General features: G+C 37.6%; 36 protein-coding genes and 7 pseudogenes (1 of these 43 running past the window's edge). 32 read left to right on the top strand and 11 right to left on the bottom strand.

The window, feature by feature from the left end; translation table 11 throughout:
* Positions 1 to 531 precede the first annotated feature (531 nt).
* A pseudogene (gene mfd / locus HX13_RS14210) lies at positions 532 to 3,901 on the bottom strand (transcription-repair coupling factor).
* A 253-nt stretch (positions 3,902 to 4,154) separates the two neighbouring features.
* Here mfd and HX13_RS14205 point away from each other — a divergent pair.
* The 20 genes and pseudogenes from HX13_RS14205 to HX13_RS14120 all read left to right on the top strand — a co-directional run bounded on the left by HX13_RS14205 (position 4,155) and on the right by HX13_RS14120 (position 29,244).
* The gene (locus tag HX13_RS14205; RefSeq protein ID WP_050021652.1) at positions 4,155 to 4,550 is read left to right on the top strand and encodes a hypothetical protein; all 396 of its coding nucleotides are present in this window, start codon (positions 4,155 to 4,157) and stop codon (positions 4,548 to 4,550) included.
* 173 nt (positions 4,551 to 4,723) lie between these two features.
* The gene (locus HX13_RS14200; RefSeq protein WP_050021651.1) at positions 4,724 to 5,014 is read left to right on the top strand and encodes a hypothetical protein; all 291 of its coding nucleotides are present in this window, start codon (positions 4,724 to 4,726) and stop codon (positions 5,012 to 5,014) included.
* Between the two features lie 126 nt (positions 5,015 to 5,140).
* The gene (locus HX13_RS14195; RefSeq protein WP_050021650.1) at positions 5,141 to 6,640 is read left to right on the top strand and encodes a GH3 auxin-responsive promoter family protein; all 1,500 of its coding nucleotides are present in this window, start codon (positions 5,141 to 5,143) and stop codon (positions 6,638 to 6,640) included.
* Between the two features lie 69 nt (positions 6,641 to 6,709).
* A complete protein-coding gene (locus tag HX13_RS14190) occupies positions 6,710 to 7,072 on the top strand; it encodes a hypothetical protein (RefSeq protein ID WP_050021649.1) in 363 nt (120 codons plus the stop codon).
* A 92-nt stretch (positions 7,073 to 7,164) separates the two neighbouring features.
* Positions 7,165 to 8,401: pseudogene (locus HX13_RS14185) on the top strand (MFS transporter).
* A 422-nt stretch (positions 8,402 to 8,823) separates the two neighbouring features.
* Complete coding sequence (locus tag HX13_RS14180; RefSeq protein WP_238555360.1) at positions 8,824 to 10,836, top strand: T9SS type B sorting domain-containing protein; 2,013 nt, start codon at positions 8,824 to 8,826, stop codon at positions 10,834 to 10,836.
* 816 nt (positions 10,837 to 11,652) lie between these two features.
* Positions 11,653 to 13,311 (top strand): gliding motility-associated C-terminal domain-containing protein, encoded by a 1,659-nt coding sequence (locus tag HX13_RS14175; protein ID WP_238555359.1) that lies wholly within the window; start codon positions 11,653 to 11,655, stop codon positions 13,309 to 13,311.
* Entirely contained in the window at positions 13,295 to 13,492 is a 198-nt protein-coding gene (locus tag HX13_RS24430) for a T9SS type B sorting domain-containing protein (RefSeq protein ID WP_238555358.1), read from the top strand. The genes HX13_RS14175 and HX13_RS24430 overlap by 17 nt, the downstream gene beginning before the upstream one ends.
* 150 nt (positions 13,493 to 13,642) lie before the next feature.
* Positions 13,643 to 15,235, top strand: coding sequence for a replicative DNA helicase (dnaB, locus tag HX13_RS14170; RefSeq protein ID WP_050021648.1), 1,593 nt, complete (start codon positions 13,643 to 13,645; stop codon positions 15,233 to 15,235).
* Between the two features lie 60 nt (positions 15,236 to 15,295).
* Positions 15,296 to 15,772, top strand: coding sequence for a ribonuclease HI (rnhA, locus tag HX13_RS14165; RefSeq protein ID WP_050021647.1), 477 nt, complete (start codon positions 15,296 to 15,298; stop codon positions 15,770 to 15,772).
* 165 nt (positions 15,773 to 15,937) lie between these two features.
* The gene (locus tag HX13_RS14160; RefSeq protein ID WP_050021646.1) at positions 15,938 to 18,196 is read left to right on the top strand and encodes a lectin-like domain-containing protein; all 2,259 of its coding nucleotides are present in this window, start codon (positions 15,938 to 15,940) and stop codon (positions 18,194 to 18,196) included.
* Positions 18,197 to 18,319: 123 nt separating this feature from the next.
* The gene (locus HX13_RS14155; RefSeq protein WP_128572424.1) at positions 18,320 to 20,581 is read left to right on the top strand and encodes a gliding motility-associated C-terminal domain-containing protein; all 2,262 of its coding nucleotides are present in this window, start codon (positions 18,320 to 18,322) and stop codon (positions 20,579 to 20,581) included.
* Between the two features lie 122 nt (positions 20,582 to 20,703).
* Positions 20,704 to 21,330 (top strand): NAD(P)H-dependent oxidoreductase, encoded by a 627-nt coding sequence (locus HX13_RS14150; protein ID WP_050021644.1) that lies wholly within the window; start codon positions 20,704 to 20,706, stop codon positions 21,328 to 21,330.
* Between the two features lie 30 nt (positions 21,331 to 21,360).
* Complete coding sequence (gene nadB, locus HX13_RS14145; protein ID WP_050021643.1) at positions 21,361 to 22,932, top strand: L-aspartate oxidase; 1,572 nt, start codon at positions 21,361 to 21,363, stop codon at positions 22,930 to 22,932.
* Between the two features lie 11 nt (positions 22,933 to 22,943).
* Positions 22,944 to 23,805: pseudogene (gene nadC / locus HX13_RS14140) on the top strand (carboxylating nicotinate-nucleotide diphosphorylase).
* A 338-nt stretch (positions 23,806 to 24,143) separates the two neighbouring features.
* Positions 24,144 to 25,421, top strand: coding sequence for a TonB-dependent receptor plug domain-containing protein (locus HX13_RS24425; RefSeq protein ID WP_238555357.1), 1,278 nt, complete (start codon positions 24,144 to 24,146; stop codon positions 25,419 to 25,421).
* 292 nt (positions 25,422 to 25,713) lie between these two features.
* Positions 25,714 to 26,607, top strand: a complete 894-nt coding sequence (locus tag HX13_RS24420; protein WP_410493136.1) for a hypothetical protein — start codon at positions 25,714 to 25,716, stop codon at positions 26,605 to 26,607.
* Between the two features lie 85 nt (positions 26,608 to 26,692).
* Complete coding sequence (locus HX13_RS14130; RefSeq protein WP_050021642.1) at positions 26,693 to 27,130, top strand: hypothetical protein; 438 nt, start codon at positions 26,693 to 26,695, stop codon at positions 27,128 to 27,130.
* Between the two features lie 71 nt (positions 27,131 to 27,201).
* Positions 27,202 to 28,191 carry an aspartate-semialdehyde dehydrogenase gene (locus tag HX13_RS14125; protein ID WP_050021641.1) on the top strand — a complete coding sequence of 330 codons (990 nt, stop codon included), beginning with the start codon at positions 27,202 to 27,204 and terminating at the stop codon, positions 28,189 to 28,191.
* A 57-nt stretch (positions 28,192 to 28,248) separates the two neighbouring features.
* Complete coding sequence (locus HX13_RS14120; protein ID WP_050021640.1) at positions 28,249 to 29,244, top strand: cation diffusion facilitator family transporter; 996 nt, start codon at positions 28,249 to 28,251, stop codon at positions 29,242 to 29,244.
* A gap of 11 nt (positions 29,245 to 29,255) precedes the next feature.
* Here the strand turns inward: HX13_RS14120 and HX13_RS14115 are convergent, their stop codons facing one another.
* Positions 29,256 to 29,693, bottom strand: a complete 438-nt coding sequence (locus HX13_RS14115; RefSeq protein ID WP_050021639.1) for an exosortase F system-associated membrane protein — start codon at positions 29,691 to 29,693, stop codon at positions 29,256 to 29,258.
* Positions 29,680 to 30,210, bottom strand: a complete 531-nt coding sequence (xrtF, locus tag HX13_RS14110; protein WP_050021638.1) for an exosortase family protein XrtF — start codon at positions 30,208 to 30,210, stop codon at positions 29,680 to 29,682. The genes HX13_RS14115 and xrtF overlap by 14 nt, the downstream gene beginning before the upstream one ends.
* 262 nt (positions 30,211 to 30,472) lie before the next feature.
* Between xrtF and HX13_RS14105 the strand changes: the two genes are divergently transcribed.
* The 5 genes and pseudogenes from HX13_RS14105 (at position 30,473) to HX13_RS14085 (ending at position 34,154) form a co-directional block, all read left to right on the top strand.
* Positions 30,473 to 31,489 (top strand): aminoglycoside phosphotransferase family protein, encoded by a 1,017-nt coding sequence (locus HX13_RS14105; protein ID WP_050021637.1) that lies wholly within the window; start codon positions 30,473 to 30,475, stop codon positions 31,487 to 31,489.
* 155 nt (positions 31,490 to 31,644) lie between these two features.
* Positions 31,645 to 32,052, top strand: coding sequence for an RNase adapter RapZ (locus HX13_RS14100; protein WP_050021655.1), 408 nt, complete (start codon positions 31,645 to 31,647; stop codon positions 32,050 to 32,052).
* A gap of 96 nt (positions 32,053 to 32,148) precedes the next feature.
* Positions 32,149 to 32,864 (top strand): annotated as a pseudogene (locus HX13_RS14095) (nucleotidyltransferase family protein).
* An 8-nt stretch (positions 32,865 to 32,872) separates the two neighbouring features.
* Complete coding sequence (locus HX13_RS14090) at positions 32,873 to 33,625, top strand: TIGR00730 family Rossman fold protein (protein WP_050021636.1); 753 nt, start codon at positions 32,873 to 32,875, stop codon at positions 33,623 to 33,625.
* A 58-nt stretch (positions 33,626 to 33,683) separates the two neighbouring features.
* A complete protein-coding gene (locus tag HX13_RS14085; RefSeq protein ID WP_228377716.1) occupies positions 33,684 to 34,154 on the top strand; it encodes a DUF6702 family protein in 471 nt (156 codons plus the stop codon).
* Positions 34,155 to 34,462: 308 nt separating this feature from the next.
* Here HX13_RS14085 and HX13_RS14080 read toward each other — a convergent pair whose 3' ends face one another.
* Positions 34,463 to 36,550 (bottom strand): DUF5689 domain-containing protein, encoded by a 2,088-nt coding sequence (locus HX13_RS14080; RefSeq protein WP_238555356.1) that lies wholly within the window; start codon positions 36,548 to 36,550, stop codon positions 34,463 to 34,465.
* An 83-nt stretch (positions 36,551 to 36,633) separates the two neighbouring features.
* Entirely contained in the window at positions 36,634 to 39,378 is a 2,745-nt protein-coding gene (locus tag HX13_RS14075; protein ID WP_050021633.1) for a TonB-dependent receptor, read from the bottom strand.
* A 233-nt stretch (positions 39,379 to 39,611) separates the two neighbouring features.
* On the opposite strand from HX13_RS14075, the pseudogene HX13_RS14070 reads away from it, so the two are divergent.
* Together HX13_RS14070 and HX13_RS14065 are read left to right on the top strand one after the other, a co-directional pair.
* Positions 39,612 to 40,812: pseudogene (locus HX13_RS14070) on the top strand (endonuclease).
* A gap of 50 nt (positions 40,813 to 40,862) precedes the next feature.
* Positions 40,863 to 41,282, top strand: coding sequence for a DUF6146 family protein (locus HX13_RS14065; protein WP_050021632.1), 420 nt, complete (start codon positions 40,863 to 40,865; stop codon positions 41,280 to 41,282).
* A gap of 105 nt (positions 41,283 to 41,387) precedes the next feature.
* On the opposite strand, the gene HX13_RS14060 is transcribed toward HX13_RS14065, so the two are convergent.
* Positions 41,388 to 41,984, bottom strand: coding sequence for a superoxide dismutase (locus HX13_RS14060; protein ID WP_050021631.1), 597 nt, complete (start codon positions 41,982 to 41,984; stop codon positions 41,388 to 41,390).
* 278 nt (positions 41,985 to 42,262) lie between these two features.
* Here HX13_RS14060 and HX13_RS14055 point away from each other — a divergent pair.
* A pseudogene (locus HX13_RS14055) lies at positions 42,263 to 43,013 on the top strand (4-hydroxy-tetrahydrodipicolinate reductase).
* A 26-nt stretch (positions 43,014 to 43,039) separates the two neighbouring features.
* Here the strand turns inward: HX13_RS14055 and rho are convergent.
* A complete protein-coding gene (rho, locus tag HX13_RS14050) occupies positions 43,040 to 44,857 on the bottom strand; it encodes a transcription termination factor Rho (protein WP_050021630.1) in 1,818 nt (605 codons plus the stop codon).
* A gap of 144 nt (positions 44,858 to 45,001) precedes the next feature.
* Between rho and HX13_RS14045 the strand changes: the two are divergent.
* The 4 genes and pseudogenes from HX13_RS14045 to HX13_RS14030 all read left to right on the top strand — a co-directional run bounded on the left by HX13_RS14045 (position 45,002) and on the right by HX13_RS14030 (position 48,884).
* Positions 45,002 to 45,392 (top strand): annotated as a pseudogene (locus HX13_RS14045) (DUF4293 domain-containing protein).
* A gap of 164 nt (positions 45,393 to 45,556) precedes the next feature.
* Positions 45,557 to 46,480, top strand: coding sequence for a M28 family metallopeptidase (locus tag HX13_RS14040; protein WP_050021629.1), 924 nt, complete (start codon positions 45,557 to 45,559; stop codon positions 46,478 to 46,480).
* 198 nt (positions 46,481 to 46,678) lie between these two features.
* Positions 46,679 to 48,517: an ABC transporter ATP-binding protein gene (locus HX13_RS14035; protein ID WP_050021628.1), complete on the top strand. Its 1,839-nt coding sequence runs from the start codon at positions 46,679 to 46,681 to the stop codon at positions 48,515 to 48,517.
* Between the two features lie 19 nt (positions 48,518 to 48,536).
* Positions 48,537 to 48,884, top strand: a complete 348-nt coding sequence (locus HX13_RS14030; RefSeq protein ID WP_050021627.1) for a hypothetical protein — start codon at positions 48,537 to 48,539, stop codon at positions 48,882 to 48,884.
* 206 nt (positions 48,885 to 49,090) lie between these two features.
* Here the strand turns inward: HX13_RS14030 and HX13_RS14025 are convergent, their stop codons facing one another.
* The 4 genes from HX13_RS14025 to ftsH all read right to left on the bottom strand — a co-directional run.
* Positions 49,091 to 49,744 carry a phosphatidylserine decarboxylase family protein gene (locus HX13_RS14025; RefSeq protein WP_050021626.1) on the bottom strand — a complete coding sequence of 218 codons (654 nt, stop codon included), beginning with the start codon at positions 49,742 to 49,744 and terminating at the stop codon, positions 49,091 to 49,093.
* A gap of 4 nt (positions 49,745 to 49,748) precedes the next feature.
* A complete protein-coding gene (locus tag HX13_RS14020; RefSeq protein WP_050021625.1) occupies positions 49,749 to 50,621 on the bottom strand; it encodes a phosphatidate cytidylyltransferase in 873 nt (290 codons plus the stop codon).
* 24 nt (positions 50,622 to 50,645) lie between these two features.
* Positions 50,646 to 51,227 (bottom strand): LUD domain-containing protein, encoded by a 582-nt coding sequence (locus HX13_RS14015; protein WP_050021624.1) that lies wholly within the window; start codon positions 51,225 to 51,227, stop codon positions 50,646 to 50,648.
* 136 nt (positions 51,228 to 51,363) lie between these two features.
* Positions 51,364 to 52,699 carry the 3' portion of an ATP-dependent zinc metalloprotease FtsH gene (ftsH, locus tag HX13_RS14010; protein ID WP_050021623.1) on the bottom strand. Its footprint extends 686 nt past the window's final position, so 1,336 of the gene's 2,022 nt are visible here — the last part of the coding sequence; the start codon falls outside the window, past its right edge — the gene reads right to left on this strand; its stop codon occupies positions 51,364 to 51,366.

The raw sequence follows: 52,699 nt of genomic DNA, 5'->3' as shown, positions 1-52,699 counted from the left end.
CCACCTGGGTTGAAGTACCTCCTACTCTAATTTCTTTTCTTAAGGTGGTTTTTCCGTTGATATCTAGCATAGACTTTGGTTTAGAAGTCCCGATTCCCACCTGTGCGCCTGCATAGATTGAAAGAAATACAGTCACGCAGCAATATATTGTTTTTTTCATAATAAGGTTTGCAAATGTACAATTTTCAAATCAAAAAAAGTTTCCAAAGCACACCTTAACTCCATAGAAATAAACACATTACGCTATCGAATTAATCACACAAAAAAGTAGAATTAATTCTACATAACTCTACTTTTCACAAATGAATTTAAATACACCCTCCAGCAAACCCTTTATGCATGGGAGCTTATTAAGTTTTTTTTATCATTGGAAGGTGACTTCAAAACCATATAAAACGCATTAACTCTCTGGTACATGAATACTTTTAAAGTAAAAAATGATAATAATCACAAAAAAAACATATAAAAACTTAAGCTTTTATATGTTTTTCACACTTTATAGAAAAAAGCAATATATCTGAAAATTATAATTTACTCGTGATCAATAATAGCTTTTAATAACCTATTCACTTCATCAACATTCTTTACCTTTTCTTTTCTCATCATAAGCTGATTCCCTTCTTTACCCGACTTCTCTTTCAATTGAGCTTCAGCCGGATTCCCGGTTAAATAGTTGATAATATGCCTGAACCTGTTTGTCTGATAAAACTTATCCTGCGGATTACCTGGGAAATATCCTAAGAATACTCCGTTTTTCATTACAATTTTTTCGAAACCAATATCAGCAGCAAGCCATTTCAAAGAAACACTTTTCAACAGATTAACAGCTTCTTCAGGCAATGGCCCGAAACGATCAATCAGCTCAAGCTCAAACTGGTGCAGCTCCTTTTCATTAGTAATTTCAGCAATCTTCTGATACAACAGTAATCTTTCTTCCGTATTGGAAATATAGAAATCAGGAAGCATTAACTCCAGATCCGTATCAATATTGACATCTTTTACAGATTTGAAAAGCTTTTGTCTGTCTTCTTCATTGTCAAATAAATTTTCAAAATCAGTATCATCTTTAAGCTCCTCTAAAGCTTCCTGCATTAGCTTCTGATAGGTTTCAAACCCCATTTCATTAATAAAGCCACTCTGCTCTGCACCCAATAAATCTCCTGCACCACGGATTTCGAGGTCTTTCATGGCAATCTGAAAACCGCTTCCCAAATCTGAAAACTGTTCAATAGCCTCCAGTCGTTTCCTTGCATCCGTAGTCATCATATCATAAGGAGGCGTAATCAGGTAACAAAATGCCTTCCTGTTGCTTCGCCCTACCCTTCCTCTCATCTGGTGCAGGTCTGCCATTCCAAAACGATGTGCATCATTAATAAATATAGTATTGGCATTCGGAACATCTACTCCACTTTCAACAATCGTGGTGGAGACAAGAACATCATACTTTCCCTCCATAAAATCCAAAACATTTTTTTCCAGCTGTTTCCCTTCCATCTGCCCATGCCCTGTAATCACTCTTGCATCCGGAACCAAACGTTGGATAAGGCCGGCAATATCTTTCAGGTTTTCAATCCTGTTGTTAATGAAATAAACCTGTCCGTCCCTTTGAATCTCATACGAAATAGCATCCCGAAGGGTTTCTTCATTAAAATCAATCAGCTGGGTATCTACCGGCTGCCTGTTCGGCGGTGGCGTTTTAATAACAGACAAATCCCTTGCGGCCATTAAAGAAAATTGAAGGGTTCTTGGAATAGGAGTTGCTGTGAGGGTAAGGGTATCAACATTATTTTTCAGCGTTTTCAGTTTATCTTTTACAGAAACACCAAACTTATGTTCCTCATCAATAATCAATAACCCAAGATCCTTGAATTTAACCGAACTGCTTACCAACTGATGAGTACCTATTATGATATCTACTTTACCGTTTTTCAGCTCTTCCAATGTTTCTGATTTTTGTTTTGCCGTCCTGAAACGGTTTATATAAGAAACATTTACCGGAAAATCTTTCAGCCTCTCTTTAAAACTTCTGTAATGCTGGAAGGCCAGAATTGTTGTTGGCACCAATACAGCAACCTGTTTTCCGTCTGTTGCAGCTTTAAACGCAGCCCGGATGGCAACTTCCGTTTTTCCAAAACCTACATCTCCGCAAACCAACCTATCCATAACGGTATCGGCTTCCATGTCTTTTTTAACGTCTATGGTTGCTTTTTCCTGATCCGGTGTATCTTCATAGATAAAGCTGGCTTCCAGTTCATTCTGCAAATAGGAGTCCGGGGTATACGCAAAACCTTTTGCTGTTTTCCTTTGGGCATATAGCTTAATAAGGTCAAATGCAATCTGTTTTACCTTTGCCTTGGTTTTCTGCTTTAATGTTTTCCAGGTCGGGGACCCCAGTTTACTTAGGACAATTTCTTTTCCATCGGGACCATTATACTTGGAAATCTTATGTAAGGAATGGATACTTACATACAATAAATCCCCGTTTTTATAAGTCAGCTTAAAACATTCCTGGATCTTACCGTTGTTATTTACTTTTACCAGCCCCATAAATTTTCCGATCCCATGATCTATATGAGCAATATAATCTCCTATTTTTAAAGACATCAGGTCTTTCAGGGTAAGCTGTTCTGATTTGGCAAAAGTATTTTTAGCTTTATATCGCTGATAACGGTCAAAAATCTGGTGATCCGTATAGACCAACAATTTATGCCCGTTATCTACAAAACCTTCATGCAGCTCAGACCTGAAGCTTTTAAAAGGAAGTTCATGTTCCAGTTCCTCAAAAATAGATTCCAGACGTTCCTTTTGCTTCTCCGTTGAAAAAGAAATCCAGGTATCAAACCCGTCATTTTGTTTTTCTTCAAGGTCTTCAATCAGCAATTCAAAATTTTTTGTGGAAAGAAGGCTGCGGCATCTGTTCCATTTTAATTTCGGCGGCATCTTTTATTCCTTCAATCAACACTCCACCGAAATCTATAGTTTTAAATTTCTTATAATCAAACAGGAATTCCTGGTCTGAAATAAAAAGTTCCTGGGGGCTTCTGTGAGCTATATCCTTACTTAATGTTTCATATTTCTCCAATGCCTTTTCATAGAAAGTTCTGATTTTCTGCATTCCCACCATACCATTTTTGGTTACTACAAAACTTTCTTCAGGCAATAATTGCAGCAAAGAAACCCTGCTTCCGGTCACTGAAAAATTCATATTGGAAACCAACTGAAAATCTTTCACTTTGTCTATGGAAAGCTGGGTTTCAATATCAAAGGTCCTGATACTTTCCACCTCATTTCCAAAGAAGGTAATTCTATAAGGCTTCTCGTAAGAATAGGAAAATACATCTACAATTCCTCCTCTCACTGAAAACTCTCCAGGCTCGGAAACAAAATCAGACTGATGAAAATTATAATGATTAAGCAGCTCGTCCACAAAGTCAAAATCCAGATGATCCCCTACTTTAATGTGGTGTGATATCGCTTTAAAGTCTTCTTTTTTCAATACCTTTTCAGACAAGGCTCCTGCGTACGCTACAATAACCTTTGGAGATCTTCCCGAGTTGATTTTGTTCAGTACTTCGGTCCGCAAAACCAGATTGGCATTCTGGGTTTTTTCTACCTGGTAAGGCTCAAGATGTGTTGCCGGGAAATACAGGACCTTTTCTTTTCCAAGCAGATCTTCCATTTCCGTGTTGGCATACAATGCATCTTCTTTATCATCTACCAGATAAAGAATACTTTTCTTTTGAGCCAGAAACAACTCAGCCACAAAAATAGAAACCGAAGACCCTGCACTTCCTTTTACAGCAATATGCCGGTGATCTTCTAACCTGATAAAAATCTCTTTTCCGAATTCTTTTTGCATTAAATCAGGAAGAAACTTTTCATTGATGGATTTTAATTGCATAAATACTAATGGTATAAACGACAAAAGCGATTTCGGGAGTATTCCGAAACCGTTTGCTATATACAAAGGTAAGGATATTTTTTTCTTCCATTGAAGGACAAGCACGTGTTTCTCATGTAAGAATTATTGTTTCATCATTATAAATCTTAATTTTTTGCTAATTTATTTAATAACAAGTTAAAAAAAACCAAATATCCATATATGGCATATTGTTTGGGATTTTAGTTTTAACAAACATTTTAAGAATAGTATTATGAAAAAAGCAATTAAAATTTTAGGAGTTTTGATGATGTTGGTTTTTACAGCATTATCTTTTTCGTCGTGCAGCAGAGATGATGATCCTACCAACAATGATTTCTTTGCAGGAACGTATAAAGGAAGTATTTCTTATAACGACGGTGGATCTACCAACATTAGCACCGATAACGGAAGTGTATTTGTTACAAAGATAGCCAGCGGTACAAAGTATAATTTTGCCTTTTCAAACAGCATCCCGGATCTGAACGGAATTGAATTTGAGCAAAAAGGGGATCACACTCTGGTAATGGTTGGCTCCACAGCTACCTCATACATCAGAATTGATAATAATGAATTGAAAATTCTATATTTAAAGGATGGTAAGACCTGGACTGCGAATTGTACACGTTAAACAACTTATTCACTATACACAAAGTCTGCTCTCAAAACAGGGCAGGCTTTTTTGTTTTCCAAGGGTGTTTTAATTTTTTTTTAAGCTGTAATAAACTTTAGTTAAGTTTAAAAAACCAAATATTCCAGCCCGTTTTTTGCATATCTTTAATCAATCAAAAATAACAGTTTCCTATGAAAAAATTATTATCTGCAATGTCATTGGTTTTAGGACTAGGACTTGCCACTGCACAGCAGACCGCTCCCGCTACCACTTCAGCACCTCATCCTGTAAAAACAGTAAAAGCAACTAAACCCGCTGATGTAAAAGCAGCTAAACCTGCCGATATGAAAACAGCAAAACCGGCTCCGGCCCAACCTGCTGCCATAATGAAAAAAGACGGAACTCCGGACAAAAGATATAAGGCTAACAAACACCTGAAAAAAGACGGAACACCGGATAAAAGGTACAAAGCCAACAAGTAAACTTTAACATATAGTTGTTATTTTCATAATCAAATTTCGAACGCCGATGGATCTATTTCATCGGTTTTTTTATATCTGTCCCTGATAAATATGCTCAGATTCTTTACTTATTTATAAATTTGAGGCATGTTAAACTTCTTCAAGAAAAAAGCGGCACTTATTTGGGCAAAAAAACATGTTCAAAAAGCAGAGGCATTCAAAAAAAATGCAGAGAAAAACCAGGAGGAGCTATTGCTATCCCTTGTCAGCACTGCTCAGAAAACACTTTTTGGCAGAACACATAATTTTGAAAACATCCGTTCTGTAAAAGAATTTCAGGACCTGGTGCCTGTTGCCGATTATGAAGATTTAAAACCCTATATAGAAAGGGTAAAGAAAGGACAGGCGAATATTTTATGGACAGATACTCCTGAATATTTTGCCAAAACTTCCGGGACAACATCAGGTTCCAAATACATCCCTATATCCAAAGAAGGAATGCCTTTTCAGATTGCCGGAGCCCAAAGTGCACTTTTCCATTATATCGCTAAAAAAAACAATGCTGATTTTGTTAACGGCAAAATGATATTTTTACAGGGAAGTCCCGAGCTTGAAGAAGTTTTCGGAATAAAGACCGGAAGACTATCCGGCATTGTAGCTCATCATATTCCCGGCTATCTTCAGAAAAACCGTCTTCCAAGCTGGAAAACCAATATCATGGAAGACTGGGAGGCCAAGGTAGACAAAATCATTGAAGAAACGGAACATGAAAACATGACGCTGATTTCAGGAATTCCGCCATGGCTGATCATGTATTTTGAAAAATTGACTGATAAGCATGGAAAAAAAGTAAAGCAGATCTTTCCTAATCTCCAGCTTATTGTGACGGGTGGGGTGAATTATGAGCCTTATCGTGATAAAATGGAAGATTTGCTGGGAGGAACGGTAGACATTATTCAGACCTTTCCCGCTTCTGAAGGTTTTTTTGCTTTCCAGGACGATTACACCAAAGAAGGACTTCTGTTATTAACCAATCATGGAATTTTCTATGAATTTATTCCACTGGAAGAATATGGAAAACCCGGAGCCCGGAGGCTGACCTTAAAAGATGTAGAACTTCATAAGGATTATGCTTTAGTCCTGACTACCAATTCCGGATTATGGGCTTATTCGATAGGAGACGTAGTGCGTTTTATTGATAAAAAACCATACAGGGTTTTGGTAAGCGGAAGAACAAAACATTTCACTTCTGCATTCGGAGAGCATGTTATCGCATTTGAAGTAGAAGAAGCGATGAGAGCTACCCTGGAAAAATATCCCGCTCAGATTACCGAATTTCATCTTGCTCCACAGGTAAACCCGCAGGAAGGACTCCCTTACCATGAATGGCTGATTGAGTTTGAAAAAGCTCCAGAAAACATAGAACTATTCAGAGATGAACTGGATCAGCAATTGAGAAACAGGAACACCTATTATGACGATCTGATCTCAGGGAATATTTTACAAAAGCTACATATTACCCTTCTCAGGAAAAATGCTTTCCAGGAGTATGCAAAATCACAAGGGAAGCTGGGGGGACAAAATAAAACGCCAAGATTAGCCAACGACAGGAAAATTGCAGATCTATTAGAAATTTACAAGCTTTAGACACTTTTTTTCAATTCCAAAAACGTATATTCGAAAAAAATTATAAATTTGAAAAACTAAAAGAAAATAATGAAAGCATCTGTACTGTTAAAATCATCTTTATTAACATCTTTATTTGTCGTTTCTTCTTGTGCTACCACAAAATATAGTGAGGATATTTCAAAGAACAATTATTCTAATCTGGAAGCCGGTAAAATATACGTTGTTACCATGAGGGACGGATCTCCGAAACAAAAAATATTATTCCGGAATGTAATGGGGGACAACCTGGTAGGAACCGCAGGAAAAAAAGACAGTACAGAAGTCATTATACCTAAAGCTAAAGTAGCTGCTGTGAAAGACAGATCCAAAGCCAGGATTCTAGCCGGTGCCACTGTTATTGGAGCAGCGGGAGTTGCAGCCCTGGTGATTAGTTCTTCAAGAGCCGACTAAAATAGATTTTATCTCTCAGAATATATTTAATATATCTTTTAAAAAACAATATATGAATAGTCCTAAATAAATTTTTAGGGCTATTTTTGCTCATGATTTCCTTTACCCCGTTAAAAACATTACAAAATATTGAGTTCAGAAACCTTCTTACCGGAAGATTTTTCATTGTTTTAGCTTTCAGGATGCTTGCCACATTATTGGGATGGTGGGTATACCAGTTGACCAAAGATCCCTTTTCAATCGGACTTATCGGGCTTTCAGAGGTGATTCCGGCAGTAAGTTGTGCTTTATACGCCGGTCATGTTATCGACATGAATGAAAAAAAGAAATTGCTGCTTATTTGTAATTATGCCTATATTTTCCTGATCGGACTGTTGCTTATTCCTGCTTTTTTTTAATATGAAAATGCATTTTACAGGACATCAGATCACCTATTATATATATGGCGTCATATTTTTCACAGGAATTGCAAGGGCTTTTATCGGGCCTATTGTACCGTCCATGATTCCTAAAATTGTAAAAAAAGAAAACCTTCCTAATGCAGTCACCCTGAACCAGGCTACTTTTCTTATATCCTCCGTTTGCGGACATGCTATAGGAGGAATTCTTATAGGTTATTTCGGAGTAAAGTGGACTTTGATTGTTATTTTATCCCTGATCTTTATTGCTTCATTATTTTTCTGGCAGCTCAATAAACAGTATTCAGAATATAAAAAAGAAAATGTGAATGTAGTAGAGAGTATGCGTGAAGGGATTTCTTATATATTCAAAACCAAAGAAATTTTAGGGGCATTATGTCTTGATATGTTTGCTGTGCTTTTTGGAGGTGCAGTAGCCATGATTCCTGTATTCGCAACAGACATTTTAAATTCGGGAGCTGAAGGCTTCGGTTTGCTCAATGCAGCTTCAGATATCGGATCAATGTGCATCATAACCACTTTATCGATTGTCCCTTTAAGAAGAAACCAGGGGAAAATACTTCTTGCGGTAGTGGCAGGATTTGGGCTTTGCATTATCGGGTTCGGGCTTTCCAGGCTTTACTGGTTGTCTTTTATGTTCCTGGTGATGAGTGGCATGCTTGATGGTATTTCTGTTGTCATCAGGGGGACAATTGTACAATTAAAAACCCCTGATCATATCAGAGGCCGCGTCCTCAGTGTAAATTCCATATTCATTATGTCCAGCAATGAAATGGGACAGTTTGAAAGCGGGTTGATGGCCAAATTATTGGGCGTTGTACGTTCTGTTGTATTTGGTGGAACAATGACTGTTTTAATTGCGCTGCTGGTAGGAAGTACCAATCCTAAATTGAGGAAGATGCAGTATTAATCATTCTTATATTGAATTAAAGAAATATTACACATCAACATATTAATCAATTTACTAGTACAATTTTCTTTTTTTTATTAAAACACTAATATTATATCCATTAATATTAGTATATATTTAAAATAAACGCCATATTTTAAATTAATTCGCAATAGAATAATATTTTTTTTTATATTTGATTGTAAAAAAAATTATTTCATTATGCACAATGTTTCAATTCATAGGTGTTCCGCTTACTTGGGGGCATACTCCTTCTTATCTGTACAGAATCAGACTCATTTTATAGTGGATATTATGAACAGGCTTTACCACTTAAATCGGATTTTCAAAAATCTGACACCATGCATAGCTTGGGATTGAGAAACAAAAAAAAGCTATCAGGACGAGCTTATCTCTAATGAATGAAATCTAAAAACACAAAAATGAAAAAAATATTACTTCTTTTAATTCTGCCCATATGCCAGGTCTTTTTTGCACAACAAGACTGTATTACTTCCTTAGCCGTTTGTGGCAGTTCTGATATTTCCTATACACCTAATGGTCCCGGAGTACAGGAATTACCTGATGGGAACTGCGGTACTTTCACAGAACAGTATTCTGTATGGTATAAATTCACTATTGCAACGGCGGGAACATTAACTTTTACAATTACGCCCCTTCAAAGCACATCAACAGATTATGACTTCTATGTATGGGGCCCGAATGTGACCTGTAACAACAAAGGAAATACAATAAGGTGCAACACCTCCTATACGTCGGGAGCAACCGGTCTTAATATGACGACAACATTTCCATATGCCGGATCCGGGACACAAAATTTTGGGGCATGGTGTAAATATATGGACGTTTTACCGGGAGAAACCTACTTCCTTTTAGTAAATAATTACAGTGCAAATACCACCGGATTTTCTTTAACATGGGGCGGAACCGCTACTTTATTATCTCCTTTCACAGATCCTGTGCTCACTCCACATCCATTTATACCTCCTGGTACACCCAATCCAAACAACCCAAATGAAGTAAGCATTTGTTCAAATCCAACCATTTTTGACTTCAGCAGCTTAACTCCAGGAATACTCAATGGTAATAGCAATTTTGTAGTCACCTATCACACCAATCAAAATGACGCCCTTTCAGGCAACAACCCTATCACAACTCCTCAAACTGTTGGAACAACAACCACCTATTACTATAGCATACATTACCAGGATCCTACCAATCCTAACAATCCCGTTAATTCCTGCAGACAAACCGGTAATTTTAAGTTTAAGGATAATTCTATTACTGCCAATGATGCAATCTTAACCATGTGCAATAATAACAACTCAGGTATAGCCGTTTTCAATTTAACTACTGCCAACGTATATAGCGGAACGGGCACAAAAAAATATTATCCGACTTTAAATGATTTAAATACCGGAACGAATGAAATTACAAACCCCTATACCTATTCATCCTCAGCCGGGGTAGTCTATGTAAAAATAACCAACCCTCAGGGCTGTTCCACCATTGCCAAAATCACCCTTGATTTTTATCCTGTAGTACAGGTGAAAAATGCTTCTATAAGCGCCTGTTTCACGGAGCAAAACACTTCAACAGGAATATTTAACCTTAATAACGCTCATGTAACCACCCAAACCAATACCACTAAAAGGTATTTCCCGTCTTTAACCGACGCCCTGGCAGGAACTAACGAAATTGCCAACCCAACAACATACATTGCTCCCAACGGGGTGGTATATGTAAGGGTAACGGATTCGCAAAACTGTTTTTCCATCGCCGAAATCACTTTAGTTGTCTTTCCTCCTGTAAAATCTAAAGTACTGGTAGATAAAATCATCTGCATGGAAGACAAAACGACCTTGGATGCAGGACCGGGATTTGACGGTTACCAATGGAGTACCGGGGCAACCACTCAGATAGCCAGCAATATAGGAGTAGGAACATATTGGGTAAAATTAAAGACCCGGGATTGCTATACCACCCAGACGGTAAAGGTATATGCTTCTGAGAACCCGGTCATTACCGGAATTGACATATCAAACAACACGCTCACAATCAATGTGACCGGAGGAACTCCTGATTATCAATATTCTATGGACAATATAAAATGGCAAAGCTCCAATCTCTTTACGAACATTACAAGAGGAAACCATAAAATATATGTAAAAGATTCTTACAACTGTAAGCCTGTTGAAATTTCAGTTGTTGTTCCTAATCTCATCAATGTTATCACACCAAATGAAGATGGTATAAATGATGCGATAGACTATTCCGCACTGGCAGATAAGCAAAATCTTGTATTTACTATTTTCGACAGATATGGCTCTAAAATACATCAGGCTGACAGGTTAAACGGGTATAAATGGAACGGAACAATAGCCGGGAAAAAAAGTTCCGACAGGGACATACTGGTACACGGTGACATGGAATGAAAATGATAAGAAAAACACCTCATTCAAGTATTCAGGGTGGATAATGGTAAAAAACAGAGAATAATCATCAATCAGTGTTTGAGTGAAATACTTATGGATGCTTATTACCGGTAAATTCAGAATAGGAAATTTCTATTCTGAATTTATCTATTAAATTTCAATAACAGGAGACTGGCGATGATCAATAAAAAAGTGATATCTTAGCTTAATATTCATTTTTATTAAATATATCTCAAAATCTTTAATTTAACATTAATAATTTTTTATATTTGCTATAAAATAATAGCTTATGAATAAACTTTTACTAACTATATGCTTTTTTAAAGTAAGTTTATGGGCTCAAGCTCATGCTTTCAACAGAAAAACCTTACAACAGGCTGGTATTCCGTAATTATGAAACAAAAGAGAACTCGCTCAAGTTTTCAGGAAGCTCGTAATAAAATCGAGAATTGCACACTACTCAAGTTGCTTCGTGGCAACTTTATAAAGCAATGATGGTAAAATTATTCATTTCAATTTTGTTTCATAAAATCATTTTAACAATGAAAAAAATACTACTTCTTTTAATTTTATTTATTTCACAGGCGTTTTTATTCGCAATCAGATTGTCCTTCTGCAATTCCTCTCTGTGGAAATTCTGATATTTCCTATACCCCTACGGGGCCGGGGAACATTTTAGAAATCCTCAATCAAAATGGGGGGTGCTTATCTACAAATGAGCGCTATACAGTATGGTACACTTTCACGGTATCAAGTGCAGGAACTCTTGCTTTTACGATCAAGCCTAACGACCCTGATGATGATTACGATTTCGCCGTGTACGGTCCTACCCCGAACGGATGCCCGTCTTTACAGAATGACCAGCACGTTTTTGTAGCTCCTCTGAGATGTAACTACTCAGGTACTCCTGGAGATACCGGCCTGGATCTTGCTATTCCTCCGGCCAGTGGAAACAGTGGAAAATGGAGCCCTTATATAGATGCAGCACTTGGGGATACTTATTACCTGGTGGTTGATAACTACAGTAAATCACCAAACGGATTCTCCCTGGTATGGTCAGGAACTGCCAGCTTAAGCTCTGCCTTTAATGATGCCAGCTTAGCTCCTTATCCATTTATCACTCCCGGAATTCCGGCAGCCAATCCTTCAGATCCAAGCCAGGTTATGGTATGTGGGCTTCCAACTCAATTTAACTTCACAACCCTTACAGCAGGAATTATTAACGGAAACAGTACCAACTTCCAGGTAACCTATCATAATGAAATCAATGATGCCCTTACCGGTACCAACCCACTTACGACAGCAACGGTAAATGGTACAACAATTTATTACTACAGAGTTGTATATCACGATCCCAATAATGCGGGTAACCCGATGAACGGCTGCTTTATTACAGGAAAGTTCAAGTTTGTTAATGTAGGTATCACGGCAACTCCAGCTACCCTTTTAGCGTGTAATAACAATGGAGCAGGCACAGGAAAATACGATTTAACTACCGCCGGCGTATTTGGAGGTACAGGAGCCACAATCAAATATTACCCGACTCTTGCAGATATGAATGCCGAGACCAATGAAATTACAAATCCTACCAATTATGTTTCTCCGGAAACTACAGTATATGCAAAAGTAATTTCCTCATTCGGATGTATCGCAACCACCACCATTAAACTGCAATTCTACCCGACTGTTGTTTTAAAGGACGCACAGCTTAGCGAATGTTATATTGAAAACAATATTACTTTCTCAACATTTGATCTTGCAAAAGCAGATATCGGACTTCCTAATCCGGTCCCTACAGGAACTGTTATAAAATACTATAAGACATTAGCGGATGCCCAAAGTGAAACAAATGCTATTCTAAACGCTAATGTTTATCTCTCTACAAGCACTACCGTATATGTGAGAGTAACCAATGAGAGACAATGTTATGCTATTTCAAAAATCACCTTAAATGTTCTTCCTCCGGTAAAATCTGCTGTACTGAAAGACAAAACCATCTGTGCTGAAAGCAAAACAACATTAGATGCCGGACCTGGATTCGACGGATACGAATGGAGCACAGGAGAAACCACTCAATCCATCAGCAATGTTGGAATCGGTTCTTATTGGGTTAAGCTTAAAACAGGAAAATGCTTTACACTGCAGGAAGTAAAGGTTCAGCCTACTCAGCAGCCTGTTATTTCAAGTATAGATATTTCCAACAACAATATCAGCATTTACGTTGCCGGCGGAACGCCTCCTTATATGTATTCTATAGACGGGGTTAACTGGCAGGAATCCAATGTTTTCTCAGGACTTCCAAGAGGAGAAAATAAAGTTTTCGTAAAAGATTCTTTCAACTGTAACCCTGTTCAGATTACGATTACGGTTCCAAATCTGATCAATGCCATTACTCCAAACGGAGACAACATCAATGATGTTATTGATTATTCTGCATTAGCATACAAAAAAGAACCTTGTGTTTATTGTATATGACAGATATGGAAACAAACTTCATGAAGCCAATAAAGTAAGAAATTTCACATGGGACGGAACAGCTTTCGGCAAAAAAATCCCGACAGGAACCTACTGGTATACCATTTCATGGAATGAAAACGATAAAAACAATACTGAAACAAAATACTCAGGATGGGTATTGGTAAAAAATAAAGACTAAGCTTTTATAGGCTTATGAAAAATCACCTCAGCAGAGGTGATTTTTTTATCAACACACTCAGCTTCCTGCAGAACGCCTTTTGCAAAAAACTGCGGATAATTTGTTGATTACTATTTTTAAATTATTTTCTAAATAGACTATCTTTGCACAATGGCGCAGAAAGAAACATTATCATCCTTAACGCACGGAAACTTTGCAAAAGAATTATCTATTGCGGATGGAAAAATGCCTCCTAATGCAGTGGATTTTGAAAGACTTGTTATCGGAACTTTTTTGATTGACAAAAAAGGTCTAGACCATTCTATTGACCTTCTTACTCCTGAAGTGTTTTACGATCCAAGGCATCAGGTTATTTTTTCTACTATTTTAAAGCTTTATGAAGGCAATCATCCGGTAGATTTAATGACCATTATCCAGGATCTGAAAAAGGAAGACAAATTAAGCCAGGCAGGGGGCGATCATTATATCATTGACCTCACGATGGGGGTAAGCTCATCTGCCCATATAGAATACCATGTACGGGTCATTCTTGAGAAATATATTCTAAGAAGCCTGATCAATGTTTCTGCTAATGTGATTGATTCTTCATACAAAGAGTCTACCGATGTTTTTGAACTTCTGGACAAAGCAGAACAGTCTTTCTTTGAAATCACCAACGGAACGATCAAAAAGGGATTCGATACTGCCAATTCATTGGTAAAACAGGCTATTGACACTATTAAATCTTTGAAAGACAAGCAAGGACTTTCAGGGGTTCCTTCCGGTTTCAGAGATGTGGATAAAGAAACCGGCGGCTGGCAAAATTCCGACCTTATTATTATTGCCGCCCGTCCCGCGATGGGAAAAACCGCGTTTCTTCTTTCTATGGCAAGAAATATTGCGGTAGGCCACAAGATTCCTATGGCTCTATTCTCTCTCGAGATGGCATCCGTTCAGCTTATCACAAGGATGATTGCTTCTGAGACGAGAATTTCATCTGAAAAATTAAGAAAAGGAACACTGGATGACGAAGAATGGCAAAGGCTGTTCTCCAATGTATCTGAGCTTGAAAATGCACCGCTGTATATTGATGAAACTCCTTCACTTTCTATTTTTGACTTCCGTGCAAAATGCCGAAGGCTGGTAATGCAACACGGAGTAAGGCTTATCATGGTCGATTATCTTCAGCTGATGACTGCCGGTGGAGGCGGAAAAGGAGTAGGAAACCGTGAACAGGAGATTTCCATGATTTCCCGGTCATTAAAAGCTATTGCAAAAGAACTTAACGTTCCGGTTATTGCACTTTCGCAGCTTTCACGTAGTGTGGAAGCGCGGCCCGGAAAAAGGCCCCAGCTTTCAGATCTAAGGGAATCAGGAGCGATTGAGCAGGATGCGGATATCGTATCTTTCATCTTCAGGCCTGAATATTACAAAATTTCCGTTTGGGATAACGATGAAGAAGGCCAGGAAACTTCTACTGAAAACCAGGCTGAATTAATTATCGCAAAACACAGAAATGGTGCCACAGCCGATGTCCGGTTATCTTTCTTAAAGCATTTTGCTAAATTCGGGGATATTGAGGCTGCTTTTGAAGGCGGTGCCGGCGGCGGTTATCCATCTAACTTCGGAAGCAACGAACCAAGCGGTTTCGACAGGATCAAAACAACGATTCAACCGGGGGCAGCATTTGACCTTCCGGACAGCTCAAAGCTTTCCGGATCTTCGATGAATGACCTGGATGACGATGATGATTTTCCATTTTAGGTGATTTGAAGGTTTTAGCCTACAATTTTACAGCTTACATAATCAATTTATAGTATCAATTTGAGAATCGAAATATACACCGATGGTGCTTGCAGCGGAAACCCGGGAAAGGGCGGATATGGAATTCTCATGCGCGTTCCTGAGAAAAATTACCAGAAAACTTTCTCCAAAGGCTTCCGGAAAACTACCAACAACCGAATGGAACTTCTGGCTGTAATTACCGCATTAGAAAAGCTGAAATCTACAGACAATGAAATCCACATCTATACAGACAGCAAATATGTGGCTGATGCCATCAACCAAAACTGGATTTCAGGCTGGATAAAAAGAGGCTGGAAAAATGTAAAAAATCCTGATCTCTGGAAAAAATTTATCGAACTTTATCATAAACATACTCCTAAAATGCACTGGATAAAAGGACACGCAGGACATTTTGAAAATGAACTTTGTGATAAACTGGCAGTTGCAGCCGCGGCTTCCGACCGCCTCGAAATTGACACCTATTTTGAGAACCTGGATAACAACTCGCTTTTTTAGCGATTAACACTTAGCCACCAATACACCTCTACCAGCCAATATTTCATCATAAGAAACATTAATGTTTTAAATAATATTTAATTTTTTAACAAAATTAACAATAAATACATATTTATTTCGATTGGGATTTAATATCTTTACTTTTTAATCCTAAATCCCAATTAAATGAATAAAAATCTATTAATTTGTTTTTTTCTTTTATTTCTCAGTTTTTCGGAAAAATATTTAGCCCAAACCTATCAGCTTACGGGCAATCCGATCAATACTACCGGATGGACCACAGTATCTCCGGCTTCCGTAAATGGTGATTTTGTACAGCTCACACCGGACAGCAATAACCAATCCGGATCAATCAGACTGAATAACCCCATCAATTTAAAATACTGTGATAAATGGAGAGTGGAGTTCGACTTCAGAATGGATTCCAGCCAAACTTTTAATGGTGACGGGCTTGCATTTTGGTACCTCGCCAATCCTCCGGTTGCCAGTGTATTAGGGTCCGGACTCGGAGTATCCCAGAATGCAATAGGGTTTATTGTAGGATTTGACACCTATAATAACACAACCACAGCAATGATGAGCAAGGTGCACGTTGCCTATGGACAGGTACCTAACACAACTGACAATAACAATGTTGAATACTTTAATGTTCCGGGAAGTTCTTTCCATTCACCGGATCTGAATTCAACCTTGCCTTTCCAGGGAACCACTTATAAACATGTGGAGGTAACTGCGCAGATAGATCCCGCCGCTCCTGCTAACTGGATTGTAAAAATAACCATTGACGGCACCGTCATCTGCAACCAATCTTTCGCTCCTTCCGGGGGAGCTGCTACCATGACACAGGGATATTTTGGGTTTTCAGCCTCTACAGGGGCCGCAAAGTCCAGGCATTCCATTAAAAACGTAAAAATCTACACAGATAAGGTGGCAATTCTGAAAGATTCAACAACCCAATCCTTCTGCCCTAACCCTGCTACCGGATATGGAACTGTCAATTTAACTACATTCAATTCGCAATTTGTAAGCAATCCCGGGAATTATACTTTCACCTACTACCCTTTCGGAAGCTCTACCCCGATTGCCAATCCTGCCAATTATCAATTTAATACCAACACCACTGTGACGGTTGTCATCAAAGACAATGCAGGCATATTATGTGACAACCCGGACGGGAAAATCCAACTGGTTTTATCGCCTTTTAAAGCTGATGATAAAACACTTTTAGCATGCAACAACAATAAAGCAGGGACCGCCACCTTTAATCTTACCACTGCCGATGTAACAAATGTACCCGGCGTGACTAAAAAGTATTACAAAACACTAAATGACCTCAATGCAGGAATCAACGAGATTCCTTATCCGGACAACTATATTGCTGCTCCGGGAATTGTTTATGTAAAAGTAAGTACACCGCAAGGCTGTACGGGTACAGCCAAAATCACGCTGGCTTTCTATCCTGAAACCCCGGTGAAAGAGGCAAGTCTTCAATCGTGCTTTATAGAAAATAATATTTCCAACGCTATTTTCAATTTAACAGCTGCTGATGTCACTTCATTAACTACCGGAGTCAGCAAAAAGTACTATACCACCCTTGCCAATGCTCTGAATGGCACCAATGAAATTGTCAATATACTTCAATATATTTCTCCAAGTACAGTTATCTATGTGAAAGTAACGGACAGTAACGGGTGTTTTGCAATAACGAAAATTAATCTGGTTGTATTACCACCGGTAACTTCGCCTGTTCTGAAAGATAAAATTATCTGTATCGGGGATAAAACCAACCTGGATGCAGGCCCCGGTTTCGCCACATACGAATGGAGTACCGGAGCAACAACACAATCGATTAAAGATGTAGGAGTAGGACAATACTGGGTAAAGCTCAAAACAGGTAATTGTATCACCACGCAAATAGTAAAAGTAATAGCGTCAGCCAATCCTGTAATTTCAAGTATTGACATCCACAATAACACCATTACAGTAAATGCAGCAGGAGGAACTCCTCCGTATCAATATTCTTTAGATGGGGTCAATTGGCAGAATTCTAATTTTTTCTCCGGTTTAGCCAGAGGGGAGGTAAAAGTCTTTGTAAAAGATTTTTATAATTGTACCCCGGTCCAGATTCAGATTACAGTTCCTAACCTGATCAATGCGATCACTCCGAACGGAGATAATATCAACGACGTGATTGATTATTCGGCCCTGGCATATAAAAAGAATCTGGTTTTCACAGTATATGACAGGTATGGTAACAAACTCTATGAAGCCAGCAAAATAAGAAATTACACATGGGATGGTATGGCATCCGGCAAAAAAATCCTTACCGGCACTTACTGGTATACCATTTCATGGAATGAAAACAATAAAGACAATACCGAAACCAAATACACGGGCTGGATTTTAGTAAAGAACAGAGAATAGTATTGGTGCTTGCTATACACAGCTACCTTATTCAAGGGCGGGATGATAAAGAATGCCATTAAGGTCTGTCATCATTGGCATTCTGATTTCCTCCTCTACAAAAATTACACTCAACTACCTATTATGAAAAAATATATACTCATTGGTTTACTTACTTTTCTGCTTTGTTTGTCGGGAAAGTTATTTTCACAAACCTATCAACTCACTGGTAACCCAGTAAATACAACAGGATGGGATCTTGTATCAGATGCCACAGTGATCGGAGATTTTGTAAGACTCACTACTGATCAGACCAGCCGTTATGGTGCCATAAAATTATCTACCCCCATTACCCTAAGCTATTGCGATAAATGGAAAGTAGAATTTGATTTCAGAATCGACGGAAACGGGACCACTCAATTTGGTAAGGGCGATGGATTTACATTCTGGTATCTAGCGAATCCACCTACAGGGTTTGTATCCGGAGGAGGATTAGGAATTCCTGCCGGAGCTTCGGGTTTAATGGTTGGCTTTGATATTTTCAATAATACTACAGAAGGGCAGATGAGTAAAGTCCACCTTTTGTATGGCACTAACAATACTGCAGGTAATAATATTGAATTCAACAATACCCCGGGAAGCACCTTCCATTCTCCGGACCTTAACCCTACCCAGCCTTTTGTAGGAGATACCTATCGGCATGTAGAGGTAAACGGAGAAACAGACCTCAGCAATCCTACCAATTGGATTATTAAAATTAGAATAGACGGAGTACTCATCGTGGACCAGTCATTTGCTCCATCGGGGGGAGCTGTAGGAATGACACAGGGATATTTTGGCTTTTCGGCTGCTACCGGAGGTGCCAGCGCAAGACATTCCATTAAAAATGCAAAAGTATTTGTAGATAAGGTACCTATCCTTAATAACACAGTGACTCCATTTGTATGTACAAATCCTGCCACAGGAAACGGAACTGTAGATCTGACTTCCTTCAATCCGCAGTTTGTCAATAACCCTGGAAACTATATTTTCACGTATTATATATTAGGAAACTCTACCCCCATTGCGAATCCCACAAGCTTCCAATATTCAGGAAATACAACCATTAAAGTAGTTATTAAAGATCCAACTTCTACCCTTTGTGATAACGGAGATGGCGTCATACAGCTTAACCCGACACCATTTGCAGCAACTGATGCAAGTCTTACGGGCTGTAATAACAATAATGCAGGAACCGCAACCTTTGACCTCACTACAGCGGCAGTCACTACGGTAACCGGTGTTACTAAAGAATTTTACCCTACTCTATACGATCTCAATGCAGGAACAAACCAGATTACCAATCCTACAGCCTACGCATCAGCCGCCGCCACCATCTACGTAAAGGTAACAACACCGCAAGGATGCGTAAGTACGGCAAAGATTACCCTCAATATTCATCCCGTTGTTGAGGTTAGCAATACAGAAATAAGATCCTGTTTCATAGAAACTGACCCTTCCACAGCTTCTTTTGATCTTACATCAGCTTTTGTTACTGCTCAAAACTGGCCTAAAAATTATTATCCTTCTTTAACGGACGCCATCAATGGGACCAATCAAATCACCACCCCTTCAGCTTACATTGCCCCGACAGGAGTAATTTATATAAAGGTTACCAATCCGGACACCGGATGCTACGCTATTGCAACCGTTGTTATCACTGTCCTTGCACCTGTTTATTCTGATGTTTTAAAAGATAAGACCATTTGTATGGCAGATAAAACAACACTGGATGCAGGCCCCGGGTTCAAAAGCTATGAATGGAGCACCGGTGCAACCACCCAGGCCATCAATAATGTAGGAGTAGGCACCTATTGGGTAAAACTCAAAACCGGAAATTGCGTGGTCACTCAAAAAGTAACCGTATATCCTTCCGAACATCCGGTAGTGACAAGCATTGATATTTCAGCAGGAACCGTCACTGTATATGTAAACGGAGGGACTCCGCCATATCAGTATTCAATGGATACCGTTAACTGGCAGGATTCTAATGTATTCACCAATGTCAGCCGGGGAGAAGCCAAGGTCTTTGTAAAAGATGTTTACAATTGCGAACCTGTTGAAGTCAATATTACGGTACCTAATATCATCAATGTTATCACACCGAATGGGGACGGAATCAATGATGCTGTAGATTATTCGGCATTATCCAACAAACAAAACCTGGAAATAGCGGTCTTCAACAGATATGGCACTAAAATATTTAAAGCAGATAAAACCAACGGATACAGATGGAACGGCTCCGAGCATGGTGGAAGAAAAGTATCGACAGGAAATTACTGGTATTCTATCTCATGGAATGAAAACAACAGCACCAACACTCCTGTTCAGTTTTCCGGCTGGATTGTTGTAAAAAACAGAGATTAGAGAAGCAATATTTTTAGATGTAAAAATCACCCTTAGTTCAGGGTGATTTTTGTTTTTTTATGGAAAAGGAGATATTTTATTTTAAAGGCATTTTATTCATATTCAATTCTTAAATTTGTCCTATGAATTATTTGGAAGCTTTAAGCAGAAGATATTCTGTGAAGAAATTTAATAATCAACGCATTCCTCAGGAGACTTTACACAACATTCTTGAGTCAGGAAAGCTATCCGCCAGTTCGCTGGGGCTTCAGCCTTATAAAATTGTGGTGGTTGAGAGTGAGGAAATGAAGCAAAAATTGATTCCGGCTTTCTATAATCCATCGCAGATTTCCACCTGCTCTCATCTTATTGTTATTATTTCAAAAAAAATGATTGAAGAGCATTATATTCATGGTTATTTTAATCATATTTCTGAAGTAAGACAAACTCCTGTTGAGAGTCTTGCCCCTTTTAAAAACAGTATTAATCAACATATTAACCAAAAGACACAGGATGAAATTCTCAGCTGGGCAGAAAAGCAGTCTTATATTGTATTGGCCAATTTAATGTATGCTGCTGCTATTGAAAATATTGACTCATGCCCAATGGAAGGCTTTCGGCAAGATCTTATAGAAGAAATCCTGAATATCAACCGGGAAACAGAAAAAGTAACCGTCACCCTCGCTTTAGGCTATCGTTCTGAAGAAGATTACTTCCAGCACATGAAAAAAGTAAGAAAACCAAATGAAAAATTGTTTAAATTTATTTAATTAAACGAGATTGTACCTAAAGCAAGCATAATGATAAAAGCGGATGTATTAGTAATCGGTTCCGGGATTTCCGGACTTTCCTATGCCATTAAAGTTTCTGAACAGCTCCCTGATGCCAAAATCATCATTGTAACAAAATCTGATGAAGATGAAAGTAACACCAAATATGCACAAGGTGGATTAGCTGTAGTCACGGACTTCCAGAAAGACAATTTCGAAAAACATATTGAAGACACCATGCGTGCCGGAGATGGCGAAAATAAACGTAATGTCGTAGAAATGGTTGTTAAGGAAGCTCCTGCAAGATTCAACGAAATTGTAGAATGGGGTGCTCAGTTTGATATGAAAAATGGCAAATTTGCTTTGGGAAGAGAAGGAGGGCATACCGAAAACCGGATTGTACATCATAAAGACATTACAGGATTTGAAATAGAAAGAGCATTACTGGAAACTGCCAACAATAGTCCTAATATCGAAATCCTTGATCATCATTACGTTATAGATATCATTACCCAGCATCATGTACCGGGAAAAGAACTGAATGAAGGTGATATTCATTGCTACGGAGCTTATATCCTGGACGAAAAATCCAAGATCATCAAGAAAATAACTTCTAAAATAACCTTAGTAGCCACCGGAGGAGCCGGACACGTTTATAAAAACACTACTAATCCGACTATTGCCACAGGCGATGGTATTGCTTTCGTTGCGCGTGCCAAAGGAAAGGTTTCCAACATGCAGTATTATCAGTTTCACCCTACAGCTTTATACAATAAAATAGACGGAATGCTTTTTCTTATTTCCGAAGCCGTAAGAGGAGATGGTGCAAAATTAAGAACAAAAAGAGGCGAAAAGTTCATGAACAAATATGATGAACGTGAAGAGCTGGCCTCAAGAGACATCGTTGCAAGAGCAATTGACAACGAAATGAAAATTTCCGGAGACGAATATGTAGGTCTGGATTGCCGGGAAATGAATCAAGAAAAATTCCTGGAACATTTTCCCAATATATATAAAAAATGCAGGGATGAAGGAATTGATCCTTTCACCCAACTGATCCCGGTTGTTCCCGCATGCCATTATCTGATGGGCGGCATTGAGGTAGACAGAGACGGGCAGTCTTCCATCAGAAACCTTTTTGCGGTAGGGGAATGTACTAATTCCGGACTTCACGGAGCCAACAGGTTAGCGTCTAATTCTTTACTGGAAGGTCTGGTTTTTGGACATAATGCAGCAATGAAAACAGTAAGCCTGCTCAAAGAAAATAATTTTAATTTTGATGATCTGAAAGCTGTGCCGGAATGGAATGAAGAAGGAATGAAAATTATGGACGAAATGGTAATTATCAGCTACCTGAGAAAACAGCTTCAGGAAATGATGAGTGACCTTGTAGGAATTGTAAGAAGCAACAGGCGTCTGAATATGGCACTTCAAAAGCATCAGGAAATCGCAGCAGCTGTTGATGAAATCTACCACTACTCTATCCTGTCTCCACAATTATCGGAATTGAGAAATTTAACGACTGTTGCTCATCTGATCATTATCCAATCTATGGAAATGACAGAAAACAAAGGGGCATTTTACAATAAAGATTTAGCTTAAAAGCATACGAAATGAAAAAACCAAGCTACGTTACCGAAAAAGCATTAAAAGCATTCATAAAAAAGCGCTCTGGAAGAAGATATTCAGGACGGGGATCATTCCACCCTTTCCACTATACCAAAAGATTTACAACAAAGTGCCAAGCTTTTAGTAAAGCAAAACTGTATTCTTGCCGGAGTGGAACTGGCTGAAATCATTCTCAAAACTTTTGACAAAAATTTAAAAATAGAAACCTTTCTCAAAGACGGGGATGCGGCTAAAGTTGGAGACATAGCATTTATAGTAACCGGAAATGCCAGATCTATTCTTTCTACTGAGAGGCTCCTTCTCAATTGTATGCAGAGAATGAGTGGCATAGCGACCCTGACCCACGAGTGGGACTCAAGATTGGTAGGGACAAAAACTAAACTTTTAGATACCAGAAAAACGACTCCCAATTTCAGGATGTGTGAAAAATGGGCGGTTGCAATAGGCGGAGGAACCAATCACAGATATGGGCTTTATGATATGATTATGCTGAAAGACAATCATATTGATTATAACGGAAGTATTACCAATGCCGTTAATATGGCTAAAGAATATATTAAGGCTCACAAGAAAAAATTAAAAATTGAAGTCGAGACAAGAAATCTTGAAGAAGTCCGGGAGGCTATCAATGCAAAAGTTGACAGGATCATGTTAGACAACATGGATGTACCTACCATGAGACAAGCCGTAGAAATGATTAACGGTTCATGCGAAACTGAAGCTTCAGGTGGTATTACCCGTGATATGCTTAAAGAAATTGCATCTACGGGGGTTACTTATATCTCCGTAGGAGCACTTACACACTCGGCAGAGAATATTGATCTGAGTCTCAAGGCTGTGAAATAGCGTTGTATTTTTAACAAAAACATCCTTGATTTGTTAAAAATACAACAACATGACTTTTTTCATGCAAAAATTCAATTTTTGTTTATATAATTGTAAATCAATTACTTAATATTATTAAGACTGATTAAAAATTAACATTGAGTTAATAATAGTTAAATTTAATTTTGCGAATTTTGCAGAAAATTAAATCTAATTATTACTAACGATTATGAAATTAATCAACAAATCGATACTAACTGCGGTTATTACTTTGTCCACGGCTAGTGTTTATTACGCTCAACAAGTTCAGGACACTGCTACAGCTAAGTCTAAAGACATTGAGGAGGTAATTTTAAGAGGTGTTACGGATATCGCAAAAGATAGAAAAAACGCCTGTTGCTGTTTCTACTATTAAAGCAGCACAAATTATAGAAAGATTAGGAAATCAGGAGTTACCTGAGATTTTGAACACGACTCCATCAGTTTACGCTACAAAATCAGGAGGTGGTTTTGGTGATGGTGGTATTACCATGAGAGGTTTTGAATCCCGAAATATTGCAATCATGGTAAATGGTATGCCGGTTAATGATATGGAAGGCGGTACTGTTTATTTCTCTAATTGGACAGGGTTATCAGATGTGACAAGTACATTACAAGTACAGAGAGGTTTAGGTTCTTCCAAATTAGCTATCGCATCTGTAGGAGGAACAATAAACTTCCTTACCAGATCTGCAGATATGAAAAGAGGAGGGGTTATAAGATTAGGAGTTGGTAATAATGATTATTTAAAAACTTCATTTGCTTATAATACCGGCAAATCTGAAAACGGCTGGTCTACTTCATTTTTAATGAGCAGACAGGCTGGAGGTACCTATATTGAAAATACAGATTATGAATCATATGCCTATTACTTTGCATTAGGCTGGGAACCCAACAAAAAGCATAACTTTCAGTTTACTTTAACTTCAGCTCCTCAATGGCATGATCAGAGAACTTATGCTCCAACAATTGCTAATTACATCAAATTTAATCCCGATCAGGACGGAACACCATATAGACAATATAATTCAGACTTTGGTTATTATACCGATGCTACGGGAAGAAAAGTTGCATTAGCTAACAGAGCAAATTATTATGCAAAGCCGGTAATGATGTTGAACTGGGATTGGACTATGAGCGAAAAGTCTAAGCTAAGTACAGTATTATACATGTCTAACGGTAGAGGTGGTGGAGTTGGTGACCTAGGTAAAGTTGGAGGAAAATCAATAACCAGCTTCTATGATAATATGGGTCATTTCAACTATGATGCTATATTTGCAGCCAACCAAGGTGTTAATGTAGGTACAGCTGCTCCTGGAAGTACATTAATTCGTAGAGCGAGTATCAATTCTCATAACTGGTATGGGATTTTAGCAAATTTCCAGCATAAAATTAATGATAACTGGAATTTCTCTATAGGTACTGATGACAGATATTACTATGGATATCACTATCAGGTAATTTCAGATTTATATGGTGCTTCAGGATATAAAGAAGGAGGTAATGCAAATGTTAACCCATATGTAGTTAATAAAATCTACGACTATAAAAAAACTTTCTTGGAATCCATTCGGAGGAAAAACAGCTCCTTTAAATGAGCAAATTGGATATAGTAACGATGGTGAGGTTCTATGGTATAGTGCATTTGGACAAATTGAGTATTCCAAAAATAACCTATCTGCATTTTTACAAGGGTCAGTTTCCAACCAAAGCTACCAAAGAATTGATAATTTTGTAAAAGACGGAAGCACTCTGAAAGGGCAAACAGTTCATACGAAAACAGGATTTAAAGACCTTTTCGGATATAATATTAAAGGAGGTGCCAACTATAATATTGATTCACACCATAATGTATTTGCCAATATTGGTTATTATAGTAAGCAGCCTTTCATGAACTCTGTTTATCCTAATAACCAACAGTTATTAAACTCCAATTTGACAAACGAGAAAATATTCTCCGCTGAAGTTGGGTATGGCTTCAGATCTCCAAAACTCAACGCTAATGTTAACCTATACAGAACTGAATGGAAAGACAGATGGCTGAGAAGGGGAGGAATGCAATTTGAAGTTGCAGACCCGACAGCGCCTAATGGAGTTGGTATTATTACAGGATACTCTGAAATCAGTGGAGTTACACAAGTACACATGGGTATTGAAGTAGATGCTGTTTATAAGCCTTTTGCATTCTTGGACCTTGATGGTATGTTCTCATTAGGTGATTATAAATATAAAGGTAATGCTAATGGAACCAACTTCGATGATAATAATAATCCACTAGGAACCACATCAACGTTATACCTTGATGGTGTAAAAGTTGGAGGAAGCAGCAGTAACAGTATTCCTCAGTTTACAGCATCACTTGGAGCAACGATAAAGCCAGTAAAAGATCTTAATATCTATGGTACTTGGAGATATGTTGGTGAACTGTATTCTTCTATTGATGCTACTACTTTCTCTAAGATTGAAAACCAAGCTAAAGGAACATTAAAATTACCCGATTATAATCTGTTTGATCTAGGTATATCATACAAAATAAGACTGAAAGATACTTCTAAGTATTTCACAATTGGTGCTAATGTTTACAATTTGTTTGATACTACTTACATTTCTGATGGAGCTACAAACAACCACGTTAAAACCTTGGGAGATTTTAATAACAATCAGCAGCAATATGATGCATATATTAATAATCCTGATAACTTCTATAAAGGAATTGACAGAACTAACAGAGTTTATTTCGGATTTGGCAGAACCTGGACTGCAAACTTATCATTCAATTTCTAATAATATAACAACATTAGATTTTATAAATGTGAATCCCGGCTTTGAGCCGGGATTTTTGTTATCTTTGTGTACAAAAAATAGGATTATGGATTTTTACAAGATTTTGCTTAGTGCACACAAAGGATTTGGATACCTGGAACTTCTTTTAGTTGCATTATTTATCATTGCACTTTTAGCTACCATGTTTGGTTTCAGTGGAAAAGTAAACAAGTTTTTAAAGAAGACAACTCTTTTCACAATGATTTTTTTCCACGTTCAATTTTTGGCAGGAATAATCTTACTGTTGGTGTCTCCAGGTGTTAAAGCAGCAATGTCTGCAGGAACTTTAATGAGTGATTCTTATTCAAGATTCCAGTATGTTGAACATCCATTTTCTATGCTTATTGCAGCGGTATTGATGACCATCGTCAACAAAAAAGTGAAATCCAATGATACTATTTCTTTAGCAGTAGTGATCATGGGATTAATTGCAGTAGGTTTATTTGCATTTGCATTCCCCTGGACAAGAGTCTTCGGGGCCTAAGACAAAAAAAAGAAATTATACATTATGCGTTATAATTTAAATAGTTTAATCTTAAATTTTTAATTAAATCAATGAAAGTAGCTGTAGTAGGTTCAACGGGAATGGTTGGACAAGTTATGCTTAAAGTTTTGGAGGAGAGAAACTTCCCTGTAACAGAATTAATTCCGGTAGCATCCGAAAAATCTGTAGGTAAGAAGGTGAAGTATAAACAGAAGGAATTTACCATTGTAAGCATGAAGGACGCTATAGCTGCCAGACCGGATATTGCCATCTTCTCTGCAGGTGGTTCTACTTCGCTTGAATTCGCTCCGTTATTTGCTGAAGCAGGAACAACGGTAATCGACAATTCTTCAGCATGGAGAATGGATCCTGACAAAAAATTAGTGGTTCCTGAAATCAACGCTGATGTTTTGTCTAAAGAAGATAAAATCATTGCCAATCCAAATTGTTCTACCATCCAGTTGGTAATGGTTTTAGGGCCTTTGAACAAAAAATATGATTTAAAAAGAGTAATCGTTTCCACGTACCAGTCTGTAACAGGAACCGGTAAAGCTGCCGTAGATCAATTAAACGGTGAAATCAGCGGAAATGATGCTGCAAAAGTATATCCTTACCAGATTTTCAAAAATGCTCTGCCGCACTGTGATGTGTTTGCAGATGATGATTACACTAAAGAAGAAATCAAATTGATGAAAGAGCCTAAAAAGATTTTAGGGGATGATACATTCAATCTGACAGCAACAGCGGTAAGGGTTCCGGTTCAGGGAGGACACTCTGAAAGTGTAAATATTGAATTTGAAAATGAATTTGATCTTGACGAAGTCAGAAAAATCCTATCCGAAACTCCGGGAGTAATTGTTATGGACGATGTTAAAAACAACCATTATCCGATGCCGCTATATTCGGAAGGAAAAGATGAAGTCTTCGTAGGACGAATAAGACGGGACCTGTCACAGCCCAAAACACTTAACCTTTGGATTGTAGCAGATAACCTGAGGAAGGGAGCTGCAACAAACGCTGTACAAATCGCAGAATACCTTGTAGCAAACAACTTAGTATAAACTAACAAAATAAAAAAGAGTCTCAGAATTGAGATTCTTTTTTTTATCGAACACAATATGACCACACAAAATACCCATAAAGATAAAATAGGATTCCAAAGGATCATTGCTGCATTTGGAGTCATTCTTTTCATCGGGAAAATTATAGCCTGGAAACTTACCAATTCTGATGCCGTATTTTCTGATGCTATGGAAAGCATTGTGAATGTCATCAGTGCTTTTATGGGCCTCTACTCTCTTCATCTTGCCGCCAAGCCTAAGGATGAAGATCACCCTTATGGCCATGGGAAAGTAGAATTTGTCACTTCGGGAATTGAAGGAGCCCTAATTGCCATTGCCGGCCTTATGATTATTTATGAAGGAGTACATAGTCTTATTGTAGGGAAAACGCTCAGTAAGCTGGATATTGGAATCTGGATCATTGCAGCTACGGCAGTAATCAATTATCTGCTGGGATACATTTCTATCAAAAAAGGAGAAAGAGAAAATTCCCTGGTTCTGGTCTCTTCAGGGAAACATCTCCAGTCAGATACCATTACCACCCTTGGTGTTGTTGCCAGTTTGATCATAGTATATTTTACAAAAATTTTCTGGCTGGATTCAGTAGTAGCTTTGGCCTTCGGATTTTACATTATTAGTGTAGGATATAAAATTGTCCGTAAATCTTTAAGCGGAATTATGGACGAACAGGATCCTGAAATCCTGCACCAGATTATCAAAATCTTAGAAGAAAACAGAAGAACGGAATGGATCGATGTCCACAATATGAAAATCCAGCAATTCGGTGCTAATCTCCATATTGACGCCCATATTACTTTACCCTGGTATTACAGTCTTCGTGATGCCCACAATGAAATGGAAAAAATGATCCTTCTTTTAGCCAATAATATCAAGCGGAATATTGAATTTAATTTTCATATGGATGACTGTAAGCCCGTGTCGTGTACTGTTTGCCAGATCCAGAACTGCCCTGTCCGGGAAAAAGACTTTATTAAGCGGGTAGAATGGACTTCAGAAAATGTAACAAGTGTAGACAAGCATTGTGCAGAATAGCTCAGCTTTTATCACCTTCCCTGCTTCATCATCTGTTTCCTGTAATAAAACATCGGAACGATCAATAATATAATCAAAGGTTGGATCACAAACCTCCTCATATAAAAAGAAAAAAGATACCCAATCTCAAAATGATCAGAGATACAATATAAATAAATAGGAAAAGCAATGCCGAAAACAATGAGCATCATAACCGCTCCCTGAACTGTCCATTGCCTGTTTCTAAATAACCCTTGAATAATCAGACAGGAAAACACTAAATTTAAGGTAAACCTGAACAGATAACCTGAAATAAGTTTTCCCCACTCAAAGGAGGGAAACATAATATTTTTATTAGCTTCGTGAAAGTAACCAAGAAAAGGATCATAAAATAAGGTATCTTCAAGGATCCTCACCCCCAATAGACCGCAAATACCTATTATGACCAGGCACCAATTAAGCATTTTCATTTTTTAAAGCAAAGAATTTAATCCAGATGAGCCAAAGAATAACGACACTCCCATAGATTACCGCCGGAAAAATAAAATCATGGAACATTTTACCATATTCCTTATGATCTGCCATTACAACATTAAGCCCCACAATCCTCAAAAGGTTCATAATGTACAGTATAACAAGTCCTGTTCCGGCAAAAATAAAAGTTTTTAAACCCTTATAAAAGGCAAAAACAAAAGATACAAAAAGAATCATTACAGAGACAGCGTTACACCCCTCCACCATCCTTGTCGTGTATTGCTTTTTGACATAAAACCAAACCTGTTCGTTTTTTATATCATCATAAAGCTCCGTCGGGAAGTTGATAAGATTTTGCAGATAGCTGACCTGGTTTGCGATAATTCTTGAAAAAGAATCCAGCCCCAAACCTTTTTCACTGTTAAGGTAGGATTGATATGCAAAAAGCAACACCAGATAAATGATGATGAAACGCAACAATATCCCTAATACGGGCTTAAAGTCTTTTAACATAATACAAATATAAAAATTCAACTGTAAATTATCCTGAGTTTGGAATAATAAACTCAAATTTTAATCATGCAGAACTCCTGATTATTTCAAATATTATAAAATCATCATTAAAACAAGGAAAAGCCATCAAAAAAAAACATCAACACTTTCATAAAGCACTTTCTTTCTTGGATTCTCCATCCTTATCTCCAAAAGCTTCAGTTCCATAATAATTATCTCTGGTTACCAACTCATGTTAAATTAGTATATTTGTTTCCATATTATGATTTCTGAAAACGCAAAACGATTTTTTGAAAGCCAGGTAGGTAAAAAATCTTCCGAATTCATCACCTTAGCGCAAAGCGGCTCTGCGAGAGTTAATTTTATGGCTGCAACCGATACCGGAAAGTATATTATTACATATAATGAAAACATTTCCGAAAATGAAAGCTTTCTTTACTATTCCAGTATCTTTTCCGGCCTGCACCTTAATACTCCAACCATCTACGCCGTTTCTGAAGACAAAAAAATGTACATTCAGGAGTTTCTGGGAGAACAAACCCTTTCGGAAGTAATTACAAAAGAAAATCTGTCGCCCCGTGTACGGGATCTCGTAAAACAGACTTTGGAAAAGCTGTTTCAGATGCAGGTTCAGACTCAGGGGAAAATAGATTTTTCCAAAACTTTTGAGTACGAAAGTTATGATGAGCTTCCTGTTATTCATGATTTGTACTATTTCAAAAATTTTGTGGCGGATTTCCTGGAGCTGGAATACAATAAATCTGCACTCCTTAAAGAATTCAAACGTATAGCCACCCTTGTAGAAGGACTGGAACCCAAGGGAATTATGATCCGCGATTTTCAGGCAAGGAATATTATGGTAAACGAAAAGAATGAAGTTTCATTTATTGATTACCAGTCAGCGATGAAAGGCCCGTTGATGTATGATGTTATTTCTTTTCTTTTCCAGGCTAAGGCCAATTTTCCTGAAGATTTTAAAAATGAAATGCTCACATTTTATATCCGGCAATTTGAAGACTCCAAAACCAGGATGGAATTGGAAAATGCTGTAAAACCTATTCAAATGATGAGATTCCTACAGGTTTTAGGAGCCTACGGGTTCAGAGGACTGATCCAACGTAAACAACATTTCATATCAAGTGTAGAAAAAGGTATCCAAAATATTACAGAATTTGCCGTTCAATGGGAGCGGATGAAAGAATACCCGGAACTTGAAAAAGTTATTCAACAATTAACCACTGAAAAAACGAAATTAAAAATTAAAGAAATTTTAAATTGAACCATTAGATGCTTTAAGTTATTAAGAATGGTAAGAGTATAGGATAAGGTTACGAAGCCTTACAACAATAAAAGCCTTCTAATGGCATTTTGAAACGATCAAAATCTTAATTAACCTTAAAGCTTAAAATACCTTAAATGATAAAAAAAGAAAAAATGCTACACATTGACATCCACAGTTTTTCATATAAAAAAGGAGGAATTCCCAAAGACCTTACCGGAAACGGTGGTGGCTTTGCCTTTGATTGCAGGGGAATTTTAAACCCTGGAAGAATTGAAGAGTATAAGAGCCAGACCGGAAATGATGCCGAAGTTCAGGAGTACCTGGAAACCCAAACTGAAATGCCAAGATTCTTGGAACTGGTAAAAGCTATTATTTCAATCAATATTGAAGATTACCTGGCAAGAGGATTTGAAAATCTTCAGATCAATTTCGGGTGTACCGGAGGCCAGCACAGATCTGTGTATTCCGCTATTAAAATTGCTGAATTTATCAAAGAAAAATATCCCGAAGGAACTACAGTAAGCCTTCATCATGATGAACAACCTCAACTGAATACATAAGTGATAAGCGACCATTGATACATGACTGTTAACTCATCATTTATTCAAAATGGATCATATCATCACTCATCAATTATTATTTATCACTTATAAAAAATGAAAGCTCTTATTTTCGCAGCAGGAAAAGGTACAAGACTCAGACCCTTTACAGATCACCACCCTAAAGCTTTGGCAAAAGTAAACGGAGTTTCGCTCTTAGAAAGAAATATCCGCTACCTGAAAAGTTTTGGTATCCAGGATTTTGTCATCAACATCCACCATTTCGGCGATCAGATTGTCGATTTTTTAAAGAAAAACAATAATTTCGGATGCCATATTGAAATCTCCGATGAAACCGGTGAACTGCTGGAAACCGGGGGCGGCTTGATTTTTGCTAGAAAGTTTCTCGATCATGGTGAAGATTTTTTTAATCATGAATGCTGATATTTTAACCAATATAAACATCAATACATTGGTAGAATATCATAAAAAGATAAAAGATTTTGCTACTTTAGCAGTTTCGGACCGGGAAAGTTCGAGAAAACTCCTTTTCAACGATGATATGGTTTTAAGAGGATGGCTGAATGTACAAACAGGTGAACAGAGACTTGCTGAATTCAACAAAGGTTTTAAAGCCCTTGCTTTTAGTGGAGTTCACTGTATCAACCCTGTCATCTTTGAAAAAATAAAAAAGAACCGGCAAGTTTTCTGTTATGGAAGAATATCTGGACCTGATGCAAACCGAACATATTCACGGCTTTCTGCATGACAGCATTCTTATAGATGTAGGAAGACCAGAATCCATAATAGAAGCCGAAAAACATTTTAAATAATTTTTGCAATGGAAATTGATGGAATCAGGGATGAGAGTTTAGTAAATCCGGAACTTGATATTAACGAGACAAAACTACACGACAGTTTCAGACAAAAAACATGGGATGAGACAATTACTAAAGACAGCTGGATGGTTTTCAAAATCATGGCCGAGTTTGTGGATGGCTATGAAAAGCTGGCTAAAATTGGCCCATGTGTCTCTATATTCGGTTCTGCACGATTAAAGCCCGAAAGTCATTATTACAATATGGCTGTGGAAATTGCTGAAAAAATCACAAAATTAGGATTCGGAATTATTACAGGAGGAGGCCCGGGGATTATGGAAGCCGGTAATAAGGGGGCAGCCAACGCAAAAGGACGCTCCATCGGCCTTAATATTGATCTTCCTTTTGAACAGCACTTTAACCCGTACATTAATAAATCCTATTCAATGAACTTTGATTACTTCTTCGTAAGGAAAGTAATGTTTGTAAAATATTCCCAGGGATTCGTGGTAATGCCCGGCGGCTTCGGAACATTAGATGAGCTGACGGAAGCATTAACGCTTATTCAGACCAATAAAATTGGTAAATTTCCCATTGTTCTGATAGGGAGTGAATTCTGGAGCGGATTACTGGATTGGTTCAAAGCAACCCTGTTAAAAGAAGGAATGATTGCTGAAGATGATCTTGAACTTTACAGAGTGGTAGATACTGCGGATGAGGCGGTAGCACACATTAAGGCTTTTTATGATAAATATTCTGTGAATGTAAATTTTTAATTGGCATATTATTTGTGAACTATAACTAGCAAGTATGATTGTAAATCTATTAATTAAGATGAAAAAACTTTTATATATATCAGGAATTTTAACATTTTTTGTGTTAATGAGTTTTATGTATGTAGACTTTTTCTCTTCAATGACCAAGGTGGATTATATTGATGGAAGCAAAACATTGAAGTTTACCACAAAAATGAATACAAGCCATATTTCTGATGCTATTAAAATAAATCCAAACACCGCCGGATTTGAAGCTGAAGTAAAAAAATATGTGAACAATAATTTTGATGTATTTGTCAATGGTGCTCCTAAAACAATTACCTTCACGGGAAGCCAGGTCAGCGGAGAAACTGTATGGGTGTATTTTGAAACCGGAGGCGTTTCAGATATCAGCACCTTAAAGATTAAAAATACAATCCTTTTAAGCTCTTTCCCTAAACAAATCAATCTGGTGAACATTGCCTACAAAGGCAGCCAGAAAACAATGAACTTCCAGAGGGGAAAAGAAGTGAATGAGGTTTCTTTTTAAACTATTAATTTTGTATATAAAAACCACTGTAAAACACAGTGGTTTTTTATTTTTGAAGCACTCTTCATATTCCGTCACACAAGCATTTTAATTATTCTTTATCTTCTTCGCATACATCGGTTAAGCGACGTCAAAACTTTTCCGATAATAATCCATCAGCGGCAGCTGTCAATCTTTTCCCGGACTCAATCAAAACATCATTTTTAACTGGGTGCACACCTTTAATAAATTCGATATAAATCCGGAAATGAAGCCAATTAAAAAGCCGGCTCTTACGACCGGCTTTGCTTTATAAAGACAATAACTGATTATTGTGCTTTTATTTTAAAGTCGTCTACTTCCCATGTAGCTGCAGCAGAGGTTGTAGAAGTGTATTTAAAGGCAATTCTTACATTTTTACCTAAGAAAGCATTCAAATTCACGTTTCCTGAGCCTACCCAATCGCCAAATGCACCTGAATTGGTGTCCAGTGTGGCAGGAAGTAACGTCCAGTTAGTTGTTGTAACATCACCTGTATAGTTATCCGTAGCATAAACCTGTAAGGCATTTCCGGAATACCTTACATCCGTAGTAAAGCTTACTGCTGCCTTGGTTTTACCTGCTAAGTTTATTTCTTTAGAGATCAGCCAGTCTTCATTGGCAATATTATTATTAGCTCCTCCGGCATTACCATTCATCATAGCATAATAATTAGCTCCGTTTCCTTGATTGGATGTTTGCCAGAATTGGTTAGGTCCTACTTTATTAACAGTTGTCCAGTCTGCACTGAATCCACCTGCTGCGAAATCATCACTGTACACTACCGGAATAGGGGTATAAACACTTCCGTCACATCTTGGCGCATCAAAGTCAATATTTGCTAATTTTGTAATCCATAGCTGGTAAGTTCCGTTGAATACACTTAAAATTGCATATACATCACCCTTTCCTCCTTTTACCTCATAAGCTCCTGGTTTAATCGTTCCGAAGCTTGCCTGCCCGCTAGTTCTCAGAGCAACTGTATTTCCTGAACAATCTTCAAGGGTTCTGTTTGTAACACTGTTACCATCAGTTAACGTCCTACCTAAATCCCCGTCTACAAATTCAACATCTTTAATTTTGATCCATCTTCCAACATCCGCCATTGATAATTGGGGAATTGTTTTTTCTGTAGGAATTACGGCTCTTGCAGCAGTATTGCTATCGAAGAAGTATTTATACATTTCAGCTTCTTCAATCTGTCCGAACTGTGTATTATTATTGAATAAAGCTCCTAGCTGAATTTCTCCGTTGACATTCCTTACATATAGATTTTTCAGCTTGATATTAACGTCTTTTCCTAATCTGAATCTGCTGTCAAGATATAGGTTTGTTTTATTCATGTTCACTCTGATTCCGCCTGTAGCATCTTCTACATAAACATATTTATAAAGGTTACCTGTCTCATCGTTAGCTACCACCTGGGCTTTAAGATAATAATCTCCGGTAATCTGTACCCAGTTTGTAGTTCCTGCAGCCAGTTGTTTTACCTCAGCCACTGTTTTAGCGGTCAGACTGCCTGGATTGAAATCACAAGGTCCTGATAAAAGCCCATCTGTACGAGGGAATGATTTCATGTCCAGATCTTCAGCTTTGTTCACATACAGCTGATAAGTAGTTGTATTTCCTGACTGGAATTTACTATAAATCCCTACAAACTTTCCCTTTCCTGAAGGAAGAAGCTGGCTGGCAAAGGAAGCATATCCGCTGTTTCTTACAACGGCAGTTTTTGCATATTTTCCATTTACCCATCCTTCACCGATGGTTTTATCTACAGTTACACCATTTGGAGCGTAGGTAGTACATAAAGCTCTTGCATCAAATTCCACATCATTTACCTGAATAAGACATCCGAAGTACTGGTCATTTGCTGCCGTCATATCGGCAAGTTTCATAATCTTTGGTACAATTTTCCCTTTTGGAGCGCAAGATCTGAAGATTTGTTTTGCAACAAGTTTTTCCGGAATTCTTGACACAGATGTTGCAGAAGTCTCAGCTCCCGTTTCCACCCCAAGTTGTACCAGGCCTCCATAAGTACCGATGGCCAGTCCATTCAGTTTTATATATACTTTTGAACCCTGAGGATATTTAGTGTAGGTACTTACGGCGTCAACACTTATCGTAAACCCTTGTGTAGGATTTTCCAAAGCATCCTGAACATAGATCGTTTTATAGATATTTCCTGTTTCATCCGTAGAAGAAACATATCCTACCATATACAGATCATCAGCTTCATTATCAGGAGTTTCATCTTTAGGGAAAACATATCTTGCATTCTGATATTTTGCTTTTACATCAGCAAATGGCACTACTATTCCTTTTTTATCTGCACAATCATACCCGTCAAGATCAGGCTGATCATACTTATCATCATGCACACAGCCTGTTACTACAAACAGAGAAGTGGCTGCGATAAAAAATATATTGTAAAATTGAAGTATAATTTTTCATTGTCATCGTTTTAGAATCTTAAATAAACATTAGTAAAGAAAGTGATTCCTCTGTCATACCACAGTTTTGGCCCGAAATAAGGGGTTGCTCTCTGGGCATCAGCAAGCGCATCACTAAAGTTTACATTTCGTCCTTGTTCAAATCCTCCGGTAACATAATTTCTGTTATTCAGAATATTATTTACAGATACGCTGACTCCCATTCTGTATTTTCCAAATTGGAAAGACTTACCGGCATTGGCATTCAGCATAAACTGATTATCAAATTTCTTTTGTTTGGTAATAAGTTCTATCAGTTCGGGAGTTACTCCAGGGAAAGGATCGTTGGTTTGTGGATCCGTATACATGTAAGGAGTTTTGTTCAACGCTGAAAAATCAAGGTATTGATCCATTAAGTAGTTGGCAGAAGCCCCTACCCACCAATATTTCGGAGAGTTATATTTTAATCCGAAAGAGAATGCTTTTTGTGGTGTTCCTGCTACTTTATAGCCTTTAACATTAGCTTTCCCCCAAACATCAGTTCCCCTGAACCCGTTAAGGTCATCAAAGGTAGAAACTTCAGGGTTATTGGTATATTTATATTCACCGACACTTGCTACCCCTACAGCACTTAAGGTAGGTGTTACTTTAACATCGAATCCTAGTTCTAGTCCCATGTATCTTTTATTAACACCGCTCATTGCTTCGTTTACCAACGTACTGAAAGAATTTCCTAATGTTCCGTCATTTACATCAGCATAGTATCTTGAAATTTCAGTAGCATTTTGAATAGTAGTATAATAAGCTGATAATCTTAATTTCAGTATTTGCCCTCTCAGGATATAGCTTAAATCATTAGAATTGATCATCTGATTAGTAACCCCCGGTGTTACATAATCAACCATTCTTGGATTGATATAAATTTCATTCAATGTAGGGGCTAAGCTAAAGAACGCTCCGTTATATACAATGAAGTTCTTACCGTTGATCTTATAAGTAATTTTACCCTTGATTCCAGCATCTAAAGCATCATATACCGCACTCTTACCTTTGGAGTTATCTCTGAATCTCGCAAGACCACTTCTGAAGTTTCCTTCTCTGTAAGCTTCCGAATAAGAAGAGAAAACAGAAGCTACTATATTCCACTTATTGAAGTCTATTTCAGATGAAACATTTAATGAATAGTGATTTCTTGTCAGTTCGTAAGAATATTGAGTTCTGTCCCCTTCCCTTACTGTTACGTCTGCATTATCTGCGTCATATTTGGCATCACCGTTAAATGCATTAAGGTTATAAGCAAAGGCAGCTCCTAACAAGTCTTTGATTCTTCTAAAGTTATCAGATTTTAGGTTCTGATAATTAAAGTTGATATTCAATTTCCAGTTATCCTTTAGTCTTGTGTCAAAGTGAGAGGAGAAGTTGAATGTTTTATCTTTATTTACATCTTCTACAACAGTATAAACAGCTCCTCTGGCAGTACCATCCGAGTTGGTAAGATTGAGCCGGTTTGTGTTATACAGATAATTCCAGTCGATCTGTGACTGTTGTCTGAATTCATCAGCATTAAGAAGTCCGAAGCTTGGCAATTTTCTATAATAGGTCGGGTTCGGATCAGAAGCATGGAACCAGTCTAACCTGCTCCTTGCGTCGCTACCAAACTGATAAGAAACGGTGTTGATCCAATTGGAGTTTTTTCCTATTTTCAAATAGTCCGTTAAAATGAACATAGGCTCAAAAACATTTCTGATTCTTGAATTTCTCTTCTCTCCATCCTGCCATCCCCAATATGAATTGTAGTTTTTACCCATGATGTCATACACTTCCTGGGTATTAGGAGCGTTAGAAGCCCTGTACGTAGGAGATCCGAAAGCCGTTAAATTGATAGAGTGCCTGTCACTGAATTTCTTTTCAATGGACGCAAAATAAGCATATGCATCCTGATAAACTCCATCCAGAATCGCTCTGTCTCCCCATCTTCTGCTTCCTGAAACCGTCACTGCCCAGCCATTTTTAGTAAGACCTGATGAATAGGTAGCCATTGCTCTGTGCAGGTAGCTTCTGTTGGTAAACGAGTAGGCTAATGAGGTTTGTTTTCTATAGCTGGAAGCCCTTGTATTATAATAAACCACTCCCCCTAGGTTACCAAAAGTATATTCTGAAGGCGTAATATTGTCTACATTTTCATAAGGATATCTGGTCACATCATTCAAACCACCCCAGTTGTTGAAATCTATTCTTCCGTCATCATTTTTAGACATAGATACTCCATTGAAAACCACATCCTCAAATCTATTGTCTACACCTCTGGGTCTGAACCAATAGGCACCCAATTCAAAAGCAGAAACATTTTGGAAGGCATCTCTCCCTGAGCTTAAAAGTCCCACAGTAGGCTGCATGGATGAGCCTCCATCTTCAGCATCACTCGCAGCGTCGTCAATGACTATAACTCCTGCGTCTGATCCCAAAGTATAGTTAAGTGTAATCACACCTAAATCTTTTCTCTTCTCATCGGCAGTCACATCAAACTCTAAGATTTTAGAATCAAAATTTGGTTTTGTTACTGTAATAAGATAGTGTCCAGGTTTTAAATCCACAAACTGGAAGTATCCAATTTTATCCGCGGTTGTGTCGTCGCCGGATTGTGCCAGATCTACTTCTGCTTTCTCCAATGGCTTACCGTCCTGGTCTTTAACATACGCATAAACAGTAGTTTGTGCAAAATAATAAGAAGCAGGCATTAACGTAAACAAAGAGATTAGGGATAGTTTTTTAATCATAATAAACTTATTTTTAACTCCTTCTTTATTTAAGGGGCAACAAATTTAGAACTATTTTCATTAACTCAAACAGTTTAAGCTATTTATTCTATTAATTTTTCTTAACCTTTCATCATTATCCTAAAAATAAGCAATAATTTTCATCAATAGCAAAAAAAAGATTTGTAACATGATTTTAATCTTATTCTACATAAAATTAGTAATTTTACCCTCTATTTTTTGAACAGACAAGCATGAAAAAATATGTAATCATGGCTGCCTTATTTTGCTTCGGTTCTGCTTTCTCACAGCAGAAACAGGTAAAGAGGGCTGCTATCGGGTTTCTGAACGTTGAAAACCTTTGGGACACCATCCCTTCTGCAGATTATATTGATGGTACTCTTCCCAGGTCCAATCCTAAATTTCACAGGAGCGTTCCGTTAGATTCTTTAAAGTTTCTGGAAACTACAGAAGACTACAAAGGGGAATGGAGTGATGAGCTGCTGATAGGAAAAAAAAGTAATCAGAAAGCAGATCCTGGCTGATGATTTTACCGCTAACAGCCCTAAAAGATGGGGTACAAAATACTATAATCAAAAATTAGCCAATGAAGCTAAGGTAATTTCAGAAATGGGAAGACAATATACCAATGACAACCCTGCCATCTGTGGATTGATCGAGGTTGAAAACAGACAGGTTATTGAAGATCTTATTAAGCAACCTGCCCTGGCCAGAAGCAATTATGGAATCGTACACTTCAATTCTTATGATGCCAGAGGAATTGATGTGGCTATTATTTATCAAAAGGGAAGATTTTCCGTTTTAGATTCTTATAAAAAGGAAATCAAGATCTTTGACGAGACCGGAAAAAGGGAATATACCCGGGATATTGTCGTTGCCATAGGATTATTAGACGGAGAAAAAGTAGGAATATTTATGAACCACTGGCCATCCAGAAGAGGCGGAGAAGCTATTTCCCTTTCCAAAAGAAATACAGCAGCTACTGTGTTGAAAAATGAAATGGATAAAGTAGCAGCAGAAAACCCGGGAATTAAATTATTCTCAATGGGAGATTATAATGACGATCCGGTAAGCCCAAGTTTAAAAAAATACCTGGGTGCTGTAGGGGATCCTGGTGAATTGTCTGATAAAACACCTTATTATAACCTTATGTACAAATTGTATAAGGCAGGTGTTGCTTCCCTTGCCTATAGGGATGCTCCCAACCTGTTTGATCAGATTATCGTTTCACGAAACCTTTATTCAACTGAAAAAATCACGCCTACCTATACCATTTATAAAGCCGAGATCTATGCTCCTCCTTATCTGGTAAACAAGGAAGGACAGTGGAAGGGATATCCGTTACGTTCATGGGATGGAGACCGGTTCACAGGAGGATACAGCGACCACTTTCCGGCGGTTTCTGTAGTTCAGAAAGAATATATTAAAAAATAAAGTAAAAAGGCACTCTTATTGGAGTGTCTTTTTATATAAATATCAGTGTCATGAAAAATTTTATTTTATTTTTATTCATGCTGTTTATTCCTTTCAGCTGTTTTTCTCAGAACAGCCCAAAGAGTGATAAAGAACAATCCGAAATGAAACCTTCAAAAAATGAAGACGGAGAATGGGACCTTATTGTGATCGACACCCAATTTGATTATTTTTTAAACGCTATCGCTAAACCTGTCAGCCAATATTCCGAGGCTTATCTGAAAACAAAAAACTCCTTCCTGATCAATGAATGGAATGGGTATTACAACTCCGGAAAATACAGAAATATTATAGAATCAAGGATAGACTATGATCCCCAGGAAAACTACGGGATAAAATTTGAATACAAACTGTATCAGGTTTTTGCTTATGTAAACTGGAAATACGGCTTAAAAATGAAAGGCTTATCAGGAAGTGATGCGATACGATGATGTTAACAGCCATATTATAAATGATATATTAATCTGATAACAAATATTGTATAAAATAAAAGGTCCAGAAAATTCTGAACCTCTTATTTTTATAATAGTTGAAAATTATTTGTTAAATAATTCTTCCACCTTATCCCAGTTTACTACATCGAAAAATGCAGAAACATAATCAGGTCTTCTGTTCTGGTAGTTTAAATAATAAGCATGTTCCCAAACATCCAATCCTAAAACCGGAGTTCCCTTAACATCTGCAACAGGCATTAACGGGTTATCCTGGTTAGGTGTAGAGGAAACAGATACGGAACCGTCATTATTTTTTACCAGCCATGCCCATCCTGAACCAAATCTTGTTTTAGCAGCATCAGAAAAATCTGTCTTGAATTTTTCAAAACCACCATAATTTTCAATAGCAGCTTTTACATTTCCTACCGGCTCTTTGCTTCCGCCCGGAGTTAAAATCTCCCAGAATAAAGAGTGATTGAAATGTCCTCCACCATTATTTCTTACTGCCGGTTTATCTGTTCCTGTTTTGCAGATTTCTTCAATTGTTTTTCCCGCCAGATCAGTTCCTTCAATCGCTTTATTTAAATTGTCAATATATGCCTGGTGATGCTTTGTATAGTGGATTTCCATAGTTTTCGCATCAATTGTAGGCTCCAATGCATCGTATGCATATCCTAATTTTGGTAATTCAAATGACATAATCTTTATTTTTAATGTTATATCCAAAATTAGCCAATATTTAAGGGATTATCAAAAGTTAGGCATTACTTTAATAAATCTTTAACATTGATACATTGATTTAGAATGAATTAAATTTTATTTTTTTATTCCTCATAGAATCAGAAAGTTTTTTTATCTCTCTTTCAACTCCTATTCAAAACATAGTTTATTTTCATTTTTGTAACTTACACAATATGAAGTAAATTCTAACCATAGAATACTTCTTTCACGGAATGTTTAACTCAATACTTTTTATTATGAAAATTGGACTTTTTGGATTTGGAAAAGCAGGTAAGGCTGTAGCATCGGTGATCCTTCAAAGCAAGGATCATTCCCTGCAGTGGGTGTACAGAAAAACAAACAGATTAAACAGCAGGGATGCCGCTGATTTCTTCGGAATTGAAAGCAATGATCCCGGCCATTTCTATTCAGAGAAAAAAATAAGTATACAGGATTTACTGGAGCAGCATCCTGTAGATGCCATTATCGACTTCTCTTCCCAGGAAGGTATTTACACCTATGGAGAATCTGCAGCTCATAGAAAAGTAAAAATCATTTCAGCAATTTCCCACTATTCTGACAAAGAAGTGAATTTTCTTCATAAACTAGCACAAAAAGCCATTGTATTCTGGTCTCCCAACATAACTTTAGGAATTAATTATCTGTTATATGCTTCTCAGTTTTTAAAAAAAAATTGCCCCTGCAGTGGATATAGAAATTATCGAAGAACATTTTAAAGATAAAAAAGGCATTTCTGGTACTGCCATCCGGATTGCGGATGTGCTGGAAGTAAAAGATGAAAAGATCAATACAATCAGGGCAGGAGGAATTGTCGGGAAGCATGAGGTGATTTTCGGATTTCCTTTCCAAACGGTAAGGCTTATTCATGAATCCATTTCAAGAGATGCTTTCGGTAACGGTGCTCTGTTTGCTGCCGAACATCTTGTCAATAAAAAACCGGGCTTCTATAAATTTGAGGATTTACTGCATCCTTATTTCAAAGTATAGAAGCCCGGCTTACATTTAATTTATTATTATTTATTCATTGACATCAGGAACTCTTCGTTATTCAGGGTTCCTTTGATGTTTTTATCTACAAATTCCATCGCTTCCACAGGATTCATTTCAGAAAGATACTTCCTTAGGATCCACATTCTCTGCGAGGTTACTTCGTCCAATAGAAGATCATCTCTACGGGTACTTGAAGCTACAAGATCAATAGCAGGATAAATTCTTCTGTTGGCAATTTTTCTGTCTAATTGAAGTTCCATATTCCCTGTACCTTTAAATTCTTCAAAGATTACTTCATCCATTTTGGAACCTGTATCAATAAGGGCCGTTGCAATGATTGTCAGGGATCCTCCCCCTTCAATCTTTCTTGCTGCTCCGAAGAATCTTTTCGGTCTGTGAAGCGCATTGGCATCCACCCCTCCGGAAAGAACCTTACCCGAAGCAGGAGTAACCGTATTATAAGCTCTTGCCAATCTTGTAATAGAATCCAGCAGAATTACAACATCGTGTCCGCATTCTACCATTCTCTGTGCTTTTGCAAGAACCAGGTTAGCTACTTTTACATGTTTTTCTGCTGCCTCGTCAAATGTAGAAGCAATTACTTCTGCATTTACACTTCTTTCCATATCGGTAACCTCTTCAGGGCGCTCATCAATCAGCAGAACCATCATATATACTTCAGGGTGGTTTGCTGCAATTGAATTGGCAATATCCTTAAGTAACATGGTTTTACCCGTTTTAGGCTGGGCAACAATCATAGCTCTCTGTCCCTTTCCAATAGGAGCAAACAGGTCTACAATTCTTGTGGATACTGTAGATCCGCTTCCTGCAAGATTGAATTTCTCTTCGGGAAAAAGTGGAGTCAGGTATTCAAAAGCAACCCTGTCTTTAATAAACGCCAAATCACGTCCGTTAACTTCTGTAGGTCTTAATAGTGAAAAATATTTTTCACCTTCTTTTGGCAATCTAACTATACCTTTAACCGTATCTCCTGTTTTTAATCCGAAATTCCGGATCTGAGCCGTAGAAACATACACATCATCAGGAGAAGAAATATAGCTGAAATCCGAAGAGCGTAAGAAGCCATAGTTATCCGGTAATATTTCTAAAACACCTTCAATACTTACCATTCCATCGAAATTAAATTCTTTCTTTGGTTCCGGCTGCTCCTCAGTCTTATCAGAATGCCTGTTTGGGTTCTGATGTTGATTTTGGTTTTGATTTTGGTGCTGATGCTGGTTTTTATGTTGATTTCCGCCGTTCTGCGGATGATTGTGTCCTTTTGGGGATTTGTTAGCCTGTTGTTGAGGATTATTCGGCTTTTCTTCTGGCTGAGCAGATTCTTGGGATTCTGTGTTTTTAGGAGCTTCTGCTTTCTCTTGAGAAACTTCAGCAGTATTGGTATTGGCAGCAACCCTTTTTCTTTTCTTTTTGGCCTGTGCAGCAGGAGTTTCTTCACTTACTGCTTCAGCTTTAGGTTCTTCAGGCTGTATCTCCTCAGAAGCTGGTATTATTGTCTTTTCTTCCACTTTTTCCTCTACTTTAGGTTCTTCTGATGGTTTAGCAACCGGTTTGGGCCGGGCTGCCGCTTTCTTGGGAGCAGCTTTTTTTGCTGGGGCTTTCGCAGGTTTTTCTGTGACAGCCTCTTCAGTATTTATACTGTTGGTTTCTGTGGCGTTGAAATAATCTTTTGCAACTTTAGGGTTAGAAGCCTGAAAGTCAAGAATGGCAAAGATCTTATCATTGTCATTGCTATTTCTTGCAACTTTAACGCCTAAATCTTTTAAGATTTTAGTCAGTTCCGTTACGGATTTTGACCTTAACGTTTCGATGTTAAACATACTTAATGTAAAAATGTAATTAATTGTGAGTAAGAAAAGTAAGTCCGGTGACTTTGGTTTTCAAGTACATTGTATAATGCAAATCTACACTTATTTTTGAATTGTGCAAAATTTATGTTATTTTTGCCTAGAATTTAATATTCAATGCTACAGAGAATACAGACTATATGGACATTATTGGCAGTTTTAGCTGCTGTTTTTCTTTTCATCACAGGACAGGATGTTGCTGTTTCGGGCAGTATTCCTGTACTTAATATAAGCTGTATAGTGCTTGTTATCATTGGCGCATTAAGTATTTTTAGTTTCAAAAACAGAAAAAGACAAATTTTGCTGAATACCATCAGCATCATTATAAACGTTTTTGTTGATTGGTGTATTGACGTACTGGCTGCTCAGCTTATCCGGAGGAATTGAGTTTCCTGAGAAGGGTATTGAGCCGATCTTTCCATTAGTTGCGGTAATCTGTCTGCTTATGGCAAACATTTATATCCGCAAAGATGAGAGGCTCGTAAAATCTGTAGACAGACTTCGATAGCCTTACAACGATTTTTTTGAGTGAGAACAGTTCCCTTCCGGGAGCTGTTTTTTTTATTTTTTTTATGGAAATGTTTACTATTCTGGAAATAATATTTTTTTTTGTGTACTTTCATGCAACTTTTTCAATAAGAATACGACATATCATTTAACAGAAATCAAAAAATGAAAAAAATAGCTTATCTTTCCTTATGTCTTTTTTCCATGATCACTTTCGCTCAGGAGGTTTCAAAGGAAAAAGTAAAAGATATCTTATCTACCCTGGCTTCAGATGAAATGAAAGGGCGCAAGATCTGGACTCCCGAAAATGAAAATGCAGCTCTTTATATTGCCAGGCTGTTCAAAGAAAATAATCTTGAATACTGTACAGGAACTTCCTATCTCATTCCTTTTGAATATGAAGGCAAGAAAGCCTATAACGTCTGTGGGATCAAAAAAGGGAAATCTGAGAAGTATTTAGGTTTTTCGGGACATTTCGACCATATCGGAACCAGCAACAAAGCAGGTGACAATATCAATAACGGAGCAGATGATGATGCCAGCGGAATCACTACACTGATAGGAATCGCAGATTATTTTAAAAAGAAAAAACCTGAATTTTCAATGGTCTTTATGGCCTTCAACGGAGAGGAGGAAGGTCTTCTGGGTTCACAGGCTATTTCAGAAGATAAAAATCTTGATAAAATTTATAATAACCTGACCGCTCTTTTTAATTTTGAAATGGTGGCCACAGTGTCCCAATGGGGACCCAATACTGTGTACATGACCGGGGACGGATTCTCGGATCTGGATGAATTAGTAAATAAAAATGCAGTAAACGGATTAAAAATAAATCCTGATCCATATGCCAGGCAACAGCTTTTTTATCGTTCAGACAATGTAAGCTTTGTAAAAAAGAAAATTATTGCCCATTCATTTTCTACCGTTGACATGACCAAAGCCTCTCATTATCATCATGAAAATGACGACATTAATATTGTGGACTTTGATAATATGACCCAAATTATCAATAATTTCAGCAAAACCATAGAAAAATTAAATCCTCAGAATTTCAATCCAAAATATACTGATCAGGTGAAGTTTAATTAATTTTATCATCATAAAACCGCCGATATGGCGGTTTCTTTTTTTATTATACAATACAGGCTCTTTTCATTAAGCACTTGAAATACCACCAGCTTGTAACAAAAAAAATGTTTTTCAGAACATATAAGCTAAAGTAAAATAGGATTAGGAACGTCTTATCTTTTAATTTTACGTAATTTTGCTATCCAATTTTTTCATTGAATGAACGAATATAAAAAAATATTAAAGTTTGCGAAACCGCATCAAAAATACATTTACGGAAGTTTATTTTTTAATATCCTTTATTCCGTATTTCAGATTGCTTCATTAGGAACAATTTTACCGGTATTGGGAATGCTTTTTGGCACTATAAAACCTGAAAAATATGAAACCGCACCGGTGTATTCGGGTGAAATAACAGACTTTTTCACTTATATAAAAGAATATTCCAACTATTATGTGCAGACCCTGGTAAGCGATTACGGAGCTCTGACTGTGCTTGCCTGGCTGTGTGTCATTACCGCCTTTATGTTCTTTTTAAGAAATGCTTTCAGGTATTTTGGTTCTTTATTGCTCATCAACTACCGTGTAGGGGTTACCAAAGATCTTAGAGGAGCCATGTACAGAAAAATCCTTTCTTTACCGGTTTCCTTCTTTACAGAAAGCAGAAAAGGAGATATGATGTCCAGAATGTCCAATGACGTAGGCGAAGTGGAAGGGAACATTTTAGGAAGCTTAATTGAATTGATTAACGCTCCTTTCATGCTGATCAGTACTTTGGTTACTTTATTTTTCTTAAGTCCAGAAATGACTCTTTTCTCATTATTGGTACTCCCTGTAATGGGAACAATGATTGCCTTGATTGGTAAAAGCCTTAAAAAAGACTCTCATGAAGCCCAACACGAGCTGGGAACCATCTTTTCGATTGTGGATGAAACATTAAAATCTTCAAAGGTTATAAAAATTTTCAATGCTGAAAAGATCATGGATAACCGATTCATGAAGTCTATGAATAAATGGATTTCAAGCTCTATCAGTCTGGGGAAAAAGAAGGAATTAGCGTCGCCAATGAGCGAATTCCTGGGTTCCATTACCTTTCTGATCATCGCCTGGTATGGAGGAAAACAGATTATTGTTGAGCAAAGTATATCTCCGGCTGACTTCCTGGTTTTCCTGGGAATGTTCTTCCAGATACTACCTCCTGCAAAAAGCTTATCCGCTTCCATTTCCAATGTACAGAAAGGGGAAGCCTCTTTAAAAAGAGTATTGGAAATTCTGGACGCAGATGTAAAAATAGAAGAAATTGCAGAACCTGTTTCTATTTCCACTCTTGAAAATAACATTGAATTTAAAAATATCGGATTCTACTATGACAAAGCAAATCTGATCCTTAAAAACTTTAACTTAACAATTCCAAAAGGAAAAACAGTAGCTTTAGTAGGACAAAGCGGAAGCGGAAAAACCACCATTGCCAATCTTTTAGCAAGATTTTATGATGTTTCAGAAGGAGAAATTCTGATTGACGGAACGGATATCAAGCATTTAAAGCTAAACGATTACCGTAAGCTTCTTGGAATGGTTACCCAGGAATCCGTACTATTCAATGATTCCGTGTACAACAATATCCTGATGGGTAAGCCTGATGCTACCCGTGAAGAGGTAATTGCTGCAGCTAAAATTGCTAATGCAGACTCCTTTATTTCCAATCTGGCAGAAGGATATGACACTAATATCGGGGATGACGGAAACAAGCTTTCCGGAGGCCAGAAACAAAGAGTATCCATCGCAAGAGCCGTATTGAAAAATCCACCGATTATGATCCTGGATGAAGCCACATCAGCATTAGATACGGAATCTGAAAGATTTGTACAGGATGCCCTGGAAAAAATGATGGAAAACAGGACTTCTCTAGTGATTGCCCACCGTCTTTCCACGATTCAAAAAGCAGACTGGATTGTTGTTATGGAAAAAGGAGACATTGTAGAACAAGGCACACATCATGAGCTTATTGCTAAAAAAGGGATGTATAACAAGCTTGTTGAGCTACAAAACTTTGACTAATCTTTAATTAATTTTAAAAATGAACCCTATACAAGAGTATTTCTACAGAATCGAAGAACCTGAAAGAAGTACTCTTTTATTTTTACGGAACGCTATTTTAGATTCGGATCGGGAAAATATCACAGAAACATTAAGCTTCGGACTTCCTTTTATCAAATACAAAAAGAAAATGCTGTGCTATTTCTATTATAGCAAGAAATATAAAAAGCATTACCTGAGCTTTTACCACGGTGACAAACTTGATTATCCGGAACTCATCCAGGACGGCAGGAAGAAGTTTAAAATCCTTTTAATTGATGTGGAAGAAGATCTGCCTGTAAAGTTTATTTTAAGCTTGCTGGACGAGATAAAACCGTATATCAAATAGACAGAAAACATACATATTAATAGCTGTCAACAGAATTTAATTAAAAATTGAAGCTGGGATAGATGTTTCTCTTTTTTTATTGATGGAGTTTACCTTAGAAAAAGAAATAAAAAAAACTCCCGCAGATTTTGCCGGTCCGCAAATGATATTTTCATCCATTTGCTTAATTTGCAAAATCTGCGAGAGACTATAATTAATCGTTGATTTTAATTTTTCAATCTGGCAATAACATCTAAGCCCCCTTTTGTAATATCTCCGATCTTACAGACAATTTCAGTGTCCAAAGGCAGGAAAACATCCATTCTTGATCCGAACTTAATGAATCCGAACTCATGCCCTGCTTTTGCCTGATCTCCTTCATTACAATAGAAAACAATCCTTCTTGCCACATATCCTGCAATCTGTCTGAATACCACTTTATGATGGGTAAGCGTTTCAACGGCTACAGTTGTTCTCTCATTATCTGTAGATGATTTCTCATGCCATGCTACCAGATATTTTCCGGGATGGTATTTTTTATAAACCACTTTTCCTGTAACCGGGTATCTGCAAATATGCACATTCAGTGGAGACATGAAGATAGAGACCTGAATGGCTTTTCCTTTCACAAATTCATTCTCCTCCACTTCCTTGATCATTACCACTTTTCCATCCACCGGAGCGATTACATTTTCTTTGTGATCAAGAATGTTACGGTCAGGTACTCTGAAAAACCAGAATACAAGTCCATAAATAACCAATAAAGGCATAATGATCACTAATGACCACATTTTAAGGAAATAAATAGCTAAAGCTCCTAATATGACAAAAACCAGGGTAGCTACGGTAATTGTTCCTTTTGATTCTCTATGTAATTTCATGAGATTAAATAAATTTTTCTAAAATAAAGTACAAATATACGACAGGAACACAGATTATGAAACTATCCAGTCTATCTAAAACTCCTCCATGTCCGGGAATAATGTTCCCACTGTCTTTCACCCCGAAATTTCTTTTCAGCTGACTCTCTACCAGGTCTCCCAACGGAGCAAAAGCTGCCACCAGGAATCCCACCACCATCCAGTTCCCTCTGAGCTCCGGCTGGTAATGTTCTATAAAGTAGGATAAAATCAAGGTTAAAACAACGCCCCCTGCATAGCCTTCCCATGTCTTTTTGGGAGATATTTTAGGGGCCATTTTATGTTTTCCGAAGAATTTCCCTACCAGATACGCAAAGGTATCGCTGCTCCAGATCAGGATAAACAAAAAAAGAACTTCCAGAGAGAAAGAATTGTTATAACTGGAAAACTTTGGCAGCCCCAGGGCAAAACTAAACGGGAGCGCCACGTAAATAACGGAAAAAATCAGTTTCCCGCTATCATAATATAATTCGCTGGGATATTTAAACAAGGTCACTACAGCTATCCCGATGAGGGCAAGCGCTAATATTTCACTCAACCTGAAATCAAAAAAGAAATCATGGTGAAAATATCGTTTGGAGAAAACATACAATATAAAAATCACCAGTGGGAAAACCACCCATTTTTCATAACCTTTTCCAAACTTCATGATTTTAACACATTCCCAGGTACCTACAATCAGCAGTAAACTGATCAGTCCATGATAGAGGTATTGCTGCTGGATAAGGCCGGGAGACAGATGATTGATCAGTTGTGCTCCAAGCGGAGTTGTACAAAGAATGATAATGGCTACATACACTAAGCCTGAAATGGTTCTTTGAATGAGATTTTTGTCCAAAATTTAAAATTTATAAGTGGGTGCCTAATCTTCAAGCAGCAATAAAAACAATTTTGTATTGGAATTGGAAGAACTGTCCATTTTAGACTGGCTTCCACTGATGGAAGTGAGGTTCTTGATATTTCCGTTTCTTTTTATTTTCCCCATTGCATCATTGAGATTATTGACAATCTGTGAAACATTGGCAATGATAATAATTTTATCCGGTAATCTTGAAGAGTGGTAATGGAGAATATTATTGTGAGAAAGCATGATCCTTCCGTCATAGGCAATCAGATATTCACAAGTAATGAATGCTGCATCATTTGACGGGGCCAGTTCTGATGTATAGGAACTCTTTACTACATTCAGGAAGTTCTGAAGTTCTTTATCCCAACAGAAAAGGTTGCTGATTCCTTCTATCTTGATAATTTGATTTAAAGTTTGTAGAGCCTCCGCTTCATCTGCACAATAATTGAAAAATCCCCCTGAATGCGTAAATAATTGCGCAAACTTATAGTCGAGATCCGCATTCTTAAGCGAGTCCCCAAGTTTCTCCAGGCTCTGTTTTTCCTCTTCCTCAGGCTGGTTGGTAAGTTTGCTTACAATCCTCTTGAATAAATTCAACTTAATCTATTTTTAGTCAACTTTATACAAAAATAGAAAATAATTACAATAGATTCTAAAAATGTCTCTTGAAATATGAAAAAACCTGACAATTTTAAAGCTGTCAGGTTTCCATTTACTTTATTTTTTAAGAATTTTAAAGCTGTGTCGGGCTTTCAGGAGCCTGAATTTCGCTTTCTTCTTCTTTATCCTTGATCTGAGGTGTCTCCAATATTTCTTCCTTTTCTTTTTCAGGAATGGTATTGGTTACAGGCTTCTCTGTCAATTCAGGATCCCATGCTCTTTTTCCGAATATTTCTTCTAAATCTTCCCGGAAGATCACCTCTTTTTCTAAAAGTTTATTGGCTAAAGCATCCAGTTTATCTTTATTTTCAGCAAGGATTCTTACTGCCCTTTCATATTGATTCTCGATAATTGATTTAATCTCTGCATCAATTTTAGTTGCTGTTTCTTCAGAATAAGGCTTTCCGAAAGAATATTCAGACTGTCCTGAACTGTCATAGTAAGAAATATTACCGATATTCGGGCTTAATCCATAGATCGTAACCATTGCCTGGGCTCTCTTTGTTACCGTTTCCAGGTCAGAAAGTGCTCCTGTGGAAATATTGTTAAAGATTACCTGCTCTGCCGCCCTTCCTCCTAAAGTAGCACACATTTCATCCAGCATCTGCTCGGTAGTGGTCAGCTGTCTTTCCTCAGGAAGATACCATGCTGCTCCTAATGAGCGTCCTCTCGGAACAATAGTTACTTTTAAAAGTGGAGAAGCATGTTCTACCAACCAGGAAATTGTCGCATGTCCTGCTTCGTGATAAGCTACTCTCTTCTTCTCAGATGGCTTGATTGCCTTATTTTTCTTTTCAAGACCTCCAATGATTCTGTCTACGGCATCCAGGAAGTCCTGTTTGGTTACAGAAGTATGGTTATTTCTTGCTGCAATAAGGGCTGCCTCGTTACAAACGTTCGCAATATCAGCACCACTGAATCCAGGGGTTTGCTTAGCAAGGAATTCCCTGTCTACATTATCATCCAGTTTAATTTTCTTCAGGTGAACATCAAAAATCTGTCTTCTTTCATGAAGTTCCGGAAGGTCTACATAAATTGAACGGTCAAAACGTCCTGCTCTCATCAAAGCTTTATCAAGGATATCCGCTCTGTTGGTTGCTGCCATAACGATCACATTCGTATCGGTTCCGAAACCATCCATTTCTGTAAGAAGCTGGTTCAGGGTATTTTCTCTTTCATCGTTTCCGCCTGAGAAATTATTTTTTCCTCTTGCGCGCCCGATGGCATCAATTTCATCGATAAAAATGATCGCCGGAGATTTGGCTTTCGCCTGAGCAAAAAGGTCTCTTACCCTTGAAGCCCCTACTCCTACAAACATTTCCACAAAATCAGACCCCGAAAGGGAGAAGAAAGGAACTTTTGCTTCGCCGGCCACCGCTTTCGCCAATAATGTTTTACCGGTTCCCGGA

The sequence above is a fragment of the Chryseobacterium sp. P1-3 genome (assembly GCF_000738495.1).
GTDB classification, from domain to species: Bacteria; Bacteroidota; Bacteroidia; order Flavobacteriales; family Weeksellaceae; genus Chryseobacterium; species Chryseobacterium gallinarum.
The sequence above is the reverse complement of the archived record's forward strand: the minus strand, read 5'-3'. Positions and strand labels throughout refer to the sequence as shown.

What these genes read in the sequence shown, in the direction of transcription:
- xrtF (WP_050021638.1), bottom strand. Translation starts at nt 30,210, where the DNA reads ATGTTAAAAGACTTTAAGCCCGTATTAGGGATATTGTTGCGTTTCATC.
- HX13_RS14120 (WP_050021640.1), top strand. Translation starts at nt 28,249, where the DNA reads ATGACCACACAAAATACCCATAAAGATAAAATAGGATTCCAAAGGATC.
- HX13_RS14060 (WP_050021631.1), bottom strand. Translation starts at nt 41,984, where the DNA reads ATGTCATTTGAATTACCAAAATTAGGATATGCATACGATGCATTGGAG.
- HX13_RS14065 (WP_050021632.1), top strand. Translation starts at nt 40,863, where the DNA reads ATGAAAAATTTTATTTTATTTTTATTCATGCTGTTTATTCCTTTCAGC.
- HX13_RS14205 (WP_050021652.1), top strand. Translation starts at nt 4,155, where the DNA reads ATGAAAAAAGCAATTAAAATTTTAGGAGTTTTGATGATGTTGGTTTTT.
- HX13_RS24420 (WP_410493136.1), top strand. Translation starts at nt 25,714, where the DNA reads ATGAACTCTGTTTATCCTAATAACCAACAGTTATTAAACTCCAATTTG.
- HX13_RS14025 (WP_050021626.1), bottom strand. Translation starts at nt 49,744, where the DNA reads ATGAAATTACATAGAGAATCAAAAGGAACAATTACCGTAGCTACCCTG.
- HX13_RS14190 (WP_050021649.1), top strand. Translation starts at nt 6,710, where the DNA reads ATGAAAGCATCTGTACTGTTAAAATCATCTTTATTAACATCTTTATTT.
- HX13_RS14180 (WP_238555360.1), top strand. Translation starts at nt 8,824, where the DNA reads ATGAAAAAAATATTACTTCTTTTAATTCTGCCCATATGCCAGGTCTTT.
- HX13_RS14125 (WP_050021641.1), top strand. Translation starts at nt 27,202, where the DNA reads ATGAAAGTAGCTGTAGTAGGTTCAACGGGAATGGTTGGACAAGTTATG.
- HX13_RS14115 (WP_050021639.1), bottom strand. Translation starts at nt 29,693, where the DNA reads ATGAAAATGCTTAATTGGTGCCTGGTCATAATAGGTATTTGCGGTCTA.
- HX13_RS14030 (WP_050021627.1), top strand. Translation starts at nt 48,537, where the DNA reads ATGAACCCTATACAAGAGTATTTCTACAGAATCGAAGAACCTGAAAGA.
- HX13_RS14150 (WP_050021644.1), top strand. Translation starts at nt 20,704, where the DNA reads ATGAATTATTTGGAAGCTTTAAGCAGAAGATATTCTGTGAAGAAATTT.
- HX13_RS14105 (WP_050021637.1), top strand. Translation starts at nt 30,473, where the DNA reads ATGATTTCTGAAAACGCAAAACGATTTTTTGAAAGCCAGGTAGGTAAA.
- HX13_RS14200 (WP_050021651.1), top strand. Translation starts at nt 4,724, where the DNA reads ATGAAAAAATTATTATCTGCAATGTCATTGGTTTTAGGACTAGGACTT.
- HX13_RS14090 (WP_050021636.1), top strand. Translation starts at nt 32,873, where the DNA reads ATGGAAATTGATGGAATCAGGGATGAGAGTTTAGTAAATCCGGAACTT.
- HX13_RS14155 (WP_128572424.1), top strand. Translation starts at nt 18,320, where the DNA reads ATGAAAAAATATATACTCATTGGTTTACTTACTTTTCTGCTTTGTTTG.
- HX13_RS14075 (WP_050021633.1), bottom strand. Translation starts at nt 39,378, where the DNA reads ATGATTAAAAAACTATCCCTAATCTCTTTGTTTACGTTAATGCCTGCT.
- HX13_RS14130 (WP_050021642.1), top strand. Translation starts at nt 26,693, where the DNA reads ATGGATTTTTACAAGATTTTGCTTAGTGCACACAAAGGATTTGGATAC.
- HX13_RS14100 (WP_050021655.1), top strand. Translation starts at nt 31,645, where the DNA reads ATGCTACACATTGACATCCACAGTTTTTCATATAAAAAAGGAGGAATT.
- nadB (WP_050021643.1), top strand. Translation starts at nt 21,361, where the DNA reads ATGATAAAAGCGGATGTATTAGTAATCGGTTCCGGGATTTCCGGACTT.
- rho (WP_050021630.1), bottom strand. Translation starts at nt 44,857, where the DNA reads ATGTTTAACATCGAAACGTTAAGGTCAAAATCCGTAACGGAACTGACT.
- HX13_RS14040 (WP_050021629.1), top strand. Translation starts at nt 45,557, where the DNA reads ATGAAAAAAATAGCTTATCTTTCCTTATGTCTTTTTTCCATGATCACT.
- HX13_RS14160 (WP_050021646.1), top strand. Translation starts at nt 15,938, where the DNA reads ATGAATAAAAATCTATTAATTTGTTTTTTTCTTTTATTTCTCAGTTTT.
- dnaB (WP_050021648.1), top strand. Translation starts at nt 13,643, where the DNA reads ATGGCGCAGAAAGAAACATTATCATCCTTAACGCACGGAAACTTTGCA.
- HX13_RS14085 (WP_228377716.1), top strand. Translation starts at nt 33,684, where the DNA reads ATGAAAAAACTTTTATATATATCAGGAATTTTAACATTTTTTGTGTTA.
- HX13_RS14035 (WP_050021628.1), top strand. Translation starts at nt 46,679, where the DNA reads ATGAACGAATATAAAAAAATATTAAAGTTTGCGAAACCGCATCAAAAA.
- HX13_RS14195 (WP_050021650.1), top strand. Translation starts at nt 5,141, where the DNA reads ATGTTAAACTTCTTCAAGAAAAAAGCGGCACTTATTTGGGCAAAAAAA.